This window comes from Pedobacter fastidiosus (assembly GCF_014306625.1).
In the GTDB taxonomy this organism is placed as follows: Bacteria; Bacteroidota; Bacteroidia; order Sphingobacteriales; family Sphingobacteriaceae; genus Pedobacter; species Pedobacter fastidiosus.
In genome coordinates this window covers 260,790-312,389 of the sequence record NZ_JACRYL010000003.1, presented here as the reverse complement: position 1 = coordinate 312,389, position 51,600 = coordinate 260,790, and the positions used below count along the sequence as shown (strand labels likewise).

Annotated in this window: 47 protein-coding genes and 1 tRNA gene (1 of these 48 cut by a window edge); 23 read left to right on the top strand and 25 right to left on the bottom strand. The window is 35.8% G+C overall.

Annotation, left to right across the window (positions count from 1 at the left end):
* Positions 1-163 precede the first annotated feature (163 nt).
* The 4 genes from H7U22_RS04955 (at position 164) to H7U22_RS04940 (ending at position 3,454) form a co-directional block, all read left to right on the top strand.
* The gene (locus H7U22_RS04955; protein WP_187070239.1) at positions 164-733 is read left to right on the top strand and encodes an RNA polymerase sigma factor; all 570 of its coding nucleotides are present in this window, start codon (positions 164-166) and stop codon (positions 731-733) included.
* The gene (locus tag H7U22_RS04950) at positions 714-1,457 is read left to right on the top strand and encodes a hypothetical protein (RefSeq protein ID WP_187070238.1); all 744 of its coding nucleotides are present in this window, start codon (positions 714-716) and stop codon (positions 1,455-1,457) included. Before H7U22_RS04955 ends, H7U22_RS04950 begins: the two co-directional genes overlap by 20 nt.
* 73 nt (positions 1,458-1,530) lie before the next feature.
* Positions 1,531-2,343: an outer membrane beta-barrel protein gene (locus H7U22_RS04945; protein WP_187070237.1), complete on the top strand. Its 813-nt coding sequence runs from the start codon at positions 1,531-1,533 to the stop codon at positions 2,341-2,343.
* A gap of 118 nt (positions 2,344-2,461) precedes the next feature.
* Positions 2,462-3,454: an ABC transporter ATP-binding protein gene (locus H7U22_RS04940; protein ID WP_187070236.1), complete on the top strand. Its 993-nt coding sequence runs from the start codon at positions 2,462-2,464 to the stop codon at positions 3,452-3,454.
* Between the two features lie 5 nt (positions 3,455-3,459).
* Here H7U22_RS04940 and H7U22_RS04935 read toward each other — a convergent pair whose 3' ends face one another.
* The 3 genes from H7U22_RS04935 to H7U22_RS04925 all read right to left on the bottom strand — a co-directional run bounded on the left by H7U22_RS04935 (position 3,460) and on the right by H7U22_RS04925 (position 5,645).
* Positions 3,460-4,611: a hypothetical protein gene (locus tag H7U22_RS04935; RefSeq protein ID WP_187070235.1), complete on the bottom strand. Its 1,152-nt coding sequence runs from the start codon at positions 4,609-4,611 to the stop codon at positions 3,460-3,462.
* Position 4,612: 1 nt separating this feature from the next.
* Entirely contained in the window at positions 4,613-5,050 is a 438-nt protein-coding gene (locus H7U22_RS04930) for a hypothetical protein (RefSeq protein WP_187070234.1), read from the bottom strand.
* A 178-nt stretch (positions 5,051-5,228) separates the two neighbouring features.
* Positions 5,229-5,645 (bottom strand): hypothetical protein, encoded by a 417-nt coding sequence (locus tag H7U22_RS04925; protein WP_187070233.1) that lies wholly within the window; start codon positions 5,643-5,645, stop codon positions 5,229-5,231.
* Between the two features lie 135 nt (positions 5,646-5,780).
* Here H7U22_RS04925 and H7U22_RS04920 point away from each other — a divergent pair, with 135 nt between their 5' ends.
* The 11 genes from H7U22_RS04920 (at position 5,781) to H7U22_RS04870 (ending at position 20,717) form a co-directional block, all read left to right on the top strand.
* Positions 5,781-6,341: a DUF4230 domain-containing protein gene (locus H7U22_RS04920; protein ID WP_187070232.1), complete on the top strand. Its 561-nt coding sequence runs from the start codon at positions 5,781-5,783 to the stop codon at positions 6,339-6,341.
* Positions 6,342-6,428: 87 nt separating this feature from the next.
* Positions 6,429-6,992, top strand: a complete 564-nt coding sequence (locus H7U22_RS04915) for an RNA polymerase sigma factor (RefSeq protein ID WP_187070231.1) — start codon at positions 6,429-6,431, stop codon at positions 6,990-6,992.
* A 128-nt stretch (positions 6,993-7,120) separates the two neighbouring features.
* Positions 7,121-8,305, top strand: a complete 1,185-nt coding sequence (locus H7U22_RS04910; RefSeq protein ID WP_187070230.1) for a FecR family protein — start codon at positions 7,121-7,123, stop codon at positions 8,303-8,305.
* Positions 8,306-8,432: 127 nt separating this feature from the next.
* The gene (locus H7U22_RS04905) at positions 8,433-11,936 is read left to right on the top strand and encodes a SusC/RagA family TonB-linked outer membrane protein (RefSeq protein ID WP_187070229.1); all 3,504 of its coding nucleotides are present in this window, start codon (positions 8,433-8,435) and stop codon (positions 11,934-11,936) included.
* Positions 11,937-11,948: 12 nt separating this feature from the next.
* The gene (locus H7U22_RS04900) at positions 11,949-13,391 is read left to right on the top strand and encodes a RagB/SusD family nutrient uptake outer membrane protein (RefSeq protein WP_187070228.1); all 1,443 of its coding nucleotides are present in this window, start codon (positions 11,949-11,951) and stop codon (positions 13,389-13,391) included.
* Positions 13,392-13,416: 25 nt separating this feature from the next.
* Positions 13,417-14,226, top strand: coding sequence for a DUF4843 domain-containing protein (locus tag H7U22_RS04895; protein WP_187070227.1), 810 nt, complete (start codon positions 13,417-13,419; stop codon positions 14,224-14,226).
* A 72-nt stretch (positions 14,227-14,298) separates the two neighbouring features.
* Positions 14,299-15,798, top strand: coding sequence for a PKD-like family lipoprotein (locus tag H7U22_RS04890; protein WP_187070226.1), 1,500 nt, complete (start codon positions 14,299-14,301; stop codon positions 15,796-15,798).
* 171 nt (positions 15,799-15,969) lie between these two features.
* The gene (locus H7U22_RS04885; protein WP_222621795.1) at positions 15,970-18,267 is read left to right on the top strand and encodes a zinc-dependent metalloprotease; all 2,298 of its coding nucleotides are present in this window, start codon (positions 15,970-15,972) and stop codon (positions 18,265-18,267) included.
* A gap of 18 nt (positions 18,268-18,285) precedes the next feature.
* The gene (locus H7U22_RS04880) at positions 18,286-19,527 is read left to right on the top strand and encodes a thioredoxin family protein (protein ID WP_187070224.1); all 1,242 of its coding nucleotides are present in this window, start codon (positions 18,286-18,288) and stop codon (positions 19,525-19,527) included.
* Between the two features lie 32 nt (positions 19,528-19,559).
* Entirely contained in the window at positions 19,560-20,408 is an 849-nt protein-coding gene (locus tag H7U22_RS04875; protein ID WP_187070223.1) for a hypothetical protein, read from the top strand.
* Between the two features lie 36 nt (positions 20,409-20,444).
* On the top strand, positions 20,445-20,717 hold the full coding sequence (locus tag H7U22_RS04870; RefSeq protein WP_187070222.1) for a hypothetical protein: 273 nt from the start codon (positions 20,445-20,447) through the stop codon (positions 20,715-20,717).
* A 198-nt stretch (positions 20,718-20,915) separates the two neighbouring features.
* On the opposite strand, the gene H7U22_RS04865 is transcribed toward H7U22_RS04870, so the two are convergent.
* The 20 genes from H7U22_RS04865 to H7U22_RS04770 form a co-directional block, all read right to left on the bottom strand.
* Complete coding sequence (locus H7U22_RS04865; RefSeq protein WP_187070221.1) at positions 20,916-21,266, bottom strand: cupin domain-containing protein; 351 nt, start codon at positions 21,264-21,266, stop codon at positions 20,916-20,918.
* Between the two features lie 198 nt (positions 21,267-21,464).
* A complete protein-coding gene (ilvA, locus tag H7U22_RS04860) occupies positions 21,465-22,715 on the bottom strand; it encodes a threonine ammonia-lyase IlvA (protein ID WP_187070220.1) in 1,251 nt (416 codons plus the stop codon).
* Positions 22,716-23,032: 317 nt separating this feature from the next.
* Positions 23,033-24,538 (bottom strand): 2-isopropylmalate synthase, encoded by a 1,506-nt coding sequence (locus H7U22_RS04855; RefSeq protein ID WP_187070219.1) that lies wholly within the window; start codon positions 24,536-24,538, stop codon positions 23,033-23,035.
* Positions 24,538-25,638 (bottom strand): 3-isopropylmalate dehydrogenase, encoded by a 1,101-nt coding sequence (leuB, locus tag H7U22_RS04850; protein WP_187070218.1) that lies wholly within the window; start codon positions 25,636-25,638, stop codon positions 24,538-24,540. The genes H7U22_RS04855 and leuB overlap by 1 nt, the downstream gene beginning before the upstream one ends.
* Positions 25,639-25,681: 43 nt before the next feature.
* Positions 25,682-27,235 carry an ATP-binding cassette domain-containing protein gene (locus H7U22_RS04845; protein ID WP_317172938.1) on the bottom strand — a complete coding sequence of 518 codons (1,554 nt, stop codon included), beginning with the start codon at positions 27,233-27,235 and terminating at the stop codon, positions 25,682-25,684.
* A gap of 27 nt (positions 27,236-27,262) precedes the next feature.
* On the bottom strand, positions 27,263-27,862 hold the full coding sequence (leuD, locus tag H7U22_RS04840) for a 3-isopropylmalate dehydratase small subunit (protein WP_187070217.1): 600 nt from the start codon (positions 27,860-27,862) through the stop codon (positions 27,263-27,265).
* 61 nt (positions 27,863-27,923) lie between these two features.
* Positions 27,924-28,700 carry a class I SAM-dependent methyltransferase gene (locus H7U22_RS04835; RefSeq protein WP_187070216.1) on the bottom strand — a complete coding sequence of 259 codons (777 nt, stop codon included), beginning with the start codon at positions 28,698-28,700 and terminating at the stop codon, positions 27,924-27,926.
* Positions 28,701-28,716: 16 nt separating this feature from the next.
* Complete coding sequence (leuC, locus tag H7U22_RS04830) at positions 28,717-30,153, bottom strand: 3-isopropylmalate dehydratase large subunit (RefSeq protein WP_187070255.1); 1,437 nt, start codon at positions 30,151-30,153, stop codon at positions 28,717-28,719.
* A gap of 143 nt (positions 30,154-30,296) precedes the next feature.
* Positions 30,297-31,778, bottom strand: coding sequence for a ketol-acid reductoisomerase (ilvC, locus tag H7U22_RS04825; protein WP_187070215.1), 1,482 nt, complete (start codon positions 31,776-31,778; stop codon positions 30,297-30,299).
* A gap of 294 nt (positions 31,779-32,072) precedes the next feature.
* Complete coding sequence (locus tag H7U22_RS04820; RefSeq protein WP_187070214.1) at positions 32,073-32,537, bottom strand: DinB family protein; 465 nt, start codon at positions 32,535-32,537, stop codon at positions 32,073-32,075.
* Positions 32,538-32,687: 150 nt separating this feature from the next.
* A complete protein-coding gene (gene ilvN / locus H7U22_RS04815; RefSeq protein WP_187070213.1) occupies positions 32,688-33,326 on the bottom strand; it encodes an acetolactate synthase small subunit in 639 nt (212 codons plus the stop codon).
* A 178-nt stretch (positions 33,327-33,504) separates the two neighbouring features.
* A complete protein-coding gene (ilvB, locus tag H7U22_RS04810) occupies positions 33,505-35,256 on the bottom strand; it encodes a biosynthetic-type acetolactate synthase large subunit (RefSeq protein ID WP_187070212.1) in 1,752 nt (583 codons plus the stop codon).
* A gap of 20 nt (positions 35,257-35,276) precedes the next feature.
* The gene (locus H7U22_RS04805) at positions 35,277-35,858 is read right to left on the bottom strand and encodes an ORF6N domain-containing protein (protein ID WP_187070211.1); all 582 of its coding nucleotides are present in this window, start codon (positions 35,856-35,858) and stop codon (positions 35,277-35,279) included.
* Between the two features lie 46 nt (positions 35,859-35,904).
* Positions 35,905-37,587 (bottom strand): dihydroxy-acid dehydratase, encoded by a 1,683-nt coding sequence (ilvD, locus tag H7U22_RS04800; RefSeq protein WP_187070210.1) that lies wholly within the window; start codon positions 37,585-37,587, stop codon positions 35,905-35,907.
* A 243-nt stretch (positions 37,588-37,830) separates the two neighbouring features.
* Positions 37,831-38,721: a branched-chain-amino-acid transaminase gene (gene ilvE, locus H7U22_RS04795; RefSeq protein ID WP_187070209.1), complete on the bottom strand. Its 891-nt coding sequence runs from the start codon at positions 38,719-38,721 to the stop codon at positions 37,831-37,833.
* Between the two features lie 644 nt (positions 38,722-39,365).
* Positions 39,366-39,611 (bottom strand): ATP synthase F1 subunit epsilon, encoded by a 246-nt coding sequence (gene atpC, locus H7U22_RS04790; RefSeq protein ID WP_187070208.1) that lies wholly within the window; start codon positions 39,609-39,611, stop codon positions 39,366-39,368.
* A 96-nt stretch (positions 39,612-39,707) separates the two neighbouring features.
* Positions 39,708-41,210, bottom strand: coding sequence for a F0F1 ATP synthase subunit beta (atpD, locus tag H7U22_RS04785; protein WP_187070207.1), 1,503 nt, complete (start codon positions 41,208-41,210; stop codon positions 39,708-39,710).
* A gap of 204 nt (positions 41,211-41,414) precedes the next feature.
* The gene (locus H7U22_RS04780; protein WP_187070206.1) at positions 41,415-41,990 is read right to left on the bottom strand and encodes a hypothetical protein; all 576 of its coding nucleotides are present in this window, start codon (positions 41,988-41,990) and stop codon (positions 41,415-41,417) included.
* A gap of 67 nt (positions 41,991-42,057) precedes the next feature.
* Positions 42,058-42,654 carry a hypothetical protein gene (locus tag H7U22_RS04775; RefSeq protein WP_187070205.1) on the bottom strand — a complete coding sequence of 199 codons (597 nt, stop codon included), beginning with the start codon at positions 42,652-42,654 and terminating at the stop codon, positions 42,058-42,060.
* Positions 42,655-42,762: 108 nt separating this feature from the next.
* Positions 42,763-43,344 carry a hypothetical protein gene (locus tag H7U22_RS04770; protein ID WP_187070204.1) on the bottom strand — a complete coding sequence of 194 codons (582 nt, stop codon included), beginning with the start codon at positions 43,342-43,344 and terminating at the stop codon, positions 42,763-42,765.
* Between the two features lie 76 nt (positions 43,345-43,420).
* Between H7U22_RS04770 and H7U22_RS04765 the strand changes: the two genes are divergently transcribed.
* From H7U22_RS04765 to obgE, 5 genes are all read left to right on the top strand, one after another.
* Positions 43,421-44,335, top strand: a complete 915-nt coding sequence (locus tag H7U22_RS04765; RefSeq protein WP_187070203.1) for an SDR family oxidoreductase — start codon at positions 43,421-43,423, stop codon at positions 44,333-44,335.
* A 90-nt stretch (positions 44,336-44,425) separates the two neighbouring features.
* A complete protein-coding gene (locus tag H7U22_RS04760; RefSeq protein ID WP_187070202.1) occupies positions 44,426-44,890 on the top strand; it encodes a redoxin domain-containing protein in 465 nt (154 codons plus the stop codon).
* A 147-nt stretch (positions 44,891-45,037) separates the two neighbouring features.
* Positions 45,038-45,111, top strand: a tRNA-Arg gene (locus H7U22_RS04755).
* Between the two features lie 76 nt (positions 45,112-45,187).
* Entirely contained in the window at positions 45,188-45,757 is a 570-nt protein-coding gene (locus tag H7U22_RS04750) for an adenylate kinase (RefSeq protein ID WP_187070201.1), read from the top strand.
* Between the two features lie 145 nt (positions 45,758-45,902).
* The gene (gene obgE / locus H7U22_RS04745) at positions 45,903-46,898 is read left to right on the top strand and encodes a GTPase ObgE (protein ID WP_187070200.1); all 996 of its coding nucleotides are present in this window, start codon (positions 45,903-45,905) and stop codon (positions 46,896-46,898) included.
* Between the two features lie 132 nt (positions 46,899-47,030).
* On the opposite strand, the gene H7U22_RS04740 is transcribed toward obgE, so the two are convergent.
* The gene (locus H7U22_RS04740) at positions 47,031-47,777 is read right to left on the bottom strand and encodes a YdcF family protein (RefSeq protein WP_187070199.1); all 747 of its coding nucleotides are present in this window, start codon (positions 47,775-47,777) and stop codon (positions 47,031-47,033) included.
* Between the two features lie 121 nt (positions 47,778-47,898).
* Complete coding sequence (locus H7U22_RS04735; RefSeq protein WP_187070198.1) at positions 47,899-48,264, bottom strand: YtxH domain-containing protein; 366 nt, start codon at positions 48,262-48,264, stop codon at positions 47,899-47,901.
* 492 nt (positions 48,265-48,756) lie between these two features.
* On the opposite strand from H7U22_RS04735, the gene H7U22_RS04730 reads away from it, so the two are divergent.
* The 3 genes from H7U22_RS04730 to H7U22_RS04720 all read left to right on the top strand — a co-directional run.
* Positions 48,757-49,137 carry an OsmC family protein gene (locus H7U22_RS04730; RefSeq protein ID WP_187070197.1) on the top strand — a complete coding sequence of 127 codons (381 nt, stop codon included), beginning with the start codon at positions 48,757-48,759 and terminating at the stop codon, positions 49,135-49,137.
* A 90-nt stretch (positions 49,138-49,227) separates the two neighbouring features.
* The gene (locus H7U22_RS04725) at positions 49,228-50,481 is read left to right on the top strand and encodes a DUF2130 domain-containing protein (protein ID WP_187070196.1); all 1,254 of its coding nucleotides are present in this window, start codon (positions 49,228-49,230) and stop codon (positions 50,479-50,481) included.
* Between the two features lie 74 nt (positions 50,482-50,555).
* Positions 50,556-51,600: the 5' end (the start) of a glycoside hydrolase family 97 protein gene (locus tag H7U22_RS04720; RefSeq protein WP_317172937.1), read on the top strand. The gene runs 1,091 nt beyond the window's last position; the window shows 1,045 of its 2,136 coding nt (coding positions 1-1,045); it begins with the start codon at positions 50,556-50,558; its stop codon lies off the right edge, out of view.

Here is a 51,600-nt window from a genome sequence, read left to right as displayed (position 1 = left end):
AAGCTACCTTGTTTCTAATGCTATCAAATTTATTTAGAAATAAATTGTAATTTATTTAGCTGTAAATCAGTGTTTTGAAAATTACTTTAACTTATTTTAACTTTTTTCTTCTCCCCATGCAACCATTGTTTGTAAATGCACATCTTCTATATACAAACACACAATGAAATTGACGCGAAGCTATACGATAAACGATTTGATGGAAGGCTGCAAAGCTGGCGACCGGAAGATGCAGGAGATGCTTTATAAGCAAACTGCTTCTAAAATGTTGGCCGTTTGCATACGCTACGCCAAAGATAGAATGGAGGCTGAAGATGTTTTGCAGATGGGCTACATCAAAATCTTCCAAAAAATTAAAGATTACAGAGGCGATGGTTCTTTTGAAGGCTGGATTAGAAGAGTAATGGTGAATACCGCAATTGAAAGTTACCGAAAAAATTTACGCAGCTTAAATGTGGTGGAAATAGATGAAGCTTACGAACAACCATCAACAGGCTTCGATTTTGGAACTTTGGGGATGCAGGATTTAATGAAAGTAATACAAAAATTGGCAGATGGTTACCGAATGGTTTTCAACATGTATGTGATTGAGGGTTACTCGCACAAAGAAATAGGAGAAACACTTGGAATCTCAGAAGGAGCAAGTAAATCTCAGTTATCGAGAGCGAGAGCAATATTAAAAGAAGAAATTATAAAAATGGAGGGATTTGGTTATGCAACCTATACAGGATAAGGATTTTGACAAATTATTTAAAGATGCTTTTGCGGATGCAGAAGTAACACCATCTAGGGACTTATGGAGCAGCATAGAAAGCGAAATTGAACCTAAGAAAAAAAGAATTGTACCAATTTATTGGTTATCTGCAGCCGCGGTTTTATTAATTGCTACAGTTGGGGTTTTAGTTTATCAACAACAAAATACGGCTAATCCAGATAAAAATCTTGCTAGCAATGGAAGGGAAAGCGTTAAGCCTGTTGTAAAAACAAATTCTGTTAAAGATTCTATTACACCAGCTTCTCAACCAATAGAAAGCCAAGTTGAAAGTACTTTACCTATTGCAACAAAACCTTCATCATCTATAGCTAAAACAATTGAAGTTAAACCACTAGAGAAGCAACGGATAGTTACAGCGCCCGAAATGCAAAAGCAAGACACATACATCGCTACAGTTGAAGTGCCGAGACAGGAAATAATTAAGAAAAAAATTGAAGAAGCTATTCAACAGCCTAAAGAAGAGGTGATTGCAATGGTTGAGACACCAGCAAATGACGTAGTTAACGAAAACGACCTAAGTAATAAAGGGATCCGTAATGTTGGCGATGTAGTAAATCTAATCGTAAACAAAGTTGATAAAAGAAAAGATAAGTTTATTCAATTCCGTACGGATGATGATGATTCTTCCCTTTCATCGATAAACATTGGTCCTTTTAAATTCGGGAAAAAGAATAAGAAATAACTAGGATTTAAGGATAATGCACCTTAACGAATGAACTAATGACAATTGAACATTTAAAATAAACACACAACATATGAAACATCTAATTTTTACAACACTTTTGGTAAGCGGGCTTGCCGGTGTTATGGCTCCAAGTGCTTTTGCACAGCAAGATACAGTAGCAAAAGACACAGTAATAAAAAAGAAAAGTAAGTACACTTTAAATATCGGAGGAGGGAACCTAATAACCAAAACTGCAGATTCGACACAGAACGCTAAAAAAGGTCGTTTCGTTGGTGGCATAACATTTACCAGAGTTGATTTAGGCTTCTCTAGATTAATTGATAATGGCGACTTTAACTTATCTCCAAACAATCAGTTTTTAGATTATAAAGGAGGCAAAACCAGTACATTCTCTTTTGATGTTCTGCAATTCGGATACCGTTTTAACTCTAACTTTAAAATTTATGTTGCAGGTGGTTTCGATTGGACTTTAATTCGCTTAAGAGATAACATTACCATTCAGAAAAACCAGCCAACGTTAACTTATGTAAATGAGAATATTGCTTTCTCTAAAAATCGTTTCTCGAGCAGTTATGTACACATTCCTTTAAACTTCGAGTTTCGTACAAAGGAAAGTAGTAAAGGAAAAAGATTCTATTTTGTTTTAGGTCCTGAGGTTAGCTTCTTGCTAAATGGAAAAGTAAAACAAATTAGCGATGAACGTGGAAAAGAAAAACAATATGATAGCTACCATTTCCAATCGGTTCGCTACGGAGGTACAATAAGATTTGGTTATGATGGTTTAGGTTTGTTTACTAAATATTACTTCAACGATATGTTTACCACACCTGCACAAGCCGGATTAAGAAACATGAGTTTCGGTATAACTTTCGGATTGAATTAAACACACACAACACATAAATAGTATAAATCCTGTTTCGGTTAGGCGAGACAGGATTTTTTGCGTAAAAACATTTTGCTGTAAGCTTTTGTCTTTCTCCTTTAAGCTTTATCTTTACTCTGTGAGCAATACCATAATTAGTGTTAAAAATTTAACCAAACAATATCAGGCAGAACAGGCTGGAGGTGTTAAAAATATTAGTTTCGAAATTAATAGGGGAGACGTTGTGGCTATAATTGGCGAGAGTGGAAGTGGGAAATCTACCTTATTAAAATCTATATATGGATTACTGAAGGCAGATGAAGGTGAAATATTTTTTGAAAATGAAAAAGTAAAAGGACCCGATGAACAGTTAATCCCTGGGCATAAACAGATGAAAATGGTTACCCAAGATTTTTCATTGAACATTTATGCCAAAGTTTATGATAATATCGCTTCACAATTATCCAATACAGATCTTAAAACCAAATCCGAAAAAACGCTTCAAATTATGGAGCATTTAAGGATTTTGCCCTTACAGAACAAAAAAATTATAGAGCTTAGTGGTGGCGAGCAACAACGCGTTGCAATTGCAAAAGCAATGGTCGCAGATACTCAGGTTTTGCTCTTAGATGAACCTTTTAGTCAGGTAGATGCTTTATTAAAAAATCAACTTCGTGCCGATATTAAGCGGGTTGCTTCAGAAACTGGCGTTACCGTAATTTTGGTTTCTCATGATCCTGCTGATGGATTATTCTTAGCCGATCAATTATTGATTATTAAGGATGGGAAACTCCTTCAAACCGGAAAACCATCAGATATTTATCAAAATCCAAAACACATTTATACTGCACAAATTTTGGGCAATGCTGTTGTTTTACCAAGATTAGATGCCGAAAAACTTGGCCTCAAAACCTATAAAGAGTTTGTGGTTTTTTATCCCGAATGGGCAGAAATGAGCAATAGTTGGAACAGTAGGCGTTATGAGGTAAAAGATGTTTATTACAAAGGGTTTTATGATGAACTTTTGTTAGAAAGAAACGGAGTGAATGTTCGTGCCTTGCAACTGAATAAAGGCGTGCATAAAAAAAACGACTCCGTTCAGTTGAACATCAGTCGTTTTCTGGAGTTTTAGAATTTTTAATAATAAGTTAAAACAAAATCTATTGGATTTACAGGGGGAGTATTTGTGCTATTTTTTACCGTAATTACAATATCATTGTTAAAAGTAGTATATGTATAGTTATTGCCTTGGTAAGCACCAGGTACAGCAATACTTTGTCTGCCTTGTTGACCAGGCCTTGGGCCATATGTTATATCTCCTAATAAATCTAAATATATAGTTTGTGATACATTCAGGTTTGAGATTACATCACTAAGATATATTGAATAACCGATCCCATCAGAATTTAGTGTCCACAAATTTGTTGGTATGCTAGGTGTTACTACATTTGGTCTTGTGGGATAAGCATATCCATTACTAGGTCTCACTACAACACCTGGTATTTCATATGCTGGATTCCAAGGATGGGGTTTGGGCACATTGGTATATGATGCTATATAACTCGGCCCTTCCTCTTCATAAGGCATTTCCGTTATTTTGATATTCTTTAAGTGAAAAATATTATCAATAATTATATCCGGAGCAGTGGGTGAAGAATCAAAAATTATTTTTAGAGCAGATTTTGCTTCAAGTGGTGAAAATTTAACTCGGTAAGTTTTATTCTCTATAGCAATGACACCATCAGCAATAAGTTTTGAATATCGGCCTACGCTTTTTTCAAATTGCATGTACCACTCCATACATGGATCGGGAGCATTTGTTACAAGAGCCGGATTATCATCAAGTTTTATCCAAAATACCCCATTGTACACCATTTTAGGTGAGCTTTCGTGTCCATCTGCCATATGATCATTAACACCGTTTAATTCAATTTCATAAGTTTTATTTGCTTTGAATGGGTATTCCACTGAAATTCCAACATTACATCTTTGCCCTGTTTTAGTATTTCCCCATGCATATAAACTCCATTTATATGTTGTTGATGTATTCGTATATACAGGAAATATATTTGAAACGCCTACTGATCTTAAATTATACCCATTTACAATCAATGGATTCGGCCCAAATTTGTTTGAACAGCCACTATTATCAAAATAATTTGGATTATAAGTTCCATCACCTGCATATGTTTGAGGAACTCTTGTGAAATCTAATATTGTCGTTTGAGAATATAAATTTTTTACAAAAAAAAGAAAAGTAACTGTTATAATTATTTTTAGAGTCTTCATGCTATTTTTTATAATATATTGTGTCAATTTTTTGAATTATTCCAATAACTTCTGTACGTTGTATAGACAATATATTATCTTCTATTCCTAAAACAGGAAATTTTTGAGGAACATCAAAAATATTATATTCCAAGAGAAAATTGTTTTTGGATGGATAAAGTTTATATGTGGATTTCTTGTAATTGGTGATTAAATAATTACTAGTGATGTTATAGCTTGGTAAATAATTTTTCACATGATCAGAACTATCAGAAATTATAAGTATTCTATCTTTATCTGTTATTCCAGAAACAATTTTATACGGAATCCAATTTCCAATTAAATCAGACTTATTTAACATTTTAGATTTTTTTCCTGGAATTATTGAACTCTCCTTTTTACAGGAGGCTACCAATAGGATTAGTGGAATTATCCACATGAATAAAAATTTGTTTTTCATAAATTTTTTTTTGCAAACATAACTATAAGTTTAGTAATACTACAAGAAATAAAATAATTAATATGTGATTATGTATTATTAATTTGTCTTAAAAAGAAAAACGACCATCTTTTATTTAAAGATGGTCGTTAATTATAATCGCCTTTTTATTTATTAAGAAATGGGTTTGTAATCAAGATTACAGGCTTGAAGTCACAATTACAACCCTTAGACCAATCGGTGCAGTTGGCTTTTTAGGAATCAATACATTGTCACCAGAGGTTTGGATATCTATAGTAATCGAACCTTTCCTTACAATATAACTGTAGGCTTGAGCATCAAATACCATTGGCAATTGTTTGTATTCATTTACCGAATTATCTGGATAGATGTAAACTAAAATACCATCGTTTCGAAAAGTCGCATCATCTATTTCGGGAAAACTAACCGTTGTAGATAATCTGGTATTGTTTTCAGAATAAACCCACTGATTTGCATTGATGACGGTTTCAATAGTTTGGTTCGGTAGTCCAGAATCTGGAACATAAACGTCTTTTTTGCACGACACCAGTCCGATTGTGGTGATGCAAAGGAGTAAAAATGTTAGCTTTTTCATGTGATTAGTGTTTATTTGTGTGTTTGTTATTTCGGTAATACAAAACAACTGCCAAAAATGCTACGAGGAAAATTGTGGTTTAATAATTGATTAAGCAGGATAAAATAATAAGAATTTTATCCTCATTTTTTTGATATGAAAACTGTTTTTCGAATTTTACCCTGGCTAATTTTAATAGTTGCCGGCTATTTATTTATCTCAAAAAAGTTTAGCATCAATACTTCAGTAGAAAGCAAACATCAGCTTTTAGTAGAGAGAATAGAGGCTATTGGTAAATTAGAGCTTGTTCGCTATCAAATTAGTGACGTACTGGAACACAAAAACAAAACAGATTTTTTGCCAGAAGCAAGCGTTTTGTTAATAGTTAAAGCAGAGGCTGTGGGTTGTATAGATTTAACTAAAATAACTAAAGAGGATATTGATATTGATGCAGATACAGCTGTAGTAAATTTACCACAGCCAGAGATTTGTTATGTAAAAATAGATCATAAAAACTCTCGCGTTTACGATACTAAAATGGCTTTCTTTCGTGAGGCTGGTTTGGTTGATGAAGCTTATAAGGCCGCAGAGAAGCAAGTAACAGCAGAAGTGAAAAAATCTAGCATTTTAAATCAAACTAAAACCAATGCTACAACTGTTTTAAAACCAATAATAGAAGGCTTGGGTTATAAAAACGTACGCTTTACTTTTGAGTAATTATAATCTGAATTGCTTTTCCTACATCATGGCGTAATTTTTTTGTTATGTTTTAATTAACTTAGCAATTGATTACGGCGTTGAATAATGGCTTCTTATAAATCGTATAGTGATGAGGAATTGGTTACTCTTTTGCAAAAAGGAGAAAGGCAAGCCTTTGATGAAATTTACGATCGGTTTTGGGATAAACTCTTTGTTACGGCAACCAATAGATTGGGTAATGCTGATGAAGCCGAAGATTTAGTGCAAGATATCATGCTTCGCCTTTGGAATAATTATGAAACACTTTTTATACAAACTTCTTTAAGTGCTTATTTGGCTATAGCCGTTAAATACGAGGTGATTAATTTTTTGGCAAAACAGAAGCGTTATCAAAGTTATGCTTCTTCCTCAGATTTATCTGAAATGGATAATAGTACAGAAGACTTTCTTCAATTAAAAGAATTACAAGGTCGGTTAGCAAAATTGGTAAAATCTTTACCTGAAAAAGGTCAAATGGCGTTTGTTTTAAGTCGCGAACAAGGATTATCACAAAAACAAATAGCTGAAAAGATGGGTATTTCGGAAAATACAGTAGAAACTCATCTTAGAAGAGCTGTAAAAAGACTTAGATCGGGATTGAAAACAATTTTATTTTCTTTTTTTATATAGAATTTGGTCAGATTTTATATTCTTAATAATTTAATTTCTATTTTTTTAAAAAATATTTTCAATCCTTGTCACGGAAACCTCGTTTTCAATTGGCTATATATTAAAGAGCCACAATACTTTATTCTTTTATGCAGGAAAAACCATACAATGAACGTTTAGAAATGCTTGCCGAAAAATGGCTTAATGGGAGCATTACATCTAACGAGGAACAAGAATTTGCAGATTGGTACAATCATTTTAATGATGAATGCGAAATTGTTATTGATAAACAATTTGCTAAAGATGAGTTGACTTTAAAAGCAAGAATTGCTTCAAAAATAAATGAGCGCATCAGCAATCTATATAAAATAGAAGTTCCTGTTCGTGTTAAAATTATTAATCAAATTTGGTTTAAGTATGCCTCGGCAGCTTGCATTTTAATTGCATTATCAATAGGAACATATTTTTTAGTGCTTAATAAATCGAAAACTGTTATATCTCCAGGCAATAGTTTGGTAAAGGATATCCAACCAGGCGGTAATAAAGCCATTCTTACTTTATCAAATGGAACACAGGTAGTTTTAGATAGTGCGAACAATGGAAAATTGGCTCAGCAGGGCAATGGAGAAATCAATAAACTTAATGATGGCCATATTGCTTATAATAATTTGAATGACGCGAATAAGGAGGTAGTATTCAATTCTTTAAGTACACCAAAAGGAGGTCAATATCAATTGAGTTTGCCCGATGGAACTCAGGTTTGGCTAAACTCAGCTTCATCAATAAAATACCCAACAAGCTTTAAAGGCAAAGAGAGAGTGGTAGAAATTACAGGCGAAGCTTATTTTGAAGTAGCCAAAAATAAAGCTATGCCTTTTAAAGTCCAGGTCAATCAATCCGTTGTTGAAGTTTTAGGTACTCATTTTAATGTAAATGCTTATGCGGATGAGGCCAGCACGAAAACAACCCTTTTAGAAGGGAGTGTTAAGGTTGAGGAACTTCAATCTCATCAATTTAAATTAATCAAGCCTGGTCAACAAGTTCAATTGTTAAAAACTGGATCAAGTATGTTGGTTAATAACAACGTAGATATAGATCAGATCATGGCTTGGAAAATTGGCTTTTTCGAATTTAGCAATACAGATTTACCAACAATCATGAGGCAGATTGGGCGATGGTATAATGTAGATGTTGAGTTTAAAGGAGCGATTAACTCAGAAGAATTTGGTGGTCGAATCAGTAAAAATCTGCCACTATCCAAAGTATTAAAATTATTAGAAACTAACGGTATAAAATTTAAGCTTGAAGAAAAAAGATTGATCGTTAACCCGTAAAAAATCCCCCTATTTCAGTTTAGCACATCCTGCAGCGGTTTTCAAGAAGTTGATTTCCGGTTGATGAATAACTATAGCCATTTTTTTAAACTATTTATTCAACTATAACCAACCAAACTATCAAACTATGCAGTTAAAATTACTTAATGTTAATGCTCATGTAAGTTGTTGTAATCCATCGAAATCAAAAACACCTGTAAAAAGGGCATTTAGGGTTTTTAAATTATCGATGTTTTTCTTGCTCTTACCATGGCTTGCCGTGTACGCCCAGGCGCAGGCACAAACGGTTACACTAAAAATGCAAAATGTTTCTTTGCAAAAGGTAATCAAAGAAATCTCTAAGCAAACCAAAGTATCTGTGGTTTACAATGAGGCAATGTTTACAGGCGCTAAACCTGTTAGTGTAAATGTTAATCAAGCCTCTATAAGTGAAGTGCTCGATAAATGTTTTGCCGATCAGCCGTTTAGCTATGAAATCCAAGATGGAACTTTTGTTATTAGAAGAACCGATCAAAAGCCTGAACCTAAAAGTGTAGGCAAAGCTACTTTTGGATTTATTCAAGGTGTGGTTAAAGATGATCGGAAACAACCCGTAGAAGGTGTAAACGTGGCCATACCCAGTTTAAAAATGGCTACGGTTACAGGAAAAGACGGGTCTTATAATTTTAGCAGAGTTCCTTACGGAAAACACACTTTGATTTTAAGTTACATCGGTTTTGATAAAAAGCAACTAGATGTTGATGTAAGCAAAAGCACTGTAACGGCAAATGTCTCTATTAAAGAATCAGACAATACCATGGAGGATGTGGTGGTAAATGGTATTTTCAGTCGCCCAAAAGCCAATTTTACAGGATCGGCTACGAGTTTTACTGGCGATCAACTACGAGAAATAAGCCCGACAAGTATTTTAACCGCATTAAAAACATTAGATGCATCATTTCAAATGCCTACCGATGATATCAACGGATCCAATCCAAATGTAATACCAAGAGTGCAGTTACGTGGAAGCAATAGTATTGCACAAACCGATTTGCAAAGTGAGTATGGTTATATCAGTAATCCGCCGCTAATTATTATAGATGGTTTCGAATCTACCTTGCAAAAGGTGTATGATATGGACATTAATAGAATTGCCAAAATCACGCTCTTAAAAGACGCCGCTGCAACGGCAATTTATGGTTCAAAATCTGCAAATGGAGTAATGGTAATTGAAACTAAACAGCCAAAACCAGGTGAGTTGGATATCATGTACACAGCCAACTTAACTGTAAATCTGCCAGATTTAACCAGTTTTAATTTAATGAATGCCGAAGAGAAACTTAATTATGAACGAATTGCAGGTCTTTACAAGGATCCAAATTTCGTTACTCAAAATCGATTAACAAACTTATATAATCTAAAGCTTCGCAATATCCAAAACGGCGTAAATACCTATTGGTTATCTCAACCATTGCACCCAGAATTTAATCAGGCACACAGCATCAACTTAAGTGCTGGTACCGAGCGGTTTGTGTATCAGCTAAATGTTAATTATGGTAAAAATGGTGGGATAATGAAAGGATCCAATCGTGATAATTTAGCGGGTAACTTAAACATGAAGTACAAGTATAAAGGTTTAAGTTTTCAATATCAGTTCTCTTTAGGCTCAACAACCAGCAATAATTCGCCCTATGGTGATTTTAGCCAATATTCAAAGTTAAATCCATATTGGACAAAAACAGGGCAAAATGGCCAAATTTCTAAATATGTAGATAATTATATTCTTAATGACATTAATGGAAATCCTGTTTCTCTAGATGGACGTGTTCCAACAGAAATTAATCCATTATGGAATACCACACTAAATACTGTTGATAATGCTAAGCAATTAAGTATGGGGCATAATGTATATGCTGAATATGCGATTACACCAGAATTTAAATTGAATGGAACATTTACCATTCAAAATAGTACAGGCGAAACCAATAAATTTTTACCACGTGCTGCATCACAGTTTTTTGGTCCTGGTAATTTTTCTGATAAAGGAAGTTATGATAAGACGAATAGCACAGACAGAAGCACACAGGCAAGTTTTAATATAAACTATGGTAAGGTGATGGGGCAACACACTGTTTATGCAACTTTTGGTACAAATATACAAGAGGGTAGTGGAGAATCATTAACCATTAAAACGAAGGGCTTTGCCAGCGATCGATTGGATGATATCTCTTTTGCGCTAAAATATAATGGAGAGAAGCCAGATGGCAGTTATCAAATAAACCGAACAGTAGGCTTCTACGGCAATACCAGTTACGCTTTTGATAATCGTTATTTACTTGATGGCTCTTTCCGTATCGATGGTTCATCTGTATTTGGTGCAGATAATCGCTTTGGTAAACTATGGTCAGTTGGTGCTGCTTGGAATGTACATAAAGAAAAACTTTTTAAACTTCCAAAAGTGATTAACCAGTTAAAGTTGCGTGGAAGTTATGGTTTTACAGGCTCTGTTAATTTCGATAGTTTCGCTTCAACAACTACTTACAAATACAACACCTCTGGTCAGTATTTAGATTTTATTCCCACAAGTTTAATTGCTGCGGGTAATCCAGATCTAAAATGGCAACGCACCAAGAAATTAAATTTAGGTGCAGATTTAGGTTTATTTAACAATCGTTTGATGGTTAATTTTAACTATTACAACGAAATAACTGATGATTTAATTATGGCCAACCCCGCCGCTCCATCATCAGGTTTTAGCAGTTTTCAAAATAATTTGGGAAAAACCAAGAATACAGGTTATGACATCAGTTTAAGTGCTTTTATTATAAAAAATCCGGATAGACAACTTTTCTGGAATGTATCCACCAGTTGGTATCACAATAAAAATACGCTGTTAGAAATAACTGATGTTTTGCGTAATCAAAATAAAGTGATTACTGATAGTTTAGCAAAACAAACATCTTCAGCTCCATTTTTACAATACAAAGAAGGATCAAGTATAAGTACTTTATATGCGGTAAGATCATTAGGGATTGATCCGAGTAATGGTTACGAGATCTTCTTAACCAAAGATGGTAAGCAAACCTACATTTGGAACGTTTTAGATCAAGTTGCGCTTGGCGATTTGCAACCAAAATTCAACATTACTTTTAACAATCATTTTCAATATAAGTGGCTTAAATTAAATTTTGGCTTAAATGTAGTTTTAGGTGGCGTAAAGTACAACACAACGCTTGCTGATAAATTAGAAAGTGCCGATGTTAACTACAATGTTGATCGGAGAGCACTAGATGGGCGCTGGCAAAACCCTGGTGATGTTGCAGATTACAAAGGCTTAACCACGTTAGATGGTTACCATCGTACCGATGTTCAAAAAGTAATTACTTCGAGGTTTGTGCGCAAAAATGCAGCAATAGAATTAACAGGACTTTCTCTAGATCCCGGTGCATTGCTATCAAAATACATCACCAAGTTTAGCAACAAGGTAATCGAAAAAGTGAATAGCAGTATGAAAAATAAAGTCAAATCAGATATGATTGACGTTAAATTTTATATGAACAATGCTTTTAGCTTATTCAGCCAAGAAAAGGAAAGAGGAACCTCTTATCCACTCAACAGAACTTACGCATTTAACATAACCCTTCACTTATAATAGAAGAATATTATGAAAAAATTAATAGTAATTGTAGTTCTCGTAACCGTTATATTTTCAGGTTGCAAGAAATTTCTAGATGTAAAATCAAAAACCGATGTTGTTCAGAGCGATCTTTTTAGCAATGAACAGGGTTTTAAAGATGCAACTGCAGGCGTTTATTATAAAATGACTGCTGGCCAACTTTACGGAGATAAGTTAACCATGAGTTTTATGGATGTTATTGCCCGTAGATACGATATTCGTGGTAATCAATATCACAACGATGAATATGGTACAATTTATGATCAACCAGGCAACTATACAGATGAACACATCAAAAATATTATCTCAGATATATGGGAGAATATGTACAACGCAATTGCCAACACAAATAATATTTTGGCAAATATTGATGCTAAAAAAGATGTTTTTTCCGAAAACAATTATAATTTGATTAAAGGGGAAGCGCTTGGTCTAAGAGCATACATGCATTTCGATTTATTGCGCATGTTTGGTCAATCTTATTTAGTTGGAGACGATAAAGCAAGTATTCCTTACGTTTCTATATTTACTGCGAAAGTTGTTACGCCATTATCTACAGTAAAACAAGTAACAGATAGTGTAATTAAAGATTTAAATGCAGCAGAGGTTTTGTTAAAAGGTGATGATCTAAAAAGTAGCTCTTCGGATAACTCATGGCTAAATAACCGTAAGTGTCATTTTAATTATTTAGCCGTAGAAGCTACGCTTGCAAGAGTTTACTTGTATCGTGGAGATAAGGTAAATGCGCTTTTACATGCTAAAAATGTAATTGCTAACAATAGGTTAAGATTTATTAACGAAAATGAAATAAACGGTCGTGACAAAATTGATTATACGTTTACGCCAGAACAAATTTTTTCTTTAAATAAGGTCGATTTCGCAACCACAACCCAAATTTCATTCTATTTTAATGGAACTAACGGTGGTACTTCCTTAACAAATAAAGTTGGTAGGGGAGGAAACACAGATGAGGCGGTAGAGCATATTTACGAGATCGTAAATGGTAGTGGAAGTACAGATTTTAGGTATAACTACTTATGGAGATTATATAGTAATGATATTTTCCCTGCTAAGTTTTGGCAAGATGGTGCTAAAGAAAAAGGTTTAGTACCGTTAATTAGATTGCCAGAAATGTATTACATCGCTGCTGAGGCCAGTTCTTCAACTGTTGAAGGTATTGGTTATCTAAATTCAGTAAGGAAAAGTAGAGGACTCAGACTTTTACCACCAGATTTAAGCACAGATGATTTAAAAACTGAAATTTTTAAAGAATATCAAAAGGAATTTTACTGCGAAGGCCAACTGTTTTATTACTACAAAAGGCTAAACCTTAACGAAATGTTAGATAATGACAACGTTAATAAAGTGCCTACAGCCGGAGTTTATGTATTCCCGTTGCCTGATTTAGAAATCCTTAATGGTAACCGTTAATCTTAGTCATTTAAAAATATCCATTATGAAATATTCAAATAAAACATATATAAATATAATTGCAATCTGCTTTTTTGCAGTTATAATCGGCTTGTTTTCCTCATGTAAAAAGAATAATAATGTGCCCGCAGCAAGCTATCAAGACGGTGCTTATTTTCTGGTGCCTCAAGTAAAGAGTACAAGTGGTGTTTCTCCTGTAATACGTCACTTTACAAAAAACTATTCATTTTATTTTCTAGGAGATTCAACCATCTTGAAAGACACCATTTGGTTGCCACAAGTACGTATTTTAGGTAATGTTTCTGATCACGATAGAACACTTAAAATTTCCGTAGTTGATACCGGCACAACTGCAATTGCGGGCAAACATTATAAATTGTTGAACTACATAATTCCTGCTGGTTCTTTTGTGTCTAAAAAACTTGGTGTAGAGGTTTATCGCACTGCAGATTTAGGAAATAATACCCTAAAATTAATGTTAAGGTTAGAACCGAATACTGATTTTCCAGCCCTAATGGTTGGTAATTCAATCTCTTATGATAATAATTATTTTACGGGAGATACCTATACAATTAACATAAGTAATAAACTAATTGAACCACCATATTGGGAAGCATTTGTAGACAAAGGATTAGGTGAGTTTAGCACCGTTAAATACCAGTTTATAGTAGATGTTTTGCCCGTTTATTTTGGTACTAATCCAGATACTTCAATTGATCTAGCCAACTATGTAGTCGTCTATCAATCAAGGTTAAGTGATGCATTAGAGGCTTACAATAATGCTCATCCAAATGATAAACTAAAAGATGAAAACGGTAATGAGATTTATTTTTAACCATCTCCGAATTATAAATAATTTTCAAACATTTATCCGTCAAATTAACGGTTAGATATAAATGATATTAAGATGAAATCTAATTTAAATAATTACAACAATTGGCTCAAAAATATAAAAGCCAACAATGTTCGAAAAACATTAATTATACTTTGTTTAACAGCTTTTTTCTTCACTTCTTGCTATAAGGATAAAGGGAATTATGATTATAAAATTCCGAATGATGTAGCCATAACAATTGCAGATTCTGTTGTTGTTCTACAGGGCGATCAGCTTAAAATAACACCGGTTTTAAATCAAAAAGTTGCGGCAAACGAAAGTGGCTTAAATTTCGAATGGAGTTTGGCCGTTGCCGGTAAAACAGTTGCAGACTCTACTTATCAAGTGCTTGCCAAAACGCGGAACTTGGATATTAGTACCGTTGATATTAAAACAAAAAGAGATTATTATACCTTGAATTATAGAATTACAAATAATGAAACAGGTGTTGTTTATCGCAAGCTGATTAAATTATTTGTTACAACAAATTACCAAACAGGGTGGCTTATTTTAGATCAATCTGGCTCTACAGCCGATTTAAATTTTATAAATCCAGATCAAGAAAAGGCATATTATAAACTATTTTCAAAAGTTAATACTGGTACAAACTTACCACTTTCTACACATCATGCCTATTCATTTTATGTTCCTTACTCAGATCCAGAAATTGCTTTTTCTACAGTAATCTATGGTAATGAAGGGTATTTAATAGATAACGGGAGTTTTAAAATATTATCTAATTTCTCTTCTTTATTTTTTAGCAAACCAGCAGTGATAAAACCAGAATTTATGCACCAAAATCTGGGTAACAATGTAAGCTTAATTAATAACGGAAAACTGTATTATATGAATGTATCTGCTGGGTCTATTAAGTTTGGCGATGAATATAAAAGCTATGATGCTAATGGATACACCCTAGCGGCTCAGGCATTTCCATATTATAGAGGTTCAGGAATGTTTTTTGATAATTTAAATCACCGTTTTATAAGAGATAGCTATATAAGCACAACTTTTGCAACTTCTACTATGGCTTTTGATCCATCATATACAGCATTTGATCCCATTAATATTGATCCTAATCATGAATTGCTAACAATCGGCAAGATTGGGTCCATTTACAACAGCACTCTAATTGCAATTTTTAAAGATAAAACAAATAATTCCTGCTATATCTATGGTATGGAGGGCGGTTATAAACCAACTCTATTTAAAGCAGTAGAAAACAGTCCTGATATGTATTTGAGTGTTGGGTTTGCTTATGCTCCTTCTCGCAACCAAATGTATTATGCTGTAGGCAACGTTTTATATCAATATGATGTGCTCAGCAATAATTCATTGGTTGCTTATACTTTTCCAGCGGGTGAGGATGTAACTGCCCTACAGACAAAAAATAGCGAATCTATTGCTGTTGCAACTTCCAATGGCAGTAATGGAACGGTTTATACCTTTGATATAGAAGCTACAGGTGAGGTAACCTTCAAAAATAAATACGAAAACTTCGGGAAGGTTAAAGATATAAATTACCGATACTAAAAATGTGGCTTACCCTTTTATTTGGGGTAGGCCATATTTTTTTAACTAACGAACCACATAAATTTTCCTGCAACCTAAACCAACATGCTGAAGATAACCCATTCAGGATTCATTAATTACGCTCTCAAAAAATACATCATCATTAAAATTAGAATATCATCAGCATTGCTGATGATATTCCTTATTACAACATTACCTGCCTCAGCACAACAAGAAAAACTGGCCGGGCAACTTGTCTCATTTAATAAATTGATTTCAAGTGGTGCTAAAATAAGTAGAGGCTTTTTTACCACTTATCATCAAAATGATAAATTTTATTTTGAAATACCCGATAGTATGCTGGGTAGAGATATAGTGGTTGTAAACCGTGTGGTAAAGGCAGTAGCAGAAACCATCGTAACCGGAGATCAGTTAAATGACCAAAAAGTAATTCGTTTTGATAAAAGTGTTAAGAATAAATTAATACTCTATGCGCCGAGTTATAAATCAGTACCAAAGGATACAAGTTCGGGTATTTATTCGGCAATAAGCAGATCTAACTTACCAGCAATAATTACAACTTTTGATGTTAAAGCCTACACCCAAAATTTACATGGAAGTGTAATTGATGTAACCGCTTTTATTACCAATAATGAGCTTTTTGGAGGGGCTGACAGTTTAATCACATCAGTTAAAGCTTTTTCTGACAATATAGAGATTCAAGCACTCAAAACCAATTCATCAGAAGTTAATACCTCACTTTTATTGTTACCAAAAGTACCCATGCAGGCAAGGTACTTTGATGATCGTATTGGCTATTTTAATACGAGCGCTATAAACTTTGAAGTAAATGGAATTAACGAAGTTAAGCTCATTCGGCGTAGGCGATTAGAACCTAAGGCTGAAGATTGGGATAAATATAAGCATGGAGAGTTGGTAGAACCAAAAAAACCCATTGTTTTTTACATCGATCCGGCAACACCCAAAAAATGGATCCCATATTTAATTCAGGGCGTAAACGATTGGCAACCTGTTTTAGAAAAAGCAGGTTTTAAAAATGCAATTTTTGGTAAAATTGCTCCAACGCCACTCGAAGATAGTACTTGGAGTTTGCAAGACGCTGCACATTCGGCAATTGTTTATAAACCTTCTACGGGCGATGTAAATGCACCAAACATTTATGATCCACGAAGTGGCGAACTGCTAGAAAGCCATATAAACTGGGCACATGGTATTATGAAAGTTATCCACGATACTTACTTTATTCAGGCTGCGGTAAACGATCCAAAAGCTCGGCACATGAATTTTGACGATGAACTGATGGGACAATTGATCAGAGTAATTATTTCTCATGAAATTGGGCATACACTTGGCCTTTTGCACAATATGGGCGCAAGTTCTACTGTACCAGTAGAGAAATTAAGGGATAAAGTTTACGTTGAAGAACATGGGCATACACCTTCGATAATGGATTATTCGCGATTTAATTATGTTGCCCAGCCTGAAGATGGAATTACTGGAAAAGACCTTTTTCCAAGAATAGGTGATTATGATCAATGGGCAATTGAATGGGGTTATCGCCTTTTTCCTCAATTTAAAACTCCAGCTGAAGAACAAAATTATTTAGCAGAATGGGCCTCAGAAAAATTAAAAAACCCAAGTTTAATTTATTTAAAAGGAGACGATTCCAATGAAAATGATCCAAGGGCACAAAAGGAGGATTTAGGAGATAATGCCATGAAAGCTGGAGAATATGGAATTAAAAATTTACAAAGACTTGTACCCAATTTAATTAATTGGACAAAAGAACCGAATAAAAATTTTACCGATTTAACCAACATGTACCACGAAATAATCGGATATACGCCAAATGGCAATCCTTTTGGGCAATATGTTAATTATATAGAGCATGTATTAAAAAATATTGGTGGCATTTATAATACGCCTAGAGTTGCAAACGATACCATAGCTGTTTATCAATATGTGCCCAAAATGAAACAAAAGGAAGCGGTTGCATTTTTGAATAAATACCTTTTTGCTACACCATACTGGTTACTGGATAAAGATGTGTTAGCCCGGACTGGCGATAATCCACTTTTGATTGTTGGTACATTACAAAATGTAATGTTCAATAAACTAATTAATACCAAACTCGATTTAACATTCAGAGCAGAAGCATCCTTAGGAGATGAAGCTTATACCGCTAATGAATTGTTAAACGATTTGAAATTAGGTATCTGGAGCGAATTGATAAATAATAAACCTATAACAATATATAGGCGGAGCTTACAAAAAACATATATATACTTTTTAACAAGTATGCTAGGCAATCCTCAATATTCAAAGGACTTATCCTGTATTGCTAGAGAAAATTTAGAAATACTGAGAAAAGATATTTCCATAGCGATACCAAAAACAACAAACCAAAGTTCAAAGGCACATTTAAACGAAGTAGCCAGAAGAATAGATAAAGCACTAAAAATCAATTAAAAAACAACAAAACAACAAATGAAAAAACTAAGCATTTTATTATTACTTATTTTGCCTTTTTTGGTAAAGGCACAAGATAAGGGCATCCATTTTGAACATGGATTAACATGGGAACAGGTTAAGGCAAAAGCAAAGGCAGAAAATAAATTGATATTTATCGATTGTTTTGCCACTTGGTGTGGCCCATGCAAAATGATGAGCAATAATGTTTTTCCACAAGCAAAAGCTGGCGATTTTTTTAATAAGAATTTTATCAGTGTTAAGTTGCAATTCGATAAAACTGCAAAGGATAATGAAGACGTTAAGGCTTGGCATCCAGTTGCAGATGATATTGAGAAAAAATATGTGATCAAGGCATTTCCAACTTTTCTATTTTTTAATGGTGATGGGGAAGCCGTTCATAGAATAGTTGGAGCATCTTCTACAGCTGATGAATTTGTGGCCTTAGCTCAAGATGCAATCGATCCATCCAAACAATATTATACTGTTTCGAAAAAGTATAATGCTGGTGATAGAGAACCTGCATTAATTAGAAATATGGCCATTGCTATGCTTAAGGAAGGAAACGACTCAACTGCTATGGTATTAACATCGGAATATTTTGCCACACAAAAATCGATGTTTACTAAAGATAATATAGAAATGATCACCTATTTTACCCGCAGTAGTACTGATAATGGCTTTAAATTCTTCTATAACAATATGGCTAAGGTAGATTCTGTATCGGGCGCTGAAGCAACAGCAAATATTCTTAAACCAATTATTGAGGAAGAAGAAATTAATTCAAAAGTGCTTTCGAATGGCAGTAAAACTGATTGGGAATTGGTTAAGAAAAATGCGATGGACAAATATCCTAAAATGGCTAACTATGTAGATAAGATGGTTATTTCTAGTAAGATTAGATATTACTCTAATATAGCTGATTGGAAAAATTTTGCACAAGCAGCTGTAGATTATATGAAAACTTATGGTCAAGATGCTTCACCAGAAACCTTAAACAATTTAGCTTGGGATGTTTTTAAAAATTGTAAGGATACCATTTATTTAAGCGAAGCAGCCAACTGGAGCAAAACATCTTTTAAGAATAACAACAATCCTGTTTATATGGATACGTATGCCAATATTCTGTATAAACTTGGTAAAAAGAAAGATGCGATAACAGTTGAGAATAAAGCAGTAGTTTTGGCCGGAAAATCCAATAATGCAAGTTATATCGCAACGTTAGAAAAAATGAAAAAAGGTTTAAAAACTTGGGAATAGAGTCTAGAAATATCAATCATACCTCAATAAATATGTTATCAAAAAAAATATCCCTACTGTTGATTTTGCTTGGAATTTCTTCCACGCAATTAATATATGGTCAACACTTAACTAAAAACGAAGCAGATGCTTTTGAAAGTGCCGAGATAAGCAAAGAATTAGCAAAATACAAACAAAGTACAGGTGATAAATGGAAAACCAATGTGGTTTTATATAAGGATTTGGTAATGAAATACGACTATAAAATCTTTGGAAAGAAACCTGAAACTGGTAGAAGTTTATTTATTTCATTACATGGAGGAGGTAATGCTCCAGCAGAAGTTAATGATCAGCAGTGGCAAAATCAACACCTTTTATATACTCCGGCAGAAGGGGTTTATCTCGTGCCACGTGCACCAACAAATACATGGAACCTTTGGCACGAAGATCACATAGATAATATGCTCGATTCCGTTATTAAAAGAGCTGTTATTTTCCTTGGCGTAAATCCGAACAAGGTTTACATTATGGGCTATTCTGCTGGAGGGGATGGTGTATTTCAGCTGGCTCCAAGAATGGCAGATCGGTGGGCTGCTGCGGCAATGATGGCTGGTCATCCAGGAGATGCTTCTGCTTTACCATTGAGGAATTTGCCTTTTACTGCATTTGTTGGTGGTGCAGATTCTGCCTACAACCGAAATAAATTGGTTAAAGCTTGGGGAGAGAAATTGGATAGCTTAAAATTGATAGATACTGCGGGATACACACATTCTACAACAGTTTATGAAGGTTTGCCACATTGGATGAATAGAAAGGATACCATTGCTTTAGATTGGATGGCAAAATATACTAGAAACCCCTTACCTAAGAAAATAAACTGGGTTCAGGATGATCGGCACTAAAGCGATTTTTATTGGCTCGGTACCGACTCAACGGGTTTGAAGACAGGAGATTTAGCTGCAGTTTCTTTAAAAGAGAATACCATTACCATCGAGCATAATGATGATGAAACGCTATTTATTTATTTAAACGATAAAATGCTCAATCTCGATAAAGCAATTAAAGTTTTATATAAAGGGAAGGTTGTTTTTAAAGGAAAAGTAAATCGTACAGCTAAAACAATTAGAGAAACCATAACTAAACGGCTAGATCCAAATATGGTTTTTAGCGCAAAGCTGGAAGTAAAAAACGGGAGCGTAAAAAGTTTATAATTTTAAAAGAGAGCGGTTAAAGAATGTTGCTTTAAAATGTAGAAGTTTTAGTTTAGTGGCAACATCAGCAATTAAAAGGTTAGGTATTTAATTTCTTTAACCCTCTCTTTATTTCAAAAAAACCTTGCTAAATAAGTTGGCATTCAAAAAAATGGGGTAATTAACTTTAATGCTCGAAGATTTTTTAGCTAGTAAAAATTATTTCAAAAAATCCTCACGATGCGGATTAAAAATATCAACTAAAAGTCCTGCTTCTAAACAAACTACACCATGAAATACCATCGTTGGAGCAAAAAATACATCTCCTTCGTTCAGCACTTTTTTATCATTGCCCATTGTAACTTCGAAACTTCCTTTAGCTACGTAACTCATTTGTAAGTGTGGATGATTATGAATTGTTCCAATCGCATCTTTTTCAAACGCTACTTTAACCAACATTAGGCTGTCATCGTAAGCCATAATTTTACGCTTAACGCCAAGCCCTAAGGCCTCCCAATCTAAATCGTTATCGGTTATTAATGTTTTGTTTGTTAAATTTTTGAAGTTCATATCTCTTTATTTTTGCTTTGTTAGGTCTGTCATTCTGAACGCAGTGAAGAATCCCTAACAATTAATACTGCTAGAACATACTGCACTAACATTTTTTTTGCGGTGGTTTAATTGACGATTGTATTTCATCGCTTGTAGATTCTTCGTGCCTCAGAATGACAGCAAGATTAAACTTTAAAGGCTTTACTTTCTGTTCCCTTAAACCAAATATTCAAACAAAGTCTGGTCTTGATTCAACTCAATAATTTCGAATTTAAACTCTTTCATTCTCTCTAGCAAACTTGCGTAATCATCCTTATTGGTTAATTCGATACCCACTAAAGCAGGTCCATTTTCTTTATTGGTTTTTTTAATAAACTCAAAACGGGTAATATCATCATGTGGACCTAAAACCTCATTTACAAAGAGTTTTAAAGCCCCTGGTCTTTGTGGGAAACGGACAATAAAGTAATGTTTTAGACCTTCAAAAAGCAAAGATTTCTCTTTAATTTCCTGCATCCGTTCGATATCATTATTGCCTCCACTAATCACACACACTATGTTTTTGCCAACAATTTGATCTTTTACTTGCTCTAAAGCTGCAACAGATAACGCACCAGCAGGTTCTACAACAATGGCATCTTCATTATAAAGCTTTAAAATGGTGGTACAAATTTGCCCTTCAGGGATTAGGTAGGTAGAGCTTAAAAGTTCCTGACAATATTTATAGGTTATCCAGCCCATTCTTTTTACTGCCGCACCATCTACAAATCGTTCTATGTTTTCAACGGTTATTGGTCCGCCATTTTTAAGAGCTTCGCTTAATGAAGGCGCACCCATGGGCTCAACACCGAATATTTTTACAGAGGGTTTTACCGTTTGCAGGTAGGCACTAACACCCGAGGCTAAACCGCCCCCGCCTACAGGTACAATTATGGCATCTAACTCAGGTAAATCCTGAAAAATTTCCATTGCAACAGTGGCCTGTCCTTCAATTATTTTATCGTCGTCAAAAGGCGGAATGAATGTCGATGATTTTTCTTCACAATAAATTAAGGCTTCTTTTAAACAATCATCAAAGGTGTCGCCAACTAAAATAATTTCAATATTGTCGCCACCAAACATATTTACCTGCTTAATTTTCTGTTTGGGGGTTATCTCAGGCATAAAAATTACGCCTTTAATGTTTAATTTTTTGCAAGAATAAGCTACACCTTGAGCATGATTACCAGCGCTGGCACAAACAATCCCATTTTTTAATGCATCAGCATTTAAAGTGCTTATCTTATTATAGGCACCACGCAATTTGTAAGAACGCACAATTTGTAAATCTTCTCTTTTAAGATAAATATTTGCATTGTATTTTAACGATAGTCCTTCATTAAACTCAAGAGGAGTGCGTTTTACAACGCCTTCTAAAGTTTTAAAAGCGCCTTCAAAATCGAAAGTATTTTTTATTGTGTTAGTCATTTTTTTAACCCCAAACCCCTAAAGGGGCTTTTAGTATTGTGTTTTATTTGTTTATTTTTTTGAAAAGCTAGTTCAGTGCTTTTTGGTCATTTAAGTCCTGCTATTCGTTGCAATCTTTTTTAAAACTTCTGTCATGCTGAGGCACGAAGCATGACAGCATATTCAGGGTTGCTGCACGCAAAAAGTATTTCCACTGCTATCAGGTTTAAGTTTCAGGCGTCATTGCGAGGTACGAAGCAATCCTAAAGCGAAAGATACTAACCCATAGTTTTAAGATTGCTTCGTGCCTCGCAATGATGAGTGTGTTAACTTTAGCCTTACAAAAACTTATTAATTGCATCCAAATATGCATTGGCTGATGCCTTCACAATATCCGTACTGAAACCAAAACCAACGAAAGATTTACCATTATAATCTACCTTCATGTTAACCTTGCTCACATCATCACTTCCACCGTGCATCGCCTGGATGGTAAATTCTTTAAGCGTAATATCTTTATCGATTATACTTACAATCGCATTTATAGTTGCATCAACAGGGCCGTTTCCTTCAGCTTTTGCTTCTTTAACAACGCCTTCGTATTGCAATTTAATATTTGCAGTAGGTTTTTCCTGATCACCACAAACCACCTGAAGCAAGTTTAATTTATAGCCATTTTTGTACGATTCTGTTTCGCCATTACTCATTAAGAAAAGTAAATCATCATCGCTAATGTCTTTTTTCTCATCGGCCAAAACCAAGAAACGTTCGTAAACATCATCAATATTAATTTTCTCAATATCATAATCTAAACGTTCTAAATGGTGTTTTAATGCATGCCGACCGCTACGAGCAGTTAAAATAATGTCCGCACTGTTTAAGCCAACATCTTCAGGGTTGATGATTTCATAGTTTTCACGGTGTTTCAAAAATCCATCTTGATGAATCCCTGAACTATGCGCAAAAGCATTTTTTCCAACAATTGCTTTGTTCGGTTGTACCGGCATGTGCATCATACGGCTTACCATTCCGCTAATCTCAGTAAAATGTTTACTGTTAATTCCTGTATGTAAACCTAAAGCATGTGTTTTCAAAATCATTGAAACCTCTTCTAAAGCCGTGTTTCCAGCCCTTTCGCCAATTCCGTTGATGGTACATTCAATTTGGCGTGCACCATTTAAAACACCGGCAATACTGTTTGCTGTTGCAACACCTAAATCGTTGTGGCAGTGAACAGAGATTATGGCTTGATCGATATTTTTAACGTTTTCTTTTAGATAAAGAATTTTCGAACCATACTGGTCTGGCAAACAATAACCGTTGGTATCTGGAATATTTACTACAGTTGCACCAGCTGCAATAACGGCTTCAATCATTTGTGCTAAAAAGGCATTATCTGCTCTTCCTGCATCTTCAGCATAGAATTCTACATCTTCAACAAATTTCTTGGCATACTTAACAGCCTCAACCGCTCTTTCTAAAATCTTTTCACGGGTACTGTTAAACTTATATTGGATGTGCATATCTGATGCGCCAATTCCGGTGTGGATTCGCGGGTATTTTGCGTACTTCAAAGATTCTGCAGCAACATCGATATCACCTTTAATTGCACGGGTTAAAGCACAAATTGTTGGGTTTTTAATGGCTTTAGATAACTCTACCACACTTTGGAAATCGCCAGGACTTGAGATTGGGAAACCGGCTTCAATTACATCAACGCCAAGCAATTCAAGTGCTTTCGCAATTTCAATTTTTTGATTGGTATCTAATTGGCATCCGGGGACTTGTTCGCCATCGCGTAAGGTGGTATCGAAAATATATACTTTATTCGGGTCGTGTATCATTATGCTTGGTTTGTTGTGGTTAATTTTTGGGATAAAAATTTCATTACCAATTTACCCATTTCAGCTGTACCTAAAACTTTAAATCGGTTGGTAGTTTGGTCGGCAATATCATGTGTTCTAAAGCCTTCTTTCAGCACTTGGTCAATCGTGTCAACCAATAGTTTTGCTTCTTCTTTAAGGCCGAAACCAATTTCGAGCATGAGGGCTGCGGATAGGATAGAGGCTAGCGGATTGGCTAGGTCTTTCCCAGCAATATCGTGTGCAGAACCGTGGATAGGCTCAAAGAAACCTGTACTTTCACCAACAGATGCCGACGCCAACATACCCATAGAACCTGCAATTTGTGAGGCTTCATCTGTAAGAATATCTCCAAATAAATTCGCGGTTAAAACCACATCAAATTTCTTAGGATTTTTAATCAATTGCATCGCTGCATTATCGATAAACATATGTTCTGTTTCTACATCTGGATATTGTTTTGCAATTTCCTGAACTGTTTCTCGCCATAAACGAGAGCTTTCCAAAACGTTCGCTTTATCAACAGAACATAGTCTTTTACTACGTTGTTGTGCGGCTTGATATGCTTTATGTGCAATACGTTCCACTTCGTAACGGTGATAAATCATTAAATCGGAAGCTGTATTTCTATCTTCTGAACGGATTTTTTCACCAAAGTAAACATCACCAGTTAACTCACGGAAGAACAAAATATCTGTTCCTCTTAAAATTTCTGCTTTAATACTTGAGGCCTGAAGAAGTTCATCAAATAGTAATATTGGGCGGAGATTTGCAAACAAGCCAAGTTCCTTGCGAATCTTTAATAAACCTTGTTCTGGTCTAACTTTTAAGCTTGGGTCGTTGTCGTACATGGCATGACCGATTGCACCAAAGAGAATTGCATCACTTTTTCTTGCTTTTTCTAAAGTTTCATCAGGCAATGGTTCGCCAGTAACTTCAATAGCTGCATGTCCCATTAGTGCTTCATCGAACACAAATTCATGTCCAAAAATCTCAGCGATTTTCTCTAATGCTGCTTTTCCCCATGTGGTAACTTCGGGGCCAATACCATCGCCAGGTATTACTAAAATGTTCTTCTTCATTATATTATATTTGCCGTCATTGCGAGGTACGAAGCAATCTCCATTAGATAGTACCGTGCAAAAGATTGCTTCGTACTTCGTTATGACGAGTTTTGGTGTTTAAACTTTCGACGATTTTTACCTCGCCGTTTTCTAATAATATTCTTTTTTCCAGGCAGGTTGGCAGCTGCGATTCAAAATGCCCAACATAAATTAAAGTCATTCCGTTACTACACAATTCATCAACCAATTGGTTAAAATGTTGTGTTTGTTGGATGTCCAAACCCTGACAAGGTTCATCTAGAATTAGTAATTCAGGATTTTTAATAATGGTTCTTGCCAATAAAACCAATCTTTGTTTACCCAATGGCATTGTATTTAATAATTCGTTTTTGCTTCCAGTTAATCCGAAATACGCTATCAATTCATCAACCTGAGCACTTTTTGTATAAGGCAATTGCTGAAATAATCCTACTGTATCATAAAAACCTGACGCTATGCTTTGCCAAACGGTCGAAGTTGCATCGAAATACCAATGAAATTCTGGAGAGATTAAACCGATGTGTTGTTTAATATCCCAAATACTTTCACCGCTTCCGCGTCTGTTGCCAAACAAATAAAGTTCGTTCGCATAAGATTGCGGATGATCTCCATTGACCAGACTTAATAGGGTTGACTTGCCTGAGCCATTATGCCCTTGCAACAACCATTTTTCGCCAGCTTTTACTTCCCAATTAATGTTTTTTAAAACCTGCTTTTCTCCATAGCTGATGTTTACATCAACCATTTTAATAATGTTTTGAGATGAATAAACAGGCGATTCTTTAAGAAAATATGGAATTTCTCTTGAATGTTTTTCAGTAGCCGAAACTGTATCAATAGAATCTACTTCAACCAACTGACCATTTTTTATTTCTGCAAAATGGTTTATCGAAGATGGCAATTCTGAATCGTTGCAAATTAAAATCAATTGAACGCCATCAGCTGAAATCTCATCTAATAAAATATTTAAGTTTTTTCGTGATGAGGCATCCAAACCCGTATAGGGCTGGTCGATGATTAAAAATTGAGGTTTTAACCACAATGCTTTAACCAATTGCAATTTTTTATGCTCTCCGCTTGATAATTCGATTAATTGTGAACTGGCGAAAGTTGCAAAATTTAAGGCTTCCAAAATAGGTTCAACATGATCAAAATGAAGTCCGTTTTCTTTGCCAAAACCAACCAATTCTGCATGAACTGTTAAGGTGTCTTTCGCCTGTTGGCTTGTGTAACGCTGTTGATAATAGAAATTGGCAACGCCCTCTAAATTTTTAAATTGATACCAGCTTTCCACAAATAACACTTCTGCCGGTAAATGACTGCCGGTGTCGAAATTAATTTTTACCTCTCCAATTGCATTTTGTAAGCCTGCAATTATTTTAGCTAATGAAGTTTTTCCACTGCCACTAGTTCCTCCTAAAACCCAGTTTTCACTACGGTTTATGTTCCAATTCAAATCCTTTAACACCGATTTTTGTTGGTATTTTAGATTTAAACTTGAAATGGCGACAGAAACCCCTAAATCCCCTAAAGGGGACTTTGACTTTCTATCGTTCATGTTTACCGGACTAGACATTTTTACAATTGCTATTTATTATGGGTTTTAAGCCCCCTTTAGGGGGTTGGGGATTTCAAATTCTTCAATCAAATCTTTTTGTGCCAAAATAAAATCGATATCGTCATAACCATTAATCAGACACGATTTTTTGTAAGCATTAATTTCGAAAGATTCAGCCTCACCGGTTTCGGTAATCGTTACGGTTTGGTTTTCTAAATCTACTGTTAAAGCAGATTTTGCATCTTTATCTACAGCCTTAAAAATTTGTGTTAAAAACTCTTCGCTTACTTGAATTGGCAATAAACCATTGTTTAAAGCATTTCCTTTAAAAATATCGGCGAAGAAACTACTAATCACTACATCAAAACCTGCGTCTTGAATTGCCCAAGCCGCATGCTCGCGACTGCTTCCGCAACCAAAGTTTTTACCGGCGACTAAAACTTGACCACTATAAGTAGGGTTGTTTAAAACGAAATCTGCTTTAGGTTGATTATCGTTTTCGTAACGCCAGTCGCGGAACAAATTTTCGCCAAAACCCTCACGAGTAGTTGCTTTTAAAAACCTTGCAGGGATAATCTGGTCGGTATCAATGTTCTCTATGTTTAAAGGCACAACTGCCGATGTTAATTTTGTGAACTTTTTCATTTTTAAATATGATTTCACTGATTTTAAAGATTACACCGATTAAAGTGTCATCACGTTTTAATTATTTATTTGCTGCAAATACTACAAAGTTGTAATACTGATAATAACAATTTGCATTTTGTAATCCTGCATTTTCAAGCCATTCTAATTGCGGTTTCAAAGGCGCCATAATGTCAACCTTGATTCGCTCAAATGCACTTTGTCTTTCTTCTTCTGTTAAATTCAGGTTCTGCTGAACATGATTTTTCCAGTTTTCTGTATAAATATTTTCTGCCAAATCTGTTTCACCCAATACTTGGTCGGCATTAATAAACCAGCCATTAGGCTTTAATGCTTTTGCTATTTTGCCAAAAAGCTGTTGCTTTAGTTCGTTTGGTAAATGATGAATGGCCAATCCTGAAACCACTAAATCATAATGATTATCAGGTAAGTCGACTGTCGCAAAATCAGCATTCAAAAAGCTGATATTTTCATTTCCTTCAAAGCGTTCTTCAGCTTTTTTAAGCATGGAAGCAGAAATATCAACCAATGTTATTTTAGCATTCGGATATTTTTCATTGAAAAATGCACTCATTAAGCCTGTTCCTGCACCAACATCTAGAATGTTTTTAACCGATTTAACTTCTTCCGACAAGGTTAAAGCAGTACCATAAAAATCATCAAAGCAAGGAATAAGAAAACGCCTTTGTCTGTCGTACTTTTCAGATACGGCATTGAATTGGTTCTGTATTTCTTCCAAAACCCCCAACCCCCTAAAGGGGGCTTTTGACTTTCTACCGTTTAAACCCAAATCCCTAAAGTGGCTTTCCGTTCTATCGTTTATATTTAAAGTTGACATTTTTTACGCTTTCTATTTACTGATACCTTTCAGTTCCCCCTTTAGGGGGCTCGGGGGTTAATAGTTCCCTCACATCGGTAATTACACCTGTTACGGCGGCAGCTGCTGCAGTTAACGGACTAGCCAATAATGTTCTTGAATTTTGCCCCTGTCTGCCTTCAAAATTCCTGTTCGATGTAGAAACACAATATTTTCCTGCCGGAATTTTATCCTCATTCATACCTAAACAAGCACTACAACCGGGTTCGCGTAATTGAAAACCTGCTGCCTCAAAAATTTTGTCTAAACCTTCGTTTATGGCTTGTTGCTCTACTTGTTTTGAGCCTGGAACAATCCAAGCGATTACATTTTCTGCTTTGTGTTTATCTTTTACAAAATCTGCAACCTCACGTAAATCTTCAATACGAGAGTTGGTACAGCTTCCAATGAAAACATAATCAACCGGCTTGCCAATTAAAGATGCATCATCATCAAAGCCCATATAATCTAAAGCTTTTTGATAAGAAAGTTTTTCTTTTTCTGGTTGAGCTTGAGTCGCTGGAATATTTTCTTGAATACCCATTCCCATTCCCGGGTTGGTTCCGTAGGTAATCATTGGTGCAATGTCTGCAGCATCGAATGTTAAAACATTATCGAATTTCGCATCAGCATCGCTATATAAAGTTTTCCAATAAGCTAAAGCTTTATCCCATTCTTCACCTGCCGGCGCAAATTCTCTACCTTTAATGTAATCGAAAGTAGTTTGGTCTGGTGCAATTAATCCACCTCTCGCACCCATTTCGATGCTCATATTACAGATCGTCATACGAGCTTCCATACTTAAAGCCTCGATTGCCGAACCTGCATATTCAATAAAATAACCTGTTCCGCCAGCTGCAGAAATTTGAGCGATGATGTAAAGGATAATGTCTTTTGCACCAACACCTTTTCCCAATTCACCGTTTACTTCGATTTTCATGGTTTTAGGTTTCTGTTGCAATAAACATTGCGTGGCAAAAACCTGCTCTACCTGCGATGTTCCGATACCGAAAGCAATTGCACCAAAAGCCCCATGTGTAGAAGTGTGACTATCGCCGCAAACCATCGTTTTTCCTGGTAAGGTAATGCCCAATTCTGGACCGATTACGTGAACAATGCCCTGAAACGGATGGCCTAAACCATAAAGTTCAATTCCAAATTCTGCACAATTTTTAGTTAGCATATCCACCTGATAGCGTGAAAGCTCTTCCTTAATTGGTAACAATTGGTCTAAAGTCGGTACGTTATGGTCGGCAGTAGCCACCGTTTGTTTCGGACGGAAAACAGGCAAACCTCTTTTGCGCAAACCATCAAAAGCCTGCGGAGAAGTTACCTCGTGTATTAAGTGCGTATCAATGTATAAAATATCAGGAAAACCCTCTTCACTTTTTACAACGTGTGCATCCCAAATTTTTTCTACTAATGTTTGCCCCACCCCGGCCCTCCCCGAAGGAGAGGGAGTAGCATGGCTTCCCGTTGGTTGTGTTAGCATTTTATAATTTTTTGTAAACCTCGCAGGTTTTAGAAACCTGCGAGGTTTGGTTTTGTGTTTTAAAAGCCCCCTTTAGGGGGTTGGGGTTATGCTGTTTTAATTGCTTTCATTGCAGTCATCGCCTTGCGCAAAGTAGCACCAATTTGTTCTACTTCGTGTGAGCGGATAGCCTCATTAACGTCAATTAATTTTCTGTTATCAACGCCGCCATCTTTACCTTCATTAAAGTTTTTACCAACTAAATCAGTATCCACTTTTTTCATGAAATCGCTTAAAAGTGGTTTACAAGCCTGATCGAATAAATAACAACCATATTCGGCAGTATCAGAAATTACACGGTTCATTTCGAACAATTTCTTACGTGCAATGGTGTTTGCGATAAGTGGTGTTTCGTGTAACGACTCATAGTAAGCAGATTCTGGTTTAATACCCGCTTGAACCATCGTTTCGAAAGCCAATTCTACACCAGCTCTAACGAAAGCAACCATCAATAAGTAGTTATCGAAATATTCTTGCTCACCGATTTTAGCATCGCCGGCTGGTGTTTTTTCGAAAGCAGTTTCGCCTGTTTCAGCTCTCCAAGCCAATAGATTTTTATCGCCATTTGCCCAGTCTTCCATCATGATACGGCTAAATTCGCCACTCATAATATCATCTTGGTGTTTTTGGAATAAAGGACGCATAATGTCTTTTAATTCTTCTGAAATTTCGAAAGCTTTAATTTTAGCAATGTTGCTTAGTCTGTCCATCATTGCAGTAATACCGCCTTGTTTTAAAGCCTCTGTAATTACTTCAACGCCATATTGAACCAGTTTAGATGCGTAACCAGCATCAATTCCTTTCTCCACCATTTTGTCGAATGATAGGATAGAACCCGTTTGCAACAAACCACAAAGGATGGTTTGCTCGCCCATTAAATCAGATTTTACTTCAGCAACGAAAGATGATTTTAATACACCTGCTCTATGACCGCCTGTACCAACGGCATAAGCTTTTGCTTGAGCTAATCCTTTTCCTTGAGGGTCATTTTCTGGGTGAACAGCAATTAATGTTGGTACACCAAATCCACGAACATATTCTGCTCTAACTTCGCTACCAGGGCATTTAGGTGCCACCATAATCACGGTTAAATCTTTACGGATTTGCATGCCTTCTTCCACAATATTGAAACCGTGTGAGTACAATAAAGTTGCACCATCTTTCATTAAAGGCATAATTGCATTCACAACAGCCGTATGTTGTTTATCTGGCGTAAGGTTAATTACAACATCAGCAGTAGGAATTAATTCTTCATACGTACCAACTTTGAAATTATTTTCGGTGGCATTTTTCCATGAATCGCGTTTACCTTCGATTGCTTCTTTACGCAAAGTGTAGCTTACATCTAAACCACTATCTCTTAAATTTAAACCTTGGTTTAGGCCTTGAGCGCCACAACCTACAATTACTAATTTTTTACCTTTTAGAGCGCTCACACCGTCCAAAAATTCTGAACTGTCCATGAAATCGCAAACACCTAATTGGTTTAATTTTTCTCTAAGAGGTAATGTGTTAAAATAATTTGACATCGTTTTTATTGGTTAATTTCTATTTATTATCGGTTTATGTTTTATTTCTTTCGGCTTGATTTCACAGATATTGTGATTTCACCGATTAAATTATTTTGAAAAGCAGGTTTCTGTGCTTTTCGGTTTTTTCTGTCCCGCTTTTCGTTTCTGCCGAAGAAAAATCGGCATCCACTTCAATCGGGTTTATTTTACTTCGGTTCGGTTTTTCAAACTAAATCCTCCCCCTGCCCCCTCCAAAGGGGGATACCCCTCAGAGTTCCAAACCCTCATCCATTTTACATCTCACATCTTCCATCAAACTAGGCCTTTTTTCAGCGCCCAAGCATAGCCATAATGAACATTGTCATGTCCAATTGTTGTAATCAGAACTTCTTCAATGCTTTTCATCTCTACACCATAAGTTGAAGTTGAAAATGGACTAATGCTTGCAAACACACCATTGGCGTAATCTTGCTTTATCTTTTCTATGCTTTCTAACGCCAAAGCTTTCAATTCTAAAACTTCTTCTACTGTTACGGTATAAGTAGGGCGAGTATCTTTTTTATAGAACTCATTAAACTTTACCGAACTGGCATCTGCTAAAATTCCAGTGCGCACATAACAAAGCGTTTGGGTGCTCACTATAACGTGGCCAAAATTCCAAATGATGTTATTGTTATAGCCATCCGGAATTTTATTCAATTGTTCGATGGTTAATCCATCTATTAATTGAATAAATGCCTTGCGTGAGTTTATTATAAATTCAAATACTTCGTTCATCTTTTCTATCTTTTCGTCATTGCGAGGCTGGATTGTGTGAGCCGAAGCAATCTAATTTGAATATTCTAAAAAAATTGCTTTTTCGTTGCTCATCGCAATGACGTTCAATTCTTTAAATTGTAACTCGTCAATCTAAGATCTTCAATCTCCTTACATGGTAAATATCTTTCCACCTTTTTCTAAGAACTCGTTTTCTACTAATTCTTCGCCAGGGTCTTCCGCCTCAAATTCTTTCAATTTTTCGTGGAAACCAGCACTATCTTTAATAATCGCCACTCTAGCCGAACGGACAAATTCAATCAGTTCATAAGGTTCAAGTGCTTTTACTAATGCATCCGTTTCTTCTCTATGGCCGGTTACGGCGAAAACTGTATAATCTTTACGAATCACAACAGCACTTGCACCATATTGTCTCAACAGTCTTTCTACCGTTACTTTTTCAGCGATTTCATCTGTAGAAACCTTGTATAAAGCCAATTCCTGCCAAATAATTTCGTCGTTAGTATTGAAATAAACTTTCAAAACTTCAATTTGCTTTTCTATCTGACGGGCAAGTTTTCTAACCACTTCGTAACCCTCGTGGATTACAATGTTAAAACGGTGAATGCCATCAATTTCTGATGCAGAGCTATTTAAACTTTCGATATTGATTTTTCTCTTTGAGAAAATAATCGCAATCCTATTTAGTAATCCGATACGGTTTTCAGCATATACGGTAATGGTATATTCCTGCTTTCCATCTAAGTCAAGCGTATCTTCTGTATATTTTATTTTATCTTCAGTACTCATAAAGCTCCTCCCAACCTCCCCAAAGGGGAGGAGTTAGCAATTCGTTAATGGATGGCTTGCATTTCAATCTGCAAGCATTTTTTATTTTATAGCAGAACTTTAATTTCTGCAGTATCTTTTTGTCTTGCTCTTTCCGAAAGTCCCCTCTCTTCTGGAGAGGGGATTTAGGGGTGAGGCTTTACTTCAATCTAATCTCACTCACGCTCATTCCTTGCGGAACCATTGGGAAAACGTTATTTTCTCTTCCAACCATTACTTCCAAAAGGTAAGAACCCTTATGGTTAATCATGGTTTCTAAAGCCGTTCTCAAATTCTCTCGTTCGTTAACCATTTGTGCTTCTATGTAGTAAGCTTTGGCTAGCGCTACAAAATCAGGACTTGTAATGTTCACGAAAGAGTAGCGTTTATCGTTAAATAACTGTTGCCACTGGCGAACCATGCCCAAAAAGCGGTTATTTAAAATTAGAATTTTTACTTCCGCACCGAATTGCATAATGGTTCCCAATTCCTGTGGCGTCATTTGGAAACCGCCATCACCGATAATGGCAATAACTGTTTTATCCGGCGCACCATATTTGGCACCAATCGCGGCTGGCAAGCCAAAACCCATTGTGCCTAAACCTCCAGAGGTAATATTACTCCGTGTATTGTTAAACTTAGCATAACGGCAGGCCACCATTTGGTGCTGACCAACATCCGTGACAATAATTGCTTCTCCGCCACAAATTTCATTGATGTTTCGCAATACTTCACCCATCGTAATTTCTTCACCTTCGGGATAAAGTTCTGGCGTTATCACCTGGTCTATTTCCTGCTGATTGTAATCTTTGAAAACAGCTAACCAATCTTCGTGTTTATTTTCGTTAACCAATTTGGTTAAGAGTGGAAGTGTTTCCTTACAATCGCCCCAAACACCAACATCGGCTTTAACATTTTTATCTATTTCTGCCGGGTCGATATCTAAATGAACGATTTTTGCCTGCTTAGCGTATTTATCCAGACGGCCGGTTACACGGTCATCAAAACGCATCCCGATGGCAATAATCACATCCGCCTCATTTGTTAAAACATTTGGGCCGTAATTTCCATGCATCCCCAACATACCCACATTTAATGGATGTGAAGTTGGGATAGCGCCCTCGCCCATGATTGTCCATGCAGCAGGAATCCCACTTTTATCGATAAATGCTTTAAATTCTTCTTCTGCGCTACCTAAAATAACACCTTGACCGAATAATACGAATGGTTTTTTAGCTGCGTTAATCAGTTCGGCAGCTTGCTCAATATATTCTACTCTAACTTTTGGTTTTGGGCGATAACTACGAATGTGATTGCATTTTATATATTCAGGAAATTCCTCAATCTGTATTTGTGCATTTTTGGTAATGTCAATCAAAACAGGTCCGGGTCTTCCACTTTTAGCGATATAAAATGCTTTTGCCAAAACCTCTTGAATTTCGTTTGCATCGGTAACCTGATAATTCCATTTGGTAACTGGGGTAGTAATGTTAATTACATCCGTTTCCTGAAAAGCATCGGTGCCTAATAAGTGGGCAAAAACCTGACCTGTAATCACAACTAAAGGTGTGCTATCGATCTGTGCGTCAGCTAATCCGGTAACTAGGTTGGTTGCACCAGGTCCACTGGTGGCGAAACAAACACCCACTTTGCCACTCGTTCTGGCAAAACCTTGCGCAGCATGAATACCACCTTGCTCATGGCGAACTAAAATATGCTCCAATTTGTCTGCATAATCGTAAAGCGCATCATAAATAGGCATGATTGCGCCACCCGGATAACCGAAAATTGTGGTTACGCCCTCTTCAATTAATCCGTTCAACAAAACCTGCGAGCCTGTTCCCTTGAATAATTTTTTCGAGGTTTCTGCTTGGGCCTCGGTCTGTTGTATTGTGTCTTGTGCAGTTTCCATAATTATGTTTTACGGTTCTATTATTCTTTCATTTTAAATCCAATCCGCTCTCTATCTTTCCACTTCAATTGAGCAATTTTCTCATCGAGCATATTGTCCATTGCATCGTAGAGTTCATTTAGTTGAACATCATGTTCCCCAAGTCGCTCTTTAATTTCTAGTATCTGCTCATTAATATTGCTTTGTTTTAGCAAAATTTTCCGAACATCTACAAATGCTCTCATAATGGCAATATTCATATTAATCGCCCTTTCACTTCTCAAAACTCCACTTAGCATGGCTACACCTTGCTCGGTGAAAGCATAAGGTAAATTATCTCTGTGTTTTTGTGAACCGGTCACAAATTGTGACCGGTTCATCATCACAATTTGTGAGGATTGAGTAGTCTCATTTGAGGTTTCAAATTGAAACCTCAAGTTGTTCCATTCTTCTTTTGTGAGTTGAAACATAAAATCTTCAGGGAAACGTAATATATTACGCTTAACTGCTTGATTTAAAACCTTTGTCTCAACTTCATAAAGTGATGCTAAATCGAAATCCAACATTACTCTTTCACCCCTAATTACATAAATTCTACTTTGAATACTTTTGATAATTTGCATGTTGCATTCATTTAAATATTATTTTATTGTCGGGATGACTTCAAATTTAATATTCATCAGTTACGCAACCACTGGCTGCATCTGATACTGTTTTTGCATATTTATAAAGTACACCCTTAGTAACTTTTAAAGCGGGTTGTATATAGTTTTTTCTTCGCTCTGCGATAATTTCTTCGCTAACCATTAAGTTAATGGTGTTATTTACGGCATCGATTTCAATAGGGTCATCATCTTGCACTAAACCAATTAATCCGCCTTTGTAAGCCTCTGGAGTGATGTGACCAACAACGAAACCATGTGTTCCACCCGAAAAGCGACCATCAGTAATTAATGCTATTGATTTGCCTAAGCCTGCGCCAATAATTAGTGAGGTTGGCTTTAACATTTCTGGCATACCAGGTGCTCCAACTGGCCCCTCATTTTTAATCACTACTACATCGCCTGGTTTAATCCTGCCCGAAGAAATTCCGGCAACTAAATCCTTTTCGCCATCAAATACTCGTGCAGGACCTTCAAATTTTTCGCCCTCTTTACCGGAGATTTTTGCAACTGAACCTTTTTCAGCTAAGTTTCCGTAAAGGATTTGCAAGTGACCGGTTGCTTTAATTGGCTCGCTTAATTTTTGGATAATTTTTTGGTCGTAATCCATAATCGATTTTACATCAGCCAAATTCTCAGCCATCGTTTTTCCAGTTACAGTTAAGCAATCGCCATGCAATAAACCCTCGTTTAGCATATATTTCAGCACTGCCGGAATACCGCCATATTGATGCAAATCCTGCATTAAATATTTCCCACTTGGTTTAAAATCAGCAAGTACGGGTGTAACATCACTCATTTTCTGGAAATCATCCTGTGTAATTTCCACGCCAATGGCTTTACCCATTGCAATAAAGTGTAATACAGCATTGGTACTACCACCTAATATAATGATTGAACGGATGGCATTTTCAAATGCTTTTCTCGTCATGATATCAGATGGTTTGATATCTTTTTCTAATAAAATTTTGATGTATTTACCAGTATCTAAACACTCTTGTTTTTTCTCTGCGCTAATCGCTGGGTTTGAAGAGGAGTAAGGTAAACTCATACCCAAAGCTTCAATTGCTGAAGCCATCGTATTTGCGGTGTACATGCCACCACAAGCGCCTGCACCCGGGCAAGTATGTTTGATAATTCCTTGATAATCCTCTTCAGATAAATTACCGCAAATTTTTTGTCCTAAAGCTTCAAAAGCAGAAACAATATTCAATTCTTCGCCTTTATAATGTCCTGGTGCTATTGTACCGCCATAAACCATAATTGATGGACGATCCAAACGAGCCATGGCCATAATCGCACCGGGCATATTTTTATCACAGCCCGGAATAGTGATAATTCCATCATAGTATTGGCCACCACAAATGGTTTCAATGCTATCTGCAATTACATCGCGACTTACCAAAGAATAACGCATACCATCGGTACCATTGCTCATTCCATCACTAACGCCAATGGTATTGAAAACCAAGCCTACTAAATCATTTTTCCAAACCCCAGCTTTAACATCTTTTGCAAGATCGTTTAAGTGCATGTTGCAGGTGTTACCATCGTAACCCATACTTGCAATACCGACTTGTGCTTTAGCCATATCGGCATCAGTTAAGCCAATTCCGTAAAGCATGGCTTGGGCTGCTGGTTGTGTTGGGTCTTGTGTAAATGTTTTACTGTACTTGTTTAATTCGCTCATTGTTTAAAATGTATGTATTCGGTTGTATTCAATTATTTTTTTTGAGGCAAAAAAAAACCGCCTCTATTTGGAGGCGGTTTCGATTTTGTATATTTTTTTCTTTATACGCAACGATATCCACCTCTCTTTTGAGAAATGACAATAATCAGGTTGCTAATAATGTTTGTATTTAAATTCATGTCTTCGACTGAATCACAAACATACTAACTTTTTAAAAAGGCAAAGAACTATTTTAAAATAATATTATATAATAACCTCGTAGTTAACTTTTTCAAGCACAAGGTTTTTGTAAGCACGTTGTATGGTATAACCTATAGATTCTCTCCATAAAGAACGGTAGACGATGTCATCAATCGAGGCTATACCCGCAATTTCGGTAGCCGTTCCACATAGGAAAGCACTATCTGCAGTTTTTAAATCTTCTACCGTTAATTTTTTCTCGATACATTCGATATCTAAAACTGTACAAAGTTCCTTTACAGTTGCTCTGGTGATGCCGGGCAAAATATTTCCTGTTGATGGTGTATAAAGCTTACCATCTTTTTCGATAAAGATATTGGCTCCAGAAGCTTCTGCTACAAATCCATGCATATCTAAAAGAAGTGCCTCATCATAGCCTTTAATGTTTGCGGCAGTAGTTGCTAAGATTGAGTTTACATAATTTCCACTCAATTTCGCTTCCATTGGAGTTGATTTAGGGTTTGGTCTTTCGTAATCAGAAATGGTTAGTTTTAATAGTTTATTACCCGAATAAGCATCCCAATCCCAAGCACAAATTAGAATTGAAACACCTGTAGGTTCGTTCAATTTCATGTTTGGGTGGCAAAAAACCAATGGACGGATATAGGCATCCTTTAATTTATTTAGCGTAAGTAACTTATAGGTTTCTTTGATCAGTTCATCCTTATCCCAAGGAAAAGGAATATTTGCCAATTTGCAAGATCGCTCTAAACGATCAAAGTGAGCCGCTGCTTTAAAAATCCGGTTTCCATTGTGCGTTTTGTAAGATCTGATTCCTTCAAAAGCAGCGTAACCATAATGAAGCGACTGGCCATAAAGATCAGTACTACTTTCTACAGCCTTTTCAAACCGTCCATCAAGATATATAATCGTATTAGAATTATAGTAGTTCATAATACTGTGTTTTGTTATTTAAAAAAAAGCGTCCCGTTTGTATCGGGACGCTTTAGGTATATTTAGTTTTTTAAAATCTATTTAAAAGCCGCCCGTTTTCTTGCCCAGTAAAATATTTAGGAGCAGGAGGTTAAGAAAAAAGACATTTAACAGCACAACATTTCCATCTGCAAATGCAGTAGAGTTATTTATAAATCTGTTATTTTGAATTGTCATTATTTCCTTCTTGTTTATAAAAACCAATTTAGTTTTTGGTTCATTAATATGCAAGAGAAATCAGAAAAAAGTTAAATAAGAATATAATTCTGACATAGATATGTATTTCAGAACATAATTCTTAATAGGTGTAGGATTAGTGATTTAATACCGAACAGCTTAGACCAAATATCAATTCGGTATACGGTATGAATATTATGCTTGCATTACAAATTTTGTATTTTTCGGCGTAAATTTTGTTTTTGATAATAGAAAATTTAAAATTTGAAAGAATTTTAAATTAAGTAAAGCTTAAAAACTCTTAAAGAATAGAGTCCTGTAAATGGTTTTATAATTAGCCATAACTATTAATCTTTTAGAAGAAAGCTAGAAAACAAAAAAGCCTTTTCGAAACGAATCGAAAAGGCTTTAAATGAGGTTATATTATTTTAAGCAATACCTTCTGCTAAAACAACAATCTTATTGTGGATGGCTTCTACTACACCACCTTTAATAAAGAAACGTTGCTCATCAGCTTTATTTGCTCTAATGATAACTTCTCCATCTTCTAAAGTTGAAATGATAGCAGCATGGTCTTTTAAAATCTGAAAAGAGCCTAAAGTACCAGGAACCGTAACTGATGTTACTTCGCCTTCGAAAACTTTTTTATCTGGAGTTAATATTTCTAAATTCATGTGCCCCTCTCTTATCTCCCCAAAGGGGAGAGGATTATAAAATGTTTATATAATGCGCCTTAATTTCCTTCCCTTCGGGGAGGATAGGTGGGGCTTCTAGTTCGCTTCTGCTAATAATTTTTTACCTTTTTCAATTGCATCTTCAATGCTACCAACTAAGTTAAATGCAGCTTCAGGATACTCATCAACTTCACCATCCATAATCATGTTAAATCCTTTGATGGTATCTTTAATATCAACCAAAACACCTTTTAAGCCTGTAAATTGCTCAGCTACGTGGAAAGGTTGTGATAAGAAACGTTGAACACGACGAGCTCTTGATACTACTAATTTATCTTCTTCAGATAATTCGTCCATACCTAAAATCGCGATGATATCTTGTAATTCTTTATAACGTTGTAAAGTTTCCTTAACACGTTGTGCAGTGTTGTAATGCTCGTCGCCTAAAACAGCAGGAGAAAGGATCCGAGAAGTAGAATCCAATGGATCTACCGCAGGATAAATTCCTAGCTCAGCAATTTTACGAGAAAGTACTGTAGTTGCATCTAAGTGGGCAAATGTTGTTGCCGGTGCAGGGTCAGTTAAATCATCCGCAGGTACATATACCGCTTGTACTGATGTAATTGAACCGCGTTTAGTAGATGTGATACGCTCTTGCATTAAACCCATTTCAGTTGCCAATGTTGGTTGGTAACCTACTGCAGATGGCATACGACCTAATAAAGCCGATACCTCAGAACCTGCCTGAGTGAAACGGAAAATGTTATCAACGAAGAAAAGGATGTCTTTTCCAGCGCCTTCGCCATCACCATCACGGAAATATTCTGCAACCGTTAATCCTGATAAGGCTACACGAGCACGTGCACCAGGAGGTTCGTTCATTTGACCGAAAACCAATGTTGCTTTACTTTCTTTTAATTTTTCAGTATCAACTGATTTCAAATCCCATCCACCTTTTTCCATTGAGTGTAAGAATTCATCACCATAGTTGATAACGCCTGATTCGATAAACTCACGAAGTAAATCGTTACCCTCACGAGTACGTTCACCAACACCTGCGAATACTGATAAACCAGCATAAGCTTTAGCGATGTTGTTTACCAACTCCATGATTAATACCGTTTTACCTACACCAGCACCACCGAATAAACCGATTTTACCACCTTTTGCATAAGGCTCTAATAAATCGATAACTTTAATACCTGTAAAAAGCACTTCAGTTTCAGTAGATAAATCTTCGAACTTAGGAGGAGTAGCATGGATAGGGCGACCACCTGTTTTATCAACAGCAGTAATACCGTCAATCGCTTCACCAACTACATTAAATAAACGACCTTTAATTTGGTCGCCTACTGGCATTTTAATTGCTGAACCAGTATCAAGAACCTTCATTCCACGAACCAAACCATCTGTAGAATCCATCGAGATTGCACGAACGCGATCTTCACCTAAGTGCTGTTGAACTTCTAAAACAATTTTTTGTCCGTTTTCTTTCGTTATTTCTAACGCATCAAAAATTTTAGGTAGATGGGCATCATCAGCAAAGCTAACGTCAACCACTGGGCCGATAATTTGTGCTATTTTTCCTAAGTTAGGCATATCTGTTGTGAGTAAATTTATTACAATCAATGAATTAAAGCTGTTTATAGGGGCTCCAATTCGGTTGGCAAAGTTAAGTTATTCTTGCTTAATTTTAAATATATATTATAAATTTTTTCAACAAGGTTAAATGTAACGGTTTCGGACAAAAAAACACCCTGAAAATTTTGAATTTCAAGGTGTTTAAAAGAGAATATTTTAAGGTTAAAAAGTGTAGCCAATTCGCAAACGCAAATCAAATGCTACATCGCTTTCGTTTTGTAAATAACCTGCACTTTTTGCAAAGTAATAACGATAACCCAATCCAGCACCCACTTCGTAGTTGAAATGCTTTCCTATATGCCTTCTAATGCCCCATGATGGAATAATAGAAATATCGCTCACTACGCTAACATCTTTATAGTTTGAAATAACAAACCAATCGGGGTGGAAACTGGTCTTTAGGGATACAAAGTTGCCAGAATTTCCATCGATGCGTTTTGATTTCGAAATTCGTTTTTTAAGGTTGTAATATACACGAGGCTCGACTGTTAAAATTGGAGCAGCTATAAAACCCGTTTTTGGATAAAAACTTCCTCCCCAAAAACCGCCATCGAAACCAATTTCACTTCTAAGCGCTATTGTATTAGAAAGCCTTGATTCATTATAACCATATATTCCAAGCCAGCCAGTTTGAATTCCAAAAACTGACTTTTCGACACTTGGGATAACTTTAGTGGTATCTTGCGCATTGCAGATAAACACGGATAGGATAAATGCAATTGTTGTTATTTTTTTCATGCGGTTAGAATATTGCTGTTTGTAAATTAAAATAAAGATGAGCTTTTTATTGTTCGCTTTATTGGTGTTAAAAGGATATACCAACATTTAAAGAAAGCGATTTTAGGTTTAGTTTGGTGTATTCAAACCTTGACTTGAAATCGCCATAATTATAATCGATAAACTCATGATATATATTCTTGACATTAGTATTATTGAAACCGGTTGAAAAACTCAACGTTTTATGAGCTAAAAATTTCGGTTTGTACTTCCAACCCAAGCCTAAGTTAAAAGCATTTCCAGCATAGAAATTACCTCCAAATTTAGGCGCTAGTCCGTAACTGCTATAAAAGAACAATGTTTTGGGCTTTTCTGTAAAACTATATTGTAGATGAATAAAGATGGGTGTGATTAACAAATTTTTTTGATATTGTAATATTTGGCTAAAAAAGTTAAAGTCTGCGCCTAGTCCAATTGACAATTGACTATCAATATTTTTTCCCACCATCGCACTTATGTGGTATAGGTTTCTTGCCCTACTGCTATAACCATCGCCTGTATATTCTGTAGAAGTTCCAAAAAGTACACCTGCTTCCCCTTTAAAAAAAGTTGTTTTTGTATTGTCCTGTACTAAACAGGAAAATATAAATAATTGAAATGTTAAACTAAAAATTATTTTTTTCATATTATTTTTTGATAACTTCAAACCATTCACCATTTAGCTTGCCTTTATTACTTTATTGATATTGCAAGGTCTACGAGAGAGGAACATTTAATGCATTTCCTATTAGCATTAAAAAGTATAACCAACGCTAAACGCAGGCCATAAAACGTAAAATAAATCATCACCAACACGACTTTTCGAGAAATCATCTTGAGACAACCTAATTAATAAACCTGCTCTATACATTAAACCTCCTTCTGGTTTTTGATGACGATAGCCTAATCTAAGGGTTGAGATTTTAGCCATTTGGTAATGAGTAGTGGATATCTCCTCATTTTGATCTAAAGTATAACCTTTTATCATACTGAAAAAGCCTAGGCCTATCCCTCCCTCAAATAAATTCTTGCTACCTTGATCTTTTCCCCAAAGTAAATTTAGTTCTAATGGAAAAGACCAATTACCATATTTTTCTCCAAAGGTTTTGTTATTTCTTTTTGTCCTTGGCAAAAACTCGAAGCCCACTCTGGGAGCTAATTTTAGATGATTTGAAATGGGAATAATCCGATCATAGTTAACGGAATAAACTATAGCATTACCTAGCGCCTCTATGTAAATGCTGTTCTTTTTAGTGTTTTTATTTGGGCTTGACTCATCTTGAGCGATTGAATGTACGCTGAACATCAAAAAAATTGAGAGTAGTGTTAACTTCATTTTTATATTTGAGTAGAATTAATGTTTTTGTGTCACAAAGGTATTACAATTTACCAATCTTACAACTATAGGGAGTATGAATACGATTACAGTGCTTGTAACAGGTAGCAACGGCCTCTTAGGCCAAAAACTAACGGAAAAAATTTTAGAGGAGGGGAGAGTAAAACTAATTGCTACTTCTAAAGGCAAGAACAGATATCCTACTCAAAATGGGTATCTATATGCAGAAATGGATATTCTGAATCCTGAGCAAGTAAAACAAGTTATTGATAAGTACAAGCCAGATTCAATTATTCATACGGCAGCAATTACAAATGTGGATACTGCCGAAGCAGATAAAGCGCTTTGTCATCGGTTAAATGTAGATGCTGTTCAAACTTTGATCTCGCTATGCGAAGAAAAAAATATTCAGCTGGTTCATTTAAGTACTGATTTTGTTTTTGATGGGGCAAATGGGCCATATAAAGAAGACGATGCGGTTAATCCCTTAAGCTATTATGGCGAATCGAAAGTGATGGCCGAAGAGTTGTTGAAAAATTCGAAAGCGAATTGGGCAATTTTAAGAACGATATTGGTTTATGGCATCACTAACGATATGAGTAGAAGTAACATTGTACTTTGGGCAAAAGGTGCACTAGAAAAAGGATTACCTATTAATGTAGTAAACGACCAATGGCGAATGCCCACTTTGGCTGAAGATTTGGCAGAAGCCTGCATTTTGGCTGTCGAAAAAAATGCTAGGGGAATTTATAATGTATCGGGTAAAGATTACATGAGTATTGCAGATTTAGTGCGAAAAGTTGCCGATTATTGGGCGCTCAATCAATCTATTATTTCGGAAATTAGTTCGGAGAGTTTAAATCAAACGGCAAAACGACCAATAAGGACTGGTTTTGTGCTTGATAAAACGATAAAAGATTTGGGTTACAATCCACATAGTTTTGAAGAAGGACTGAAGATTGTTGATGAGCAGATGAAGAAAAATTACTAGTTCATTTGTCATTAGGTCATTGTGCGAGTGTACTAATGAGGAATGAACAATTGAACTGATGAACAAAAATTAAACATTTAACCATAAAGTATGTCATTACAAGTTGGCGATAAAGCCCCAGATTTTAAATTATACAGTTCTGATTTAACAGAAGTTTCCTTAGCTGCTTTTAAAGGTAAAAAAGTAATTATTCACTTTTTCCCAATGGCATTTACTGGAGTTTGTACAGAGCAGTTGTGTACAATGAGAGATAATTTTAGTTATTATGAAGGGATTGATGCGCAAGTATTAGGCGTCTCTGTAGATTCTCCTTTCTCTTTAGCCAAGTTTAAAGAAGAGCAGAAATATCAGTTCCCTTTATTATCTGATTTTAATAAAGAAGTTTCTAAGGCTTTTGGGGCATTTTACGATGAATTTTTGTTCGGTTTGAAGGGAGTTTCTAAAAGAGGAGCCTTTGTTATTGATGAAGATGGCAAAATTATTTATGCTGAAGTTTTAGAAGATGCCCGTGAGTTGCCTGATTTTAAAGCAATTAACGAAGCGTTAAAATCATAACACATCACCTGTAGAAGTAAGGTTTAGATTTTTTTTCAAATATAATTGCTAATTTAAATCTCAAATCTTACTTTTGCAGTCCGTTAACAAACGGAAACGCAATAAAGATAGAGGATTCAATACTTCTTTTATATTTTGAGCATAATTGCATTTGTAGCTCAATTGGATAGAGCATCTCACTACGGATGAGAAGGTTTGGGGTTCGAATCCCTACAAGTGCACTATTTGGATGAAGCCTTGTCGCCCCATGGCGGTAAGGCTTTTTTTGTTTTGTTAAAGATAACCTAAACCACGTTAATGCTTAATTTAGTTCTCTTTGGCCCTCCAGGGGCGGGTAAAGGCACCCAATCTGAAAAGCTGATTGCAAAATATCAGTTGGTACACGTTTCAACAGGCGATCTTTTTAGAGCACACGTAAAGGGCGAAACCGAATTAGGAAAAAAAGTTAGTCAATTGTTAGCCGAAGGCGAATTAGTGCCTGATGCAATTACAATTGCCATGCTTGAAGAAGAGGTAGATAAAAACCCTGAAGCAAAAGGATTTGTGTTTGATGGTTTTCCGCGTACAGTTCCTCAAGCAGAAGAACTTGATTTATTTTTAGAGCGTAAAGGCAGTAAAATTGCTGGTGTTATTGCTTTAGATGTGGATCAGGAAGAGTTAACAAAACGCATCGCTGAGCGCCATAAAGTTAGTGGTAGACCAGATGATGATGCTGAAAAGTTGAAAAAACGTATTTCAGAATATTTTGATAAAACGATCCATGTTCTGCCATACTACGAGGCACAGGGTAAATTGAACAAAGTAAATGGAATTGGCGAAATAAGTACAGTATATAATGATCTTTGCGCTGTTATTGATCAATACTAAATAATATAATTTTTAAATTAGAACATCCGCAAAAAAGCAACCGTTGTTTTTTGCGGATGTTTAGTTTTTAGCGATTTTTACATTCTAAAATCGTAAATCTAATCCCGATAGCTATCGGGACGTAAATCTAAAATCGTAAATTAATATGTCACAGGGTTCGAATTTCGTAGATTATGTAAAAATTTGTTGTCGTTCTGGTAAGGGCGGGGCAGGTTCTGCACATTTACACCGCGATATTTTAACATCAATGGGCGGTCCTGATGGTGGTGATGGCGGTCGTGGAGGCCACATTATTGTTAAAGGAAATACTCAGATCTGGACATTATTACACCTAAAATACCGCAAGCATATTATCGCTGAAGATGGTTTGGCAGGTGGAAGCTCTCATAAATTTGGCAAGCAGGGTAAAGATGAGATTTTAGAAGTTCCATTGGGAACCATTGCTAAAGATGCTGAAACAGGAGAAATTCTTTTCGAAATTACCAAAGATGGCGAAACCAAAATTTTAACGCCTGGTGGTCGCGGTGGTTTGGGTAACGCCCATTTTAAAAACTCGGTTCAACAAACGCCTCGTTTTGCGCAACCTGGAGAACAAGGCCAAGAAATATGGAATATTCTTGAACTAAAAGTTTTGGCTGATGTTGGTTTAGTTGGTTTTCCAAACGCAGGGAAATCTACCTTGCTATCTGTTGTTTCTGCTGCTAAACCAGAAATTGCCGATTATCCTTTTACAACAATTGTTCCCAATTTGGGTATTGTTAGCTATCGAAATAATAAATCTTTCGTAATGGCTGATATTCCTGGAATTATTGAAGGCGCATCAAAAGGAAAAGGTTTAGGTTATCGTTTCTTACGCCATATAGAGCGTAACTCGGTATTGCTTTTTATGGTTCCGGCCGATACAAGTAGAACGATTAGAGAAGAATATGAAATTCTTAAAAGAGAATTAGAAACATACAATCCAGAATTAATGCAGAAACCGCATGTTTTGGCCATTACAAAATCTGATATGTTGGATGAAGAATTAATGGAGGAAATGAAGCAAGATTTGCCGAAAATCCCTTCTATATTTATTTCATCTGTTGCAGAAAAAGGTTTGGTAGAACTTAAAGATATGCTTTGGAAAGCGATTGAAGGCTAATTGGTTCAATTGTCATTGGTTCAATCGTTTAATTAGTACGTTATAAATTGCCTTGATTTAATCATTATTTGTAGCACTGTTAGGCTGGGTTTTTATTTTCGAACTAATGACTACTGAACTAATGAAACGACCTTAACTTCTTATCCGATCCACTGCCAAGCCAATCCATTCCTTAAAAAGAAGTTCCCAAGTTCCAAATGAACCCAAATCAGGAATTATAAAATCCCCAAAATTAAAAGAGGATTTACCAATAAAATTTGTTGGGTAATAATCTATTTTATTTGTGGTTTGTTTCTCGAAGATTGTTTTAGCTCTTGGGATGTGCCAAGCGCTGGTAATCACTAAAATCTTGGCATCGGGTTTATATTTTTTGATCAGCGCAATGCAGTTTCTAGCATTTTCAACAGTATTTCTGCTTTGGTTTTCGAAAAGAATTGCAGAATCTGGAATTCCAATCAGTTTGAGATAATCAACAACTAGATCGGCCTCTTTAATTTTATTGTTCACCAAATTCGCATTTCCACCACTCAATAAAATTTTGTTTATTTCTCCTTTTTTGTAAAGTGATAATGCTTGAAATAACCGATCACTTGCCCAATTAAATGCGATTTGATGTGTGCGTTCATTAATTCCAGAGAAGCCACCTAGAACAATTCCAACATCGTATTTCTGTTTAACAGGATAATCTGCTTCATACCAGTTAGCTATCTTCCCGACGATAAAACCATTAGAGAAAAATAAGAATACAATTATGGTTGCTATAAAAAATCTCCTTCTTCTCGGTTGCTTTTTTGTGCAGATTGCAACAATCAAAAGAATAGTAATCCAAAATAATGGTTTAATTAAAAAGAGTAAAATCTTAGAGAGGATAAAAAACATGAGCAGGTTAACGGTATAAATTTGGATGTTAATATATAATCACTCCAAAAATATAACAATTAACGACTCGCTGTATAAAACAGGCGAGTCATTAGTTTATAATTTAACCTAAAAGCCAATATTAGCCTTGGCCTTCTTGTACCTGACCATTTTGATGTGCTTCTTCCAAAATATCCTTCACATCAGATTTACGTTTTTTTGCAACCGTATGTTTAAAATGTGGCACTTCATGTTCCACAATATCTTCTTCAATGGCTTCTACTCCAAAAACCTTTTCTTTCAAAATATTGTATTTATCCTGAAATCCATAGCGAAGATTTTTTGCGCCATTGGCAATTTTTCCTCGAGTTCCTTCTCCACTATCCGGTGCAAATAATACACTTATTATTGCTCCAGCGGCCAAGCCTGCAACCAATGCGATGGCTATTTTAGCGTCGCTATGTGATTCCTTAGCCAAATATTTTCCGATTAACTTTCTGTATTTCATAATAATGAGCTTTTAAAAGGAACAATTCCAAGTTAATAAAGTTTGATTTTTTTGCTTTTGGAAAGTAGTTACAGAAGTGTTTTGGTTGCTCCCAAACATTCCTTGATATGATGCAACCGAGAGATTTAATAAATCCGTCATTGCTTAAATTTGAAAAGCAGGCTCTGGTTTTCATCGGTTTCGATAGTCCCGTCATTTGCTTTACTTACCCGAAAAAACCTGTTAAACAAGCAAGCATACCTAAAAAAAATAAAGACAGATGCTTAAATCGGGTTTCGTGCTCGCTACTGCCGGGTTTATTTTACTTCGGTTTGCCTTGCTATCCTAAACCTGACAGAAGCGATAGCCCCGAATTTTTTATGAGGGCTTTAGCGAATGGCGGGGCTTTACTAGCCATAGAATGCTGACTTTGTTTTACAAAAAATAGTGTAATACAATGATAAATTAAGGTTTGAATAGAATATTTGGTATGTTTAATATTTTAGAATTAATATGGTAAAAGCAACAATAAATAAAGAACACTACGCGTGTTCGGTAACAAATGGTTCGCACGAAATAGTGGTTGATGAGCCCTTTGAATTGGGCGGAACAGATAAGGGTTTTGCGCCTAAAGGGTTATTAATGGCCTCATTGGCATCGTGTGTAGCCATAACATTGCGGATGTATTTAGATCGAAAAGAATGGGATGTTGATAAAATTGAGGTTGAAGTAAACATAGGTATTGAAAACGGCGAGACGATATTTTTAGAAGAAATTACCTGCACAGGCACTTTAACAGAGGAGCAAAAAACAAGATTGGAACAAATAGCTTCAAAATGCCCTGTGAGTAAAATTTTAACTGTTGGCCACGAAATAAGGTCGAAAGTATTGTAAATTTAAATGGTGCAAAACTCGTTTGTACATTCATAAAAAGCTTTAATATCTTTGTAATGCTTCGGTTTTTTCTGAAGTAAAAAATTATTTATGCCTACCGAAATAAAATGCCCAAGCTGTGCTCATGTTTTTCCGATGGAAGAAGCTATGGCCGAAGATTATAAGAAAGAGTTGCGTGAGAAAATGGTTTCTTTTACAAAGCAAAAGGACGAGGAATTTCAACGGAAGCTTGTTGCTTTAGAAAGTGAAAAACAACAGCAACAGAAAGCGTTCGATGCTAAACTTGTAGAGGAAAAAAATAAGCTTAAAGGAGATTTGGAAGAGAATCTGCGTAAAAGCATTGCATCTGATTACGAAAACAAACTTCAAATGCTTGAGGGCTCGGCGAAAGATAATGCCGAAAAATTAAGATTGGCTCGTGAAAAGGAACTTCAATTTTTGAAACGAGAAGAAGGCTTGCTGTTAAAAGAGCAGGAAATGGAACTTTCCATGCAACGTAAAATGCAAGAACAACGTAATGATTTGGTAGAGCAAATTCGTAAACAGGAAGCAGAAAAAAACAGCATAAAAGATACGGAGCATCAATTGCGCTTAAAGGAGCTTGAAAAACAGCTCGACGACCAGAAAAAGCTTGCTGAAGAAATGAAGCGAAAAGCTGAACAAGGAAGTATGCAGTTGCAAGGCGAGGTGCAAGAATTAATTTTGGAAGAATTGCTAAGAAGTAATTTTCCTTTCGATTTGATTGAAGAAGTAGGCAAAGGCGTTCGTGGTGCAGATTGTGTGCAAGTAGTGAGAAACCAATTTGGACAGGAATGCGGTAAAATTATTTATGAAAGTAAACGTACCAAAGATTTTGGTGGCGACTGGATTGAAAAACTGAAAAAAGATATGCGCAGCATGGGCGTTGATGTTGCAGTAATTGTAAGTCAATGTTACCCTAAAGGCATGGATAGTTTCGGTCAGCGAGATGGCGTTTGGATTTGCTCTTTTGAAGAAGTTAATGCAGTGGCTTATGTTTTACGTGATGGGATTTTACGATTAGCCAGTGCGGTTAAATCCCAAGAAAACCGTGGTGATAAAATGCATATGCTGTACGATTATTTAACTGGATCGGAATTTTCTGAGCAATGGAAAGCCATCCGTGAAGGATTTATGAGCATGAAATTATCCATTCAAAGAGAACGTGATGCGATGGAACGCTTATGGAAAGCAAGAGAGAAGCAGTTGGAAAAAGTGCTGTTAAATGCAACGCATATTCGAGGCTCGATTGAAGGTATTGCAGGCAATGATAGCATTCAACTTAGTTTAACAGACGATGAGGATGATGCTTTACTATTAGATTGATAGACACTGACAATCGGTCGTTACCCTGATCCAATAGCAAAGTAAAATAGAATTATAAAAATAAATTATATACAGTGAATAAAAACCAAATCAAAAACTCCCTTAATCTCTCAAAATTATTAACTCTAATTTGCTTTTTGCTTATTGGTACAACAGCTTTCGGTCAGGAATTAAAATCTCCCGATGCAAATCTAGTCGCCAATTTTTCTTTGGCTTCTGGTGGTGTGCCAACCTATAGCTTAAAGTATAAAGGAAAAGATGTAATTAAAGCCAGTAAACTTGGTTTGGAATTAAAAAATGCAACATCATTATTAGATGGATTTACGATTACAGATTCTAAAACGAGTACGTTTAACGAAACTTGGAAGCCGGTTTGGGGCGAAGTAAAGGAAATTGTAAATCATTATAACGAGCTTGCTGTAACGCTAACACAAACCGCTACCAATCGTTTCATTATTGTTCGTTTACGTTTGTTTAATGATGGTTTAGGTTTTAGATATGAATTTCCGGAGCAAAAAAACTTGGATTATTTCGTAATTAAGGAAGAAAAGACACAGTTTGCTCTAGCAGGCGATCATAAAGCATTTTGGCTTCCAGGAGATTACGATACCCAAGAATATGAAACTGTAACTTCAAATTTATCAGAAGTTCGTGGAAAAATGAAAGCTGCAGTAACTCCAAATGCATCGCAAACAACTTTTTCTCCAACAGGTTTGCAAACCCCTTTAATGATGAAAAGCAAAGATGGTTTGTATATCAATATTCATGAAGCCGCTCTAATTAACTATTCTTGTATGTCGTTAAACCTTGACGATAAAAACATGATTTTAGAATCGTGGTTAACGCCAGATGCAATAGGAGATAAGGGTTATATGCAAGCGCCATGCTTATCGCCATGGAGAACCATAATTGTAAGTGATAAAGCGGGTGATATTTTAACTTCGAAATTAACTTACAACTTAAACGAGCCTACAAAATTTAAGGATGTTTCTTGGATAAAACCGACAAAATATGTTGGTGTTTGGTGGGAAATGATTACTGGAAAAAGTACTTGGGCATATAACGATTTAACCAGTGTACAATTGGGTGTAACCGATTATTCGAAAACAAAACCGAATG

Bases quoted from the DNA above. Each gene is read 5' to 3' on its own strand.
- H7U22_RS04955 (WP_187070239.1), top strand. From the start codon at position 164: ATGAAATTGACGCGAAGCTATACGATAAACGATTTGATGGAAGGCTGC.
- H7U22_RS04950 (WP_187070238.1), top strand. From the start codon at position 714: ATGCAACCTATACAGGATAAGGATTTTGACAAATTATTTAAAGATGCT.
- H7U22_RS04945 (WP_187070237.1), top strand. From the start codon at position 1,531: ATGAAACATCTAATTTTTACAACACTTTTGGTAAGCGGGCTTGCCGGT.
- H7U22_RS04935 (WP_187070235.1), bottom strand. From the start codon at position 4,611: ATGAAGACTCTAAAAATAATTATAACAGTTACTTTTCTTTTTTTTGTA.
- H7U22_RS04930 (WP_187070234.1), bottom strand. From the start codon at position 5,050: ATGAAAAACAAATTTTTATTCATGTGGATAATTCCACTAATCCTATTG.
- H7U22_RS04925 (WP_187070233.1), bottom strand. From the start codon at position 5,645: ATGAAAAAGCTAACATTTTTACTCCTTTGCATCACCACAATCGGACTG.
- H7U22_RS04920 (WP_187070232.1), top strand. From the start codon at position 5,781: ATGAAAACTGTTTTTCGAATTTTACCCTGGCTAATTTTAATAGTTGCC.
- H7U22_RS04915 (WP_187070231.1), top strand. From the start codon at position 6,429: ATGGCTTCTTATAAATCGTATAGTGATGAGGAATTGGTTACTCTTTTG.
- H7U22_RS04910 (WP_187070230.1), top strand. From the start codon at position 7,121: ATGCAGGAAAAACCATACAATGAACGTTTAGAAATGCTTGCCGAAAAA.
- H7U22_RS04905 (WP_187070229.1), top strand. From the start codon at position 8,433: ATGCAGTTAAAATTACTTAATGTTAATGCTCATGTAAGTTGTTGTAAT.
- H7U22_RS04900 (WP_187070228.1), top strand. From the start codon at position 11,949: ATGAAAAAATTAATAGTAATTGTAGTTCTCGTAACCGTTATATTTTCA.
- H7U22_RS04895 (WP_187070227.1), top strand. From the start codon at position 13,417: ATGAAATATTCAAATAAAACATATATAAATATAATTGCAATCTGCTTT.
- H7U22_RS04890 (WP_187070226.1), top strand. From the start codon at position 14,299: ATGAAATCTAATTTAAATAATTACAACAATTGGCTCAAAAATATAAAA.
- H7U22_RS04885 (WP_222621795.1), top strand. From the start codon at position 15,970: ATGATATTCCTTATTACAACATTACCTGCCTCAGCACAACAAGAAAAA.
- H7U22_RS04880 (WP_187070224.1), top strand. From the start codon at position 18,286: ATGAAAAAACTAAGCATTTTATTATTACTTATTTTGCCTTTTTTGGTA.
- H7U22_RS04875 (WP_187070223.1), top strand. From the start codon at position 19,560: ATGTTATCAAAAAAAATATCCCTACTGTTGATTTTGCTTGGAATTTCT.
- H7U22_RS04865 (WP_187070221.1), bottom strand. From the start codon at position 21,266: ATGAACTTCAAAAATTTAACAAACAAAACATTAATAACCGATAACGAT.
- ilvA (WP_187070220.1), bottom strand. From the start codon at position 22,715: ATGACTAACACAATAAAAAATACTTTCGATTTTGAAGGCGCTTTTAAA.
- H7U22_RS04855 (WP_187070219.1), bottom strand. From the start codon at position 24,538: ATGATACACGACCCGAATAAAGTATATATTTTCGATACCACCTTACGC.
- leuB (WP_187070218.1), bottom strand. From the start codon at position 25,638: ATGAAGAAGAACATTTTAGTAATACCTGGCGATGGTATTGGCCCCGAA.
- H7U22_RS04845 (WP_317172938.1), bottom strand. From the start codon at position 27,235: ATGTCTAGTCCGGTAAACATGAACGATAGAAAGTCAAAGTCCCCTTTA.
- leuD (WP_187070217.1), bottom strand. From the start codon at position 27,862: ATGAAAAAGTTCACAAAATTAACATCGGCAGTTGTGCCTTTAAACATA.
- H7U22_RS04835 (WP_187070216.1), bottom strand. From the start codon at position 28,700: ATGTCAACTTTAAATATAAACGATAGAACGGAAAGCCACTTTAGGGAT.
- ilvC (WP_187070215.1), bottom strand. From the start codon at position 31,778: ATGTCAAATTATTTTAACACATTACCTCTTAGAGAAAAATTAAACCAA.
- H7U22_RS04820 (WP_187070214.1), bottom strand. From the start codon at position 32,537: ATGAACGAAGTATTTGAATTTATAATAAACTCACGCAAGGCATTTATT.
- ilvN (WP_187070213.1), bottom strand. From the start codon at position 33,326: ATGAGTACTGAAGATAAAATAAAATATACAGAAGATACGCTTGACTTA.
- ilvB (WP_187070212.1), bottom strand. From the start codon at position 35,256: ATGGAAACTGCACAAGACACAATACAACAGACCGAGGCCCAAGCAGAA.
- H7U22_RS04805 (WP_187070211.1), bottom strand. From the start codon at position 35,858: ATGCAAATTATCAAAAGTATTCAAAGTAGAATTTATGTAATTAGGGGT.
- ilvD (WP_187070210.1), bottom strand. From the start codon at position 37,587: ATGAGCGAATTAAACAAGTACAGTAAAACATTTACACAAGACCCAACA.
- ilvE (WP_187070209.1), bottom strand. From the start codon at position 38,721: ATGAACTACTATAATTCTAATACGATTATATATCTTGATGGACGGTTT.
- atpC (WP_187070208.1), bottom strand. From the start codon at position 39,611: ATGAATTTAGAAATATTAACTCCAGATAAAAAAGTTTTCGAAGGCGAA.
- atpD (WP_187070207.1), bottom strand. From the start codon at position 41,210: ATGCCTAACTTAGGAAAAATAGCACAAATTATCGGCCCAGTGGTTGAC.
- H7U22_RS04780 (WP_187070206.1), bottom strand. From the start codon at position 41,990: ATGAAAAAAATAACAACAATTGCATTTATCCTATCCGTGTTTATCTGC.
- H7U22_RS04775 (WP_187070205.1), bottom strand. From the start codon at position 42,654: ATGAAAAAAATAATTTTTAGTTTAACATTTCAATTATTTATATTTTCC.
- H7U22_RS04770 (WP_187070204.1), bottom strand. From the start codon at position 43,344: ATGAAGTTAACACTACTCTCAATTTTTTTGATGTTCAGCGTACATTCA.
- H7U22_RS04765 (WP_187070203.1), top strand. From the start codon at position 43,421: ATGAATACGATTACAGTGCTTGTAACAGGTAGCAACGGCCTCTTAGGC.
- H7U22_RS04760 (WP_187070202.1), top strand. From the start codon at position 44,426: ATGTCATTACAAGTTGGCGATAAAGCCCCAGATTTTAAATTATACAGT.
- H7U22_RS04750 (WP_187070201.1), top strand. From the start codon at position 45,188: ATGCTTAATTTAGTTCTCTTTGGCCCTCCAGGGGCGGGTAAAGGCACC.
- obgE (WP_187070200.1), top strand. From the start codon at position 45,903: ATGTCACAGGGTTCGAATTTCGTAGATTATGTAAAAATTTGTTGTCGT.
- H7U22_RS04740 (WP_187070199.1), bottom strand. From the start codon at position 47,777: ATGTTTTTTATCCTCTCTAAGATTTTACTCTTTTTAATTAAACCATTA.
- H7U22_RS04735 (WP_187070198.1), bottom strand. From the start codon at position 48,264: ATGAAATACAGAAAGTTAATCGGAAAATATTTGGCTAAGGAATCACAT.
- H7U22_RS04730 (WP_187070197.1), top strand. From the start codon at position 48,757: ATGGTAAAAGCAACAATAAATAAAGAACACTACGCGTGTTCGGTAACA.
- H7U22_RS04725 (WP_187070196.1), top strand. From the start codon at position 49,228: ATGCCTACCGAAATAAAATGCCCAAGCTGTGCTCATGTTTTTCCGATG.